Origin of the sequence: Xanthocytophaga agilis (assembly GCF_030068605.1) — a bacterium.
Classification (GTDB): Bacteria; Bacteroidota; Bacteroidia; order Cytophagales; family 172606-1; genus Xanthocytophaga; species Xanthocytophaga agilis.
In genome coordinates this window covers 115344-173014 of the sequence record NZ_JASJOU010000014.1, presented here as the reverse complement: position 1 = coordinate 173014, position 57671 = coordinate 115344, and the positions used below count along the sequence as shown (strand labels likewise).

General features: G+C 37.8%; 49 protein-coding genes (2 of these 49 cut by a window edge). 25 read left to right on the top strand and 24 right to left on the bottom strand.

Annotated elements, in window-relative coordinates; genetic code table 11:
- The 3 genes from porW to uvrC all read left to right on the top strand — a co-directional run.
- Positions 1-1465 carry the 3' portion of a type IX secretion system periplasmic lipoprotein PorW/SprE gene (porW, locus tag QNI22_RS30655; protein WP_314516857.1) on the top strand. It extends 758 nt beyond the left edge of the window, so the window shows 1465 of its 2223 coding nt (coding positions 759-2223); the start codon falls outside the window, past its left edge; it ends in the stop codon at positions 1463-1465.
- A 146-nt stretch (positions 1466-1611) separates the two neighbouring features.
- Complete coding sequence (locus QNI22_RS30650) at positions 1612-3915, top strand: penicillin-binding protein 1A (protein WP_314516855.1); 2304 nt, start codon at positions 1612-1614, stop codon at positions 3913-3915.
- A gap of 608 nt (positions 3916-4523) precedes the next feature.
- The gene (uvrC, locus tag QNI22_RS30645) at positions 4524-6326 is read left to right on the top strand and encodes an excinuclease ABC subunit UvrC (protein WP_419836251.1); all 1803 of its coding nucleotides are present in this window, start codon (positions 4524-4526) and stop codon (positions 6324-6326) included.
- Between the two features lie 64 nt (positions 6327-6390).
- Here the strand turns inward: uvrC and porN are convergent, their stop codons facing one another.
- From porN to QNI22_RS30600, 9 genes are all read right to left on the bottom strand, one after another.
- The gene (gene porN / locus QNI22_RS30640) at positions 6391-7251 is read right to left on the bottom strand and encodes a type IX secretion system ring subunit PorN/GldN (RefSeq protein WP_314516852.1); all 861 of its coding nucleotides are present in this window, start codon (positions 7249-7251) and stop codon (positions 6391-6393) included.
- 191 nt (positions 7252-7442) lie between these two features.
- A complete protein-coding gene (gene porM, locus QNI22_RS30635) occupies positions 7443-9026 on the bottom strand; it encodes a type IX secretion system motor protein PorM/GldM (protein WP_314516851.1) in 1584 nt (527 codons plus the stop codon).
- Positions 9027-9078: 52 nt separating this feature from the next.
- Positions 9079-9888 carry a type IX secretion system motor protein PorL/GldL gene (gene porL, locus QNI22_RS30630; protein ID WP_314516849.1) on the bottom strand — a complete coding sequence of 270 codons (810 nt, stop codon included), beginning with the start codon at positions 9886-9888 and terminating at the stop codon, positions 9079-9081.
- Positions 9889-10072: 184 nt separating this feature from the next.
- Positions 10073-11113, bottom strand: a complete 1041-nt coding sequence (gene porK, locus QNI22_RS30625) for a T9SS ring complex lipoprotein PorK/GldK (protein WP_314516848.1) — start codon at positions 11111-11113, stop codon at positions 10073-10075.
- Positions 11114-11329: 216 nt separating this feature from the next.
- Positions 11330-12292: a PorP/SprF family type IX secretion system membrane protein gene (locus QNI22_RS30620; RefSeq protein WP_314516847.1), complete on the bottom strand. Its 963-nt coding sequence runs from the start codon at positions 12290-12292 to the stop codon at positions 11330-11332.
- 378 nt (positions 12293-12670) lie between these two features.
- Positions 12671-13459 carry a uroporphyrinogen-III synthase gene (locus tag QNI22_RS30615; protein WP_314516845.1) on the bottom strand — a complete coding sequence of 263 codons (789 nt, stop codon included), beginning with the start codon at positions 13457-13459 and terminating at the stop codon, positions 12671-12673.
- Positions 13460-13487: 28 nt separating this feature from the next.
- Positions 13488-14717: a DUF4271 domain-containing protein gene (locus tag QNI22_RS30610; RefSeq protein WP_314516843.1), complete on the bottom strand. Its 1230-nt coding sequence runs from the start codon at positions 14715-14717 to the stop codon at positions 13488-13490.
- 28 nt (positions 14718-14745) lie between these two features.
- Positions 14746-15813 (bottom strand): MraY family glycosyltransferase, encoded by a 1068-nt coding sequence (locus QNI22_RS30605; protein ID WP_314516842.1) that lies wholly within the window; start codon positions 15811-15813, stop codon positions 14746-14748.
- A 256-nt stretch (positions 15814-16069) separates the two neighbouring features.
- Positions 16070-17788, bottom strand: coding sequence for a ShlB/FhaC/HecB family hemolysin secretion/activation protein (locus QNI22_RS30600; RefSeq protein WP_314516841.1), 1719 nt, complete (start codon positions 17786-17788; stop codon positions 16070-16072).
- Between the two features lie 700 nt (positions 17789-18488).
- On the opposite strand from QNI22_RS30600, the gene QNI22_RS30595 reads away from it, so the two are divergent.
- From QNI22_RS30595 to QNI22_RS30580, 4 genes are all read left to right on the top strand, one after another.
- The gene (locus QNI22_RS30595) at positions 18489-19784 is read left to right on the top strand and encodes an SHOCT domain-containing protein (protein WP_314516840.1); all 1296 of its coding nucleotides are present in this window, start codon (positions 18489-18491) and stop codon (positions 19782-19784) included.
- Between the two features lie 137 nt (positions 19785-19921).
- Complete coding sequence (locus QNI22_RS30590) at positions 19922-21820, top strand: WG repeat-containing protein (RefSeq protein ID WP_314516838.1); 1899 nt, start codon at positions 19922-19924, stop codon at positions 21818-21820.
- Between the two features lie 141 nt (positions 21821-21961).
- A complete protein-coding gene (gene hemW, locus QNI22_RS30585; RefSeq protein ID WP_474004535.1) occupies positions 21962-23092 on the top strand; it encodes a radical SAM family heme chaperone HemW in 1131 nt (376 codons plus the stop codon).
- 147 nt (positions 23093-23239) lie between these two features.
- A complete protein-coding gene (locus tag QNI22_RS30580; RefSeq protein ID WP_314516835.1) occupies positions 23240-23830 on the top strand; it encodes a hypothetical protein in 591 nt (196 codons plus the stop codon).
- Positions 23831-23907: 77 nt separating this feature from the next.
- Here QNI22_RS30580 and secDF read toward each other — a convergent pair whose 3' ends face one another.
- Positions 23908-26856, bottom strand: coding sequence for a protein translocase subunit SecDF (gene secDF, locus QNI22_RS30575; protein WP_314516834.1), 2949 nt, complete (start codon positions 26854-26856; stop codon positions 23908-23910).
- 160 nt (positions 26857-27016) lie between these two features.
- A complete protein-coding gene (locus QNI22_RS30570) occupies positions 27017-27367 on the bottom strand; it encodes a hypothetical protein (RefSeq protein ID WP_314516832.1) in 351 nt (116 codons plus the stop codon).
- Positions 27368-27739: 372 nt separating this feature from the next.
- On the opposite strand from QNI22_RS30570, the gene QNI22_RS30565 reads away from it, so the two are divergent.
- The 14 genes from QNI22_RS30565 to QNI22_RS30500 all read left to right on the top strand — a co-directional run bounded on the left by QNI22_RS30565 (position 27740) and on the right by QNI22_RS30500 (position 41846).
- The gene (locus QNI22_RS30565) at positions 27740-28120 is read left to right on the top strand and encodes an NADH-quinone oxidoreductase subunit A (protein ID WP_314516831.1); all 381 of its coding nucleotides are present in this window, start codon (positions 27740-27742) and stop codon (positions 28118-28120) included.
- A gap of 132 nt (positions 28121-28252) precedes the next feature.
- The gene (locus QNI22_RS30560; RefSeq protein ID WP_313987684.1) at positions 28253-28795 is read left to right on the top strand and encodes an NADH-quinone oxidoreductase subunit B; all 543 of its coding nucleotides are present in this window, start codon (positions 28253-28255) and stop codon (positions 28793-28795) included.
- Between the two features lie 110 nt (positions 28796-28905).
- Positions 28906-29403, top strand: a complete 498-nt coding sequence (locus QNI22_RS30555) for an NADH-quinone oxidoreductase subunit C (RefSeq protein ID WP_314516830.1) — start codon at positions 28906-28908, stop codon at positions 29401-29403.
- 65 nt (positions 29404-29468) lie between these two features.
- Positions 29469-30722: an NADH-quinone oxidoreductase subunit D gene (locus tag QNI22_RS30550; protein WP_314516829.1), complete on the top strand. Its 1254-nt coding sequence runs from the start codon at positions 29469-29471 to the stop codon at positions 30720-30722.
- Between the two features lie 35 nt (positions 30723-30757).
- Positions 30758-31282 (top strand): NADH-quinone oxidoreductase subunit NuoE family protein, encoded by a 525-nt coding sequence (locus QNI22_RS30545; RefSeq protein WP_314516827.1) that lies wholly within the window; start codon positions 30758-30760, stop codon positions 31280-31282.
- Positions 31283-31330: 48 nt separating this feature from the next.
- Positions 31331-32671 carry an NADH-quinone oxidoreductase subunit NuoF gene (nuoF, locus tag QNI22_RS30540; RefSeq protein ID WP_314516825.1) on the top strand — a complete coding sequence of 447 codons (1341 nt, stop codon included), beginning with the start codon at positions 31331-31333 and terminating at the stop codon, positions 32669-32671.
- A gap of 116 nt (positions 32672-32787) precedes the next feature.
- Positions 32788-33855: an NADH-quinone oxidoreductase subunit G gene (locus QNI22_RS30535; RefSeq protein WP_314516823.1), complete on the top strand. Its 1068-nt coding sequence runs from the start codon at positions 32788-32790 to the stop codon at positions 33853-33855.
- Positions 33856-33920: 65 nt separating this feature from the next.
- Complete coding sequence (nuoH, locus tag QNI22_RS30530; RefSeq protein WP_419836250.1) at positions 33921-35066, top strand: NADH-quinone oxidoreductase subunit NuoH; 1146 nt, start codon at positions 33921-33923, stop codon at positions 35064-35066.
- A gap of 98 nt (positions 35067-35164) precedes the next feature.
- Positions 35165-35701 (top strand): NuoI/complex I 23 kDa subunit family protein, encoded by a 537-nt coding sequence (locus tag QNI22_RS30525; protein ID WP_313987703.1) that lies wholly within the window; start codon positions 35165-35167, stop codon positions 35699-35701.
- A gap of 197 nt (positions 35702-35898) precedes the next feature.
- Positions 35899-36402: an NADH-quinone oxidoreductase subunit J family protein gene (locus QNI22_RS30520; RefSeq protein ID WP_314516822.1), complete on the top strand. Its 504-nt coding sequence runs from the start codon at positions 35899-35901 to the stop codon at positions 36400-36402.
- Positions 36403-36460: 58 nt separating this feature from the next.
- Positions 36461-36787 (top strand): NADH-quinone oxidoreductase subunit NuoK, encoded by a 327-nt coding sequence (gene nuoK, locus QNI22_RS30515; protein ID WP_314516821.1) that lies wholly within the window; start codon positions 36461-36463, stop codon positions 36785-36787.
- A gap of 102 nt (positions 36788-36889) precedes the next feature.
- Positions 36890-38818 carry an NADH-quinone oxidoreductase subunit L gene (nuoL, locus tag QNI22_RS30510; protein ID WP_314516820.1) on the top strand — a complete coding sequence of 643 codons (1929 nt, stop codon included), beginning with the start codon at positions 36890-36892 and terminating at the stop codon, positions 38816-38818.
- Between the two features lie 89 nt (positions 38819-38907).
- Positions 38908-40362, top strand: a complete 1455-nt coding sequence (locus QNI22_RS30505) for a complex I subunit 4 family protein (RefSeq protein ID WP_314516819.1) — start codon at positions 38908-38910, stop codon at positions 40360-40362.
- A gap of 92 nt (positions 40363-40454) precedes the next feature.
- Positions 40455-41846 carry an NADH-quinone oxidoreductase subunit N gene (locus QNI22_RS30500; protein WP_314516817.1) on the top strand — a complete coding sequence of 464 codons (1392 nt, stop codon included), beginning with the start codon at positions 40455-40457 and terminating at the stop codon, positions 41844-41846.
- A gap of 72 nt (positions 41847-41918) precedes the next feature.
- Here QNI22_RS30500 and QNI22_RS30495 read toward each other — a convergent pair whose 3' ends face one another.
- The 7 genes from QNI22_RS30495 to QNI22_RS30465 form a co-directional block, all read right to left on the bottom strand.
- Positions 41919-42542 (bottom strand): matrixin family metalloprotease, encoded by a 624-nt coding sequence (locus QNI22_RS30495; RefSeq protein WP_314516815.1) that lies wholly within the window; start codon positions 42540-42542, stop codon positions 41919-41921.
- A 31-nt stretch (positions 42543-42573) separates the two neighbouring features.
- Positions 42574-42987 (bottom strand): DUF4019 domain-containing protein, encoded by a 414-nt coding sequence (locus QNI22_RS30490; protein WP_313987721.1) that lies wholly within the window; start codon positions 42985-42987, stop codon positions 42574-42576.
- A 99-nt stretch (positions 42988-43086) separates the two neighbouring features.
- On the bottom strand, positions 43087-43815 hold the full coding sequence (locus QNI22_RS30485; protein ID WP_314516813.1) for a hypothetical protein: 729 nt from the start codon (positions 43813-43815) through the stop codon (positions 43087-43089).
- 83 nt (positions 43816-43898) lie between these two features.
- On the bottom strand, positions 43899-45272 hold the full coding sequence (gene radA, locus QNI22_RS30480) for a DNA repair protein RadA (protein ID WP_313987726.1): 1374 nt from the start codon (positions 45270-45272) through the stop codon (positions 43899-43901).
- A gap of 235 nt (positions 45273-45507) precedes the next feature.
- A complete protein-coding gene (locus QNI22_RS30475) occupies positions 45508-46005 on the bottom strand; it encodes a hypothetical protein (protein WP_314031663.1) in 498 nt (165 codons plus the stop codon).
- 302 nt (positions 46006-46307) lie between these two features.
- Complete coding sequence (locus QNI22_RS30470) at positions 46308-47453, bottom strand: BT_3928 family protein (protein WP_314516811.1); 1146 nt, start codon at positions 47451-47453, stop codon at positions 46308-46310.
- Between the two features lie 221 nt (positions 47454-47674).
- Positions 47675-48214: a DUF1599 domain-containing protein gene (locus QNI22_RS30465; RefSeq protein WP_313997890.1), complete on the bottom strand. Its 540-nt coding sequence runs from the start codon at positions 48212-48214 to the stop codon at positions 47675-47677.
- A gap of 228 nt (positions 48215-48442) precedes the next feature.
- Here QNI22_RS30465 and folP point away from each other — a divergent pair, with 228 nt between their 5' ends.
- The 3 genes from folP (at position 48443) to QNI22_RS30450 (ending at position 50552) form a co-directional block, all read left to right on the top strand.
- Entirely contained in the window at positions 48443-49300 is an 858-nt protein-coding gene (folP, locus tag QNI22_RS30460; RefSeq protein ID WP_314516810.1) for a dihydropteroate synthase, read from the top strand.
- 98 nt (positions 49301-49398) lie between these two features.
- Positions 49399-50244 carry a diadenylate cyclase CdaA gene (gene cdaA, locus QNI22_RS30455; RefSeq protein WP_314516809.1) on the top strand — a complete coding sequence of 282 codons (846 nt, stop codon included), beginning with the start codon at positions 49399-49401 and terminating at the stop codon, positions 50242-50244.
- Positions 50245-50351: 107 nt separating this feature from the next.
- Entirely contained in the window at positions 50352-50552 is a 201-nt protein-coding gene (locus QNI22_RS30450; protein ID WP_313987740.1) for a hypothetical protein, read from the top strand.
- 429 nt (positions 50553-50981) lie between these two features.
- Here the strand turns inward: QNI22_RS30450 and QNI22_RS30445 are convergent, their stop codons facing one another.
- From QNI22_RS30445 to QNI22_RS30435, 3 genes are all read right to left on the bottom strand, one after another.
- Positions 50982-51746: a TIGR03915 family putative DNA repair protein gene (locus QNI22_RS30445; RefSeq protein WP_314516808.1), complete on the bottom strand. Its 765-nt coding sequence runs from the start codon at positions 51744-51746 to the stop codon at positions 50982-50984.
- A gap of 17 nt (positions 51747-51763) precedes the next feature.
- Positions 51764-53002, bottom strand: a complete 1239-nt coding sequence (locus QNI22_RS30440) for a putative DNA modification/repair radical SAM protein (protein ID WP_314516962.1) — start codon at positions 53000-53002, stop codon at positions 51764-51766.
- Between the two features lie 212 nt (positions 53003-53214).
- Positions 53215-53442 (bottom strand): hypothetical protein, encoded by a 228-nt coding sequence (locus QNI22_RS30435; protein ID WP_313987751.1) that lies wholly within the window; start codon positions 53440-53442, stop codon positions 53215-53217.
- Positions 53443-53612: 170 nt separating this feature from the next.
- On the opposite strand from QNI22_RS30435, the gene QNI22_RS30430 reads away from it, so the two are divergent.
- Positions 53613-54350: an SDR family oxidoreductase gene (locus QNI22_RS30430; RefSeq protein WP_314516806.1), complete on the top strand. Its 738-nt coding sequence runs from the start codon at positions 53613-53615 to the stop codon at positions 54348-54350.
- Positions 54351-54681: 331 nt separating this feature from the next.
- Here the strand turns inward: QNI22_RS30430 and QNI22_RS30425 are convergent, their stop codons facing one another.
- The 3 genes from QNI22_RS30425 to QNI22_RS30415 all read right to left on the bottom strand — a co-directional run.
- On the bottom strand, positions 54682-56079 hold the full coding sequence (locus QNI22_RS30425) for a leucine-rich repeat domain-containing protein (protein ID WP_314516959.1): 1398 nt from the start codon (positions 56077-56079) through the stop codon (positions 54682-54684).
- A gap of 286 nt (positions 56080-56365) precedes the next feature.
- Entirely contained in the window at positions 56366-57148 is a 783-nt protein-coding gene (locus QNI22_RS30420) for a hypothetical protein (protein WP_314516804.1), read from the bottom strand.
- Positions 57149-57562: 414 nt separating this feature from the next.
- Positions 57563-57671 carry the end of a hypothetical protein gene (locus QNI22_RS30415; protein WP_314516803.1) on the bottom strand. 155 nt of this gene lie beyond the right edge of the window, so the window shows 109 of its 264 coding nt (coding positions 156-264); its start codon lies beyond the right edge, outside the window; it ends in the stop codon at positions 57563-57565.

The following is a 57671-nucleotide window of genomic DNA, read 5'->3' as shown; positions in this document are numbered from 1 at the left end:
AGTGATGAAGAGCAACGCATCCTACGAGCTGGCATTACAAGCCCAGCTACAAATGATCCAGATGTATGCGGGAAAAGATGAAAAAAAATTATTGAAGCAGTTTAACAGATTGCTTCATGATGAAAAAAATAAAGAATACCAGGGTCGTATACTCTATGCAATAGGGATGTATGAATACAGGAAAGACAGACTGGATAAGGCTATTGACTATTTTAAACAATCCTCACAGGCAAAAGGTACTGATAATCGTCAAAAAGCACTTGCCTTTCTGAAACTGGCTGAGATTTACTATGAGAAACAGCAAAACTATCAGGCTGCCAAGAACTATTATGATAGTACATTCAATGCAGGTTTACCCAAAAGTACTCCTGATTATGATGTTATTGCCAAACGTCACAAAGTACTTGATGATTTTGTAAGGCATTATACCATTATTCAGACAGAAGATAGCTTGCAGCGTATTGTTAAGATGGATGAGGCTACCCGTGATAAGTTCTTTGATGAAGTTATTGACAAACAGGAAAAGCAAGAGCAGGAAGCAGAAGATAAAAAGAATTCAGAAATAGCAAGAGAAGTAGGAGCTATATTTGATAATCTTGACATTGAGAAACAATCTGTAAACAATACTAATGATGTAAACTGGTATTTCAGTAATCCAACAGCTGTTGCTCAGGGAAGAACTTCGTTTATACGGAAATGGGGTAACCGCAAGCTGGAAGATAATTGGCGAAGAGCTCAGAAGGATGCTGCTATTGCAGAAGAGCAACCAATACAGGATTCGAACGATTCTCAGCCTGCTGTTGCAGAAAAACCAAAGAAACCAACCAGAGAGGAACAGAAGAAGAATATGCTGGCTAAACTGCCGATGGCTCCTGAAGATATTGAAAAATCCAATCAGAAAATAGAAGAAGCTTATTACGAACTGGGTAAGATCCTCGATAAGGAATTATTGGAGAAAAAAAATGCGATTAAGGATTATGAAACCCTATTGGAAAGATTCCCATCAACAGAACATGCAGCTGAAGTTTTGTATGCCATGTTTCTGATATATCAGGAATTAGGTGACGAACAACAAAATGCTGTTAAAAACCGATTAATTACTCAATATCCTACTACACTGTATGCAAAACTGGTAAGCAATCCTAACTATACCCGAGATGAGAATCTGGCCGATATACAAGCAGACAGAGCATTCCAGGAAGCTTATCAGTTATATGAAGCACAAAATTTTGCTGAAGCTGATCAGTTGGTACAAAGTGGATTGCAACAATATGCAGGCACACTAAATGAACAACGATTCAAAGTTTTACAGATTAAGATTGTTGGTAAAACGCAGGGATTGGAAGCTTATCGGAAAGCACTTCAAGACTTTGTGACTGCTTACCCACAAAGCAAATTATTGCCTTATGTTCAGAATTTGCTTCAGAAAACTGACGAACTGGGTAAAAGTTCTGGCAATAAATAACTTTTATATACTCCGATCTTCAGGTACACATATTTTTCTATTTCTGATAGAGTAGCTGATTCTCTATCAGAAATAGATTACTCTTATAACCGTCATCAAAATTTACGTACCTTTACATTTACAAACCAACATCAGTCAACTCAAGCATGATTGTTTTTGAACGTGGTACATACCGCCTGTTTATCCGTATTGTATGGATAAGTTTTGTTGCATTCTGGGCTTTGCTTTTATTTTACATCTTTGCAGTCTCAGTTGACCTGTTTGGGATGTTTGGTCCTATGCCGGACTTAAAAACGCTGGAGAACCCTAAAAATGAGCTCGCATCTGAAGTATACTCAGCAGATGGAATCTTGCTGGGAAAATATTTTGTATCTAACCGATCTCCTATTGAGTATGAAGATATCTCACCTAATCTGATTAATGCGCTTGTAGCCACAGAAGATGTACGTTTTGAACGTCACTCTGGCATCGACTTTAAAGGTACATTTGCGATTATTAGTTCTATTATTACGTTTGATCCCAGAGGCTCCAGTACAATCTCACAACAATTAGCCAAAAACCTGTATAAAACTCGTGGAGAAGGAAGTGAAGGAAGTTTGTATTCAATGCGTCCACTCCGGTTGCTGATTATTAAAACCAAAGAATGGATGACTGCGATTAAAATAGAGCGCAGTTATACCAAGCGGGAGATCATTACCATGTATCTGAACACCGTTGATTTCGGTAGTAATGCCTATGGTATCAAAACAGCTTCTCAAACATTCTTTCGGAAGAAGCCTGCAGAACTGACAATACCAGAATCTGCTGTACTGGTAGGCCTATTAAAATCAACAACTGCTTATAATCCCAAGCGGAATCCGGATCGTGCTAAAATACGTCGGAATACTGTTATGCAGCAGATGGTAAAATATAGTTATCTGACAGAAATAGATTATGAAAAATTTAAGGAGCAACCCATCGAGAAGATGATTGAAAACTATACAGTTGAGAATCATAGTAAGGGGTTAGCAACGTATTTCCGGTCAGTATTACAGCGAGAGCTACAAAGATGGTGTCGTGAGAATGGCTATGATATTTACAGAGATGGATTAAAAATATATACGACTATTGACTCCCGTATGCAGGCTCATGCAGAAGAAGCGGTAGCTCAATGGATGAAACAGTTGCAGGTCAAATTTAATACACATTGGAAAGGCAAAAATCCCTGGGTTGATGAGAATCGCAAGGAGATAGCAAACTTTATTGAGAACGCAGCAAAGGGAACTCCTCACTTTAGAGAATTACAACAAGCAGGAATTGATGCTGATGAAATCTGGCAGGAGATGAACAAGCCCGTGCCTATGCGGATCTTCAGCTGGCAGGGCGAAAAGGACACCGTTATGAGTCCTATGGATTCTATACGCTACTATAAACGATTTCTGCAAACAGGGTTACTTTCAATGGTGCCAGCAACCGGAGAAATCAAAGCATGGGTTGGAGGATTAGATTTTAAATATTTTCAGTATGATCACGTTAAACAGGGGCGTCGCCAGCCAGGTTCATCCTTTAAACCTATTGTTTATGCAACAGCCCTTGACAATGGTTATACACCCTGCTATACAGTGGTAGATGCACCCATCACATTTGCAGAAGATGTAGGAGGTAAACCCTGGACACCCAATAACTCCGATGGTCCTCCCAGTGGCCGCCAGTTTACTCTCCGTCAGGCTATGGGACGTTCCATTAATACCATTTCTGCGTATCTGGTAAAGAATCTTGGACCTCAGAAAGTAGTAGACTATGCAAAACGACTAGGCATCACTAGTCCATTAGAAGCAGTTCCTTCCATTGCCTTAGGTACTCAGGATGTATCTATCTATGAATTATTAGGTGTGTATTCAACATTTGTGAATAGTGGCATCTGGAATGAACCCAAATATATTACCAGAATTGAAGATAAAAACGGCAATGTGATATGGGAACCTGTACCTCGTAATGTAGAAGTTTTGAGTGAAGAAACAGCCTATCTGATGACATATATGCTTCAAGGAGCAGTACAGGAAAGAGGAGGAACAGCACAGGGCCTGCATCGTTATAAAATATGGAAAGACTATCCGGAAGTTGGTGCGAAGACAGGTACTACTCAGAATCACTCTGATGGATGGTTTATGGGGGTTATGCCTAATCTGGCAACAGGTATCTGGATTGGAGGAGATGACCGAAGTATACACTTTAGAGATCGTACAGGGGAGGGAGGAAAAATGTCCCTGCCATTATGGGGTATGTATATGGAAAAAGTTGTCAATGATCCTCAACTTGATTTTAAACCAGGCAAGTTTAAAAAGCCAGCTACTCTCTCTGTATCATTAGACTGCTCAGCATACCAAATCACTTCGGCAACAGATTCAATCAAAGATAAGACATATCAGGCCCCTTCCGCTAAAGATCTTGAGAATGAAGGCTTTGAATAGGTAAGCATTGCTATATACTGATTTCTGAAAAAAAGACTCATCCCTAGTAGAGATGAGTCTTTTTTTCAGTATTTTTCTTGTCTGTGCATTATTCTATGCAAAAGTTTTTTTAGTAAAGGCACGACAGCTTTACTGATTAGTTGAGAGATTGCATAGTATTCATGGCAGTTTTGCTTTTGAACAGAGTTCCAATCATTTTCTCTTTTACGCACACTTAACCGCATTTTTTATTTTGACCGGAATTCCGATCACTTTCTCTTCTTGCGCATTATTCACGGCAAAACATTTTTTGAGCGGAATTCACCGCAAAACGACTTCTTGCATAGAACTATACACAACGAAACTTTTTGTGGTGAATTAAACTCAAGGAGTAATTTTGCAATAAATCCAATATATAGCGTTAGACAGCTAAAGTCTATAGCTATAGTATGACCTGACTTATATATCTTACGATGCTATGTATATCAAGCTTTTACTTGCCAGATAAACCAAAGCCTCCCAATTTTGTGTTTATCTTTGTAGTAACTTATAAGCTCTGTAATACTATAAGTAATCTTGTACGGTTAACCAGATTACAATCCTATCACTATTTATATTCTGCCAGCCCAGTGACAGTCTTGAAAGAACAAATCAGTAAATTACCAGATACACCAGGGGTTTATCGTTATTTTGATGTAGATAATGAATTGATCTATGTGGGCAAAGCGAAAAACCTAAAAAACCGGGTATCCAGTTACTTTAACAAATCAGCCAATCATGATCAGAAGACCCGAAGAATGGTATCTCAGATTGATCGGCTGGAATTCACTGTCGTCAATTCTGAATTTGATGCATTATTGCTTGAAAATAGTCTTATCAAACAATATCAGCCTAAGTATAATATCTTACTTCGTGATGATAAGACGTATCCTTATTTGTGTATTACGAATGAGCCTTTCCCAAAACTTATACCCACTCGCCATCTGGATAGATCGTTAGGTACATACTTTGGACCCTATGCAAGTGTAAAAACCATGCATACCTTGTTGGAATTTCTACGTAAGCTATATACAATACGTACCTGTAACCTGAATTTAACTCAGAAAAATATTGAAGCAAAAAAATTCAAGGTTTGCCTGGAATATCATATTGGGAATTGCAAAGGTCCATGTGAGGGCTTGGTAAGCAGAGAGGAATATGACAAAAACATAGATCAGGTAAAAAATATCCTTAAGGGACATCTGACTCCTGCAATACAACACTTTAAAGAACAAATGCAGGAAGCAGCAATGGAACTGGCTTTCGAAAGAGCGCAGGAATACAAAGAGAAACTATCTTTATTGGAAGGCTTTCAAAGCAAATCGCTGATTGTTAACCCGAATATTTCAAACATAGACGTTTTCACAATTGCTTCGGATGAGAAAAATGCCTATGTGAATTATATGCAGATAGTAGATGGCTCCATTATACATACGAAGAATGCTCTTGTCCAGAAAAAACTGGATGAATCAGAAGCCGACATACTTTCACATATTATTCTAGGGCTACGTGAAGAGCACCAAAGTGAATCAAAAGAGATTATTACTAACACTTCTCTGGACATCGAATTATCAGGTATATCCTGGACAATTCCTCAGATTGGCGACAAGAAGAAATTGGTAGATCTTTCATTAAAAAACGCATTATACTTTAAAAGAGATCTTACCCAGAAGAAGGAACAAAAAGGAGAAGTATTGGCAGAAAAAGGAAAAAGGGCTCTGGTAAAACTCCAGCAAGATCTACAGTTAAAAGTCTTACCTACTCATATAGAGTGCTTCGATAACTCTAACTTTCAAGGGACTAATCCTGTCTCTGCCATGGTCTGCTTTAAAAATGGCGTTCCATCCAAAAAAGATTATCGTCATTATAAAGTCAAAACTGTTGAAGGTCCTGATGATTTTGCTACCATGCATGAGGTAGTCACCCGACGTTACACTCGATTATTGAATGAAAGTTCCCCCCTTCCCTCTTTAATTGTCATAGATGGAGGAAAAGGTCAGTTAGGAGCAGCTACGCAGGCACTAAAAGAGCTGGGTATTTACGGACAAATCCCAATAATTGGCATAGCCAAACGATTGGAAGAGATCTATTTTCCAGGAGATGAAATTCCTATTCATATTGATAAAAAGTCAGAATCATTAAAACTGATTCAACGCATACGTGATGAGGCCCACCGCTTTGGGATTACTTTCCACAGAGATTTGCGTAGTAAGAATACGATGACTACTCAGTTATTCGACATTCCAGGCATAGGACCAGAAACAGCCAATAAGCTTCTGACATTATTTAAATCTGTCAAAAAACTCCGGGAAGCTACAATGGAAGAATTAACTGAGGCTGTGGGTAAATCAAAAGCACAAAAAGTAAGAGACTTCTTTGAAGGAGAAAGATAAAACTTAGTAACTACAAATAAAAAAGGGGCAGAATAGCCCCTTCTCGTACATATCTTGTATTGGATTAGAACTCCCACAAATTGTGTTCATATTCCATTAGTTGTTGCTTCATCCACTCAGATGCCAATAAACCTTTTTTACCACCGTCATAGATCTCTGTTAGATCTTTATCGTCTGGGTTAGACACTTTGATGATACGTCCTGAGAATAGACGTAGTTCAAATGCATCAGCTAAGTTTTTGTGTTCCTGATTGTTCTGAGAATTGAAATATACTGCATTTGGACTGCTCTTGAACAATTTGTACAAGTCTTTAAATTTGAATGCAGCCATACGTTTCTGGATACCTAGATCCCCATTTTTTTCGGCAGGAAGCCAGAAAGTAATTGCCTGTGTATCCCAGTAAGCACGAGAACGTTGTTTGTCAAAGATAAAGTCTTCTTTTAACTCCATTTGAGTAAAATAAGAAGCAGGATATTCATTTCCACCTCCACCATTTTTAAGGGCAGCGATACGTTGCTTCTTTTCTTCAGGCGTTAAGAAGTCATCTTCTTTTATTCTCTGCTCTTCAAATCTCATATCCTCTGGCGTCATTTGGGTACCAGCAGCACTGATATTTTTTACAAACTCCTCTACAGTTAACTTACTAGTCAGTGAATCTGTAGCATAAGGAGTAAGTAATCCGGCTTTTACAGCATTAATAACGAAGCGGGTGATCTCGTTATTAACAGCCATGAAAGGACGATTTTGCTTTTCGTTCAGGTCTACGTTAGTCCAAACAGTTTTTTTGAACATAATGTCAGACTCATGAATTGGGCGCACAGAATTGGGATTATAACCTCGGGTATCCGCTTCTTGGGCAAAGCAGAAGGTTGATAAGCCCAACGCGATGGTACCCGCAAAAATCCCTTTCATTACGTTTTTCATTTGGAATTTCTTTTTTTGTGAATAATTTGTGCTGATATGGAAAATCCCTTCAGCCACTTATTTTGTTCTTACTTAAACGTCAACTGATTGTATCTTAGTATAGAGACCAACACAATACCAATCAACACATTCTTTTAGTTTTAGAAAGTAGTCTGATTACAATACGTATATCAGACTACTTTTGTTATTTATTAATTCAGAGAAGCACTTACAATTGTGCTACCTGCGATACCACTTTCAATCAATTGTCCTTTGAAGTTCATACGTTTTACGTCTTTCACTTCGATTACAAGGCGGTCACCAGCACGCATCTGGCTTACCAAACCACCTAAGCTCAGGCGGTCATCACCTTTAGCAGATCCAACCGGACGAGAACCACGTACCAGATAAACTTCAGTTGAAGTTGCTTTGAAACGAGCATCTTTTGGAAGCAAGTTTGCAAATCCTTCATCAGGTACAAGACGAATCTCAAGTGAGTTAGGATAAGGAGCAGACAAACCACGTTTTGTATCCAACTCACGACCGTTGCTAAATACTTTCATTGCAGGCTTAGGAACAGGACGTACTTTGAAATTCTCAGTACCGATTGTTGCACCACCACTGCTTACAGTTACAGCTACCTGAGTACCAGTAGGCACGATAGTAATGTCACCAATGTTAGCACCAGTAAAATGGCTACCACCTGATACAGAGAATGAAGGACGGTAATCAGCACCTAAAGCAGGAACTGTAAATTTCAATTCGTTACCGCAGTTAGCATACAGAGCGTTTACAGACTGAGATTGAACCTGAATAACAGGTTTTACAACTGTATATTCTTCTGTTACAGAGAAAGCAGTATCTTTTCCACTTGGAGAACGGAAAGAGATTGTACCTTTCCAAGTTTGTTTAGATTTTCCTTCTTTGTCATAATTGCTAGCAGAAGCTTTGAAATCAACTTTACCCATTCCATTTGATACAGGAATACCACGTCCATTAAATGTCATAGAAGGAGTTATACCTGAAGAAGATGCAGCAAGGAACATTTCAGCCTTGTAGGATGTACCAGCAGCAATTGTACGAGCTTCAGGGCGAACCATTGCTACAATTTTGTCAAACTTGATAACCCCAACGTTAAGATCAGCTGCCAGTTTTTTCAAAGCCTCAGCTTCATAACGAGCGATTTCACTTTGTTTTTGACTGATTACTGCTAAGGCAGCAACCATTGGAGTAGCTTGGAAATTAAGCTCAACGAAATCTTTGTTCTTTTGAGCCTCATCATCTTTCAGACCATTCACCTCTTTGGCGTCCAATGTTAAAGAAGGAAAGTTTGTTTTTGCGATAGAGTTGATAGAAGCAACATGATCTTCGATTAACTTTCTCATTTCGTAACCTTTTCCATTTTTAGCACCTTCTGCACCAATCATTAGTGATTCAACATCAGTCTCTCCATTAGGGTTTTTAAACTGATTATTTTCAGGATTGATACCGCCTGTAGCTGCAATCAAAGATTTTTTGTACTCTTCTAATGCTGCTAAAGCTTTGGAAGTTTTCTCTTTTACTTCTTTTGCAGCAGTAAGGACTTTAGCTTTATCTCCTGTTGCTTCTTTAGCAATAGCTTCAACCATTTTGTCGTTATTGCTTTCCGCAGCACTAGTAGATTGCTCCAGAGACGTATTAATCAATTCGAATTTTTTAACAATTTCGGAACTTACTTGCAGAGCAAGCAGGGCAGTTAGTACCAGGTACATCATCCCCACCATCTTCTGCCTTACGGTTTCTTTACCTCCAGCCATAGTATGTTTTAGTTTTTCAGATTAAGTGAACGATTTATTTAACTAAAACGGATTAACCTTTCATTGCAGTCAACATGCTACCATAAACTTTGTTCAGCGTAGTCAGGTTGGTTGTCAATTTAGTTAATTCACCTTTGAACTGCTCAGTATCTTTGCTGGCTTGAGCCATATTTTCCATAGCACTTGATAAGCTACCGTAGAATGACTGCATAGCTTTCAGGTGTTTATTAGTATCCTGTAGTTCCATTTCATACACAGCATTCAAAGCGCCTAAGTTTTTAGTCACAGTTTGAACTTGTGCATGGTAAGATTTAGCATCCTGAGCTGCATTAGACATTTCAGCCATTGCAGTTACAGTAGTTGCATATGATTTGTTCATATCAACCAATGCACCAGAAGCTTTCTTTACATTCTGAGCATACTCGTTAGTAGCTACAGAAGCATCTGTAAGATTATTCAGTTTAGAAGCTGTTTCAGCTAAGCTTTTCATACCGCTACCTAAGCTATTGATCAATTCAGGACCAACTTTAGCGTTAGTAAGCATATCATCAAGTTTAGCAGTTAAGCCATTTCCTTTTTCTTTTTGCTCAGGACGACGTTGAGGAAGTTCACCTTTGAAATCTTCAGCTAGCTCAGGATAAACGCGAGTCCAATCTGGATCAGCATGCTGAGGGGCAAAAGCACTCAAGAAGAAGATAGCAGCCTCAGTACCTAGCCCTACGATAAGCATTTCAGAAGCACCTGGCCAGTGCATGATTTTAAATAACGCACCTACAATTACAACTGCTGCACCAATACCATAGACAAATGGCATTACTTTAGCGAAGAAGAAATCAGAAGATCCACCTTTTTTAGCACTCATTTTGTTTTAATAGTTAAAGTTAATAATTGATTGATTGTTTTTTTTAATTAACTGATCATTAATGGATTAAACCACTTGTATGTAAAACATGAATGGATACAGCGAGTCAGCTAGTGTCTAAAACTCATTTTAGACACTATACTCTATCGTGCAAACTTTCAAGATTTTTGGATTTCGGTGTAGTTTAGAATTCAGCTCCAGAAGAACGACCCAAATAAGTCATTGCGCAACGGAAACCAACGTAAGCTTTAGAAGTATCCTGAAATTCGAAAGTACGTGTACCTGTTTCCAGATAGTAAGCTACGTCTTTCCAGGAACCACCACGTACAATTTTACGAGGCTCGGCATCATCTGTGTATTTAGGGTTCAAATCCCAGGTAATCGTCATTGCAGCAGGATGGTAAGCATCTTCACACCATTCAGCTACGTTACCAGCCATATCATACAAGCCGTAATCGTTAGAGAAGAAAGATGCAACAGGCCCTGTATACATGAAACTATCATTATAGTAGTTACCACGACCTGGTTTGAAGTTAGCTAACAAACAGCCATATGCGTTTGAGATATAAGGGTTACCCCAAGGATATTTAGCCATATCACGACCACCACGAGCTGCATATTCCCACTCAGCTTCAGATGGCAGACGGAAATTAGGCATTGGGAATTTGCCTTCTTTTGCACGGTAAGCATTCAGATATTTTGTACGCCATTCACAAAAATAACGTGCAGCAAACCAATCGATACCAACTACAGGATAATCATCAAATGCTGGGTGCATATAGTAATACTCCATCATTGGGTCTCCATAGTGGTGAGCAAAGTCTTTTACCCAAACTGTTGTATCAGGATATAATTCTTTCATGATATAATCTTCACCCAGTACAGAAGCAGAATCTTTCAGCATACCATTCACAAACTGACGATATTCGTTGTTTGTGATTTCAGTATCATCCATATAGAATCCACCAATGGTGATCTGCTTATTCATACTTATTAGTGAGTGTGGCACATCCTCATCAGCCTGGCCCATGTGGAATGTACCAGCTGGGATTGGTACCATTCCGAACGGGATCTCCTGACGCCAGCCTTCACGACCAGGAACACCTACAAGTTCCCCCCGATCGTCGTTCTTGTTACGCTTACCCAGCAATCCGCAACTCTGTAAAAATACAGTGGCAAGCGCAACCAAGCAGCAGTAAAGTCTCATTCGATTCATTTGATTCATAACACCTGTTTAATTATAATTTTCTGTTTTAATTCCTGTTTAACGAGCTTGATTCAAAAGACAGTTACAAATTTAGTCGGTAAAATTAATTTTGTTTGTCAAAGATAAAGCTAATCCAAACGTTGTAATATTTACGATAAAAACACAGTATTGTTCTCTAGTGATAGTTTAAACGCCTCTTGATATTTTATTATTGTTTGTAAAGGCATTTTGTTTTTAATCATTTCGAAATCTGGGAGTTCGCTTAATAGTTTTTACAATAGGTTTAGGAGGAGGTAAGGTATAGGTAACCATGAACTCATTTGAGGTCGGTTGTTTAACAGTCTGTGCCTTAATGATATAATCAAATGAATACCCTATACGTAAGGAATTGTCCTTTAAGAGACTTACACCTGCCAAAAAACCAACAGCATCCCCTTGACGAAAGGATAAACCAGCAGAAAACTTCTGGTTATAGGTGGCTACAGTGCTTACCTCAAAAGAAGTAGTATTGAAATCAGATTTAAACAACACAGATGGTGAAAGAACGATCTGATAAGTAAGATCGTAGTAATAACCAGCATTAATGTAAATATGCCTGTTCAATGGATTCTTCAGTTTATCTGTTCCAAAATTGAATTCTGCTTGAGTAAGGTGGTTCACACTTACGCCTCCATAAAATTTTTCTGATGTATAGAAAACCCCTAACGCAAAGTCCGGTCTGATCTGAAACTCTTTTCCGGTACGATTGGATAAAACAGGATCACTGTCATCTATAGCTCTGTATTTGTCAAAGTCAAGTGATTGTGCATAATACCCACCTCTAATCCCTAAAGATATTTTCCCTTTATCGATTGGAAACTGATAGGAATAAGATATTGCTGCCTGGGAATTTGCCTGTGGTCCTAAACGATCATTGACATAATGGAAACCTATTCCACTTCGTATGCGTAGAATAGGAGTATTTAAACTAAACATTGCAGTGTTAGGAGCTCCTCCCGGATCAAAAGTACCCTGATAAGCGGTCCATTGACTTCGGTACAACGCCTGAAACTTTGTCTTGTTTTCTACTCCAGCATACGCAGGATTGATAAAAAGGTTGTTGTACATATATTGAGTAAACTGAGGATCTTGCTGTGCGTTAGCAATAGAGTACCCCAGCCACGCCAATAATAAGGAGAAAAGTATTCGTTTGTGCATAGCGTATGTTAGATGCTAAAGAGATTAAACCCATCCTAGAGACAACAAGAAAAGCTACTCATACCAAATGATCCATTAAAAAAGACCAAAAGATATTTTAGCTTGTTGCCGACTTAATTCCAAATACTTGGAGTTTTATGGCTTAAATATAGCAATTAGATTTGGACGTATATCAAAATAGTAACCGATACTTTTCTCTAATATCATCCAAAAGTGCTGCTTTTACATGTAAAACGCATATTTTGTATAAATATTGGAGTAGAACCTTACTTCATTTTGACATATTTTCACAAAGAAAAACACGTCCAAACCCTTAAAACACACTGACTAGCAAACACTTAATAAAATTACAACATTCTCTTTTAGCCTTTTATCAAATCAGGAAATTTTATTAGCCTTTTTGATGTACATTTCCAAGGCGCCTGCCATCGAAGGGGCATTAGGTTGAGGTGCTTCAATATCCAAAATGAGACTGGCATCATGAACAGCTTTAGCAGTTGTGGGACCAAATGCGGCAATACGTGTCTTGTTCTGCTTAAAGTCAGGAAAATTAACAAATAGAGAGTTTATGCCTGATGGACTAAAAAATGCAATGATGTCATAATATACATCTGTAAGATCAGACAAATCAGAAGCTACTGTTTGATATAAAACAGCTTCTGTCAATTGCAATCCATTTGTATCCATAAACTCAGGGATATCATTTTTACGAATATCCGAGCAAGGAAATAAGAACTTTTCGTTTTTGTGCTTTCGTAATAAATCAAGCATATCAGAAGCAGTTTTCTGCCCTACAAATACTTTACGTTTACGAACTGTGATATATTTATGCAGATAATTAGCTGTTTGCTCTGAAATACAAAAATATTTCATATCCGGAGGCAACTCCAATTTTGCTTCTTTGGCAATACGAAAGAAGTTGTCAACTGCATTTCTGCTGGTAAAAATCACCGCGGTATGAGCCAGAATATCGATTTTCTGTTTTCTGAATTCTTTTAAAGAAACAGGCTCTACCTGAATAAAGGGACGAAAGTCTATCTTTAATTTGTATTTCTTAGCCAGTTCAAAATAAGGTGACTTATCATCAGCAGGCTTAGGTTGTGAAATCAATATACTCGATACTTTGTAATATCTGTCTTCTACTTGTTGGGTTTCTACAGCGTTCATTCTTGTATCAGAAATGATTGGTAAAAAACTATTTTGCGAGAAATTTAATTCCTATAAGTAATGGAATCAGTTCAGTGGCACAAAGATATGAAAATAAATATAGATTCCGAAATGAAGTAATTTTGTTTAGTACAGAACTAATGGTCACAATACGGATTATGTTGAAAATAAACAATCCTATAACTACCATTTTCAATGCGCCTACCAACCATTGAGGAAAAGATAACATAAAGATAAACTGCAATGGAAGTACTATGAGAAAAAAGATTCGTGAGAATAATAAATACTCATAATAATGTATAGAAGCTACATTATTAATTCCAAATACTATCCCTATGGCATATATAAAAAAATATTTCCCAATTAGCAACACCCATATAATACTTACACACAGAGCAAAATATCCGAACAAACTACCAAATGAATCTGATAACTGAATCGGCAATACATTCACGAAAAAAGTATCGGAATATCTTTGAGCCATCATGTAAAACAAGCTTAATGACATGCTGTGAGCCAAAACAAAAAGAATATTGATCTGACTAAGTGGCTTAGCTATTAATGTTGCATCCTCTCTGCTATCTACCGAAAACATATCATTAAAGCTAAAATTCCGTTTAAATGCTTTGGGATGATAGTTTAACAGAAAAGTATAAAATGCCAGTAAGGAAACAATACATACTGTTACAAAATCAGGAAACTCAGATAAATCCCTTAATTTAGGCTGATAACTATTTCTAACTCCAGACAATACCACATCTGAGTCTTCTTTGTTTTCAATCTGAGAAGCCTTATTCTTATAAGGATATACAATTTGGGCAGTGGGAAGTTGTGAATGCCCATCCGGAACATAAAGTGTAATTAATACAAATCTTGTTTTGTATTGTTTCTGTAAACTGTCAATATTTACTACTGTTCTGCTTTGTGCAGACAAAGTTCGACACAATTGTGATTGAACAAACAAATGAGTCTCTTTAGGTGCTTGTAAGAATAAATTATAGTGTGAATACTTTCTCAAATCAACATATAAACTCAAAGCAGCCTGTACCCCATGTTCCTTCCGGAAATAAGGAATATAGCCCTTATAATTGTCATTGTAAATAACCCACTGATCCTCTAATCCCTGAATAAGTTTATAATCAACTGTTGACTGAGAAAAGGAGGTATTAAAAAACACTATACTCACTACAACACTGCTGATAATACGAACATAGTGTGTATAACCCAAACGATAGAATATTTGTATAAGAACTTTCAAAATCTCTCTGTAAATAAGTAGTATTATTTTATCGTTCTGCAGCCACTTCTCCCGAAGTCAAATCTGTAACAACAACAGGTTGTTTATTTCTACCTATATAAGAAAATCCAATACTTATAAGGATAGAAAGCAGAGCTAACACTGTTAATTGCACATGCATTCCCCATGTAGTAGTCATAACCACCAGAATAATCATTAAAATGTGTAATACAGCTAATACACTTACAGCCTGAAACTGCTTTAGTCCTGCACGTATCAGACAATGATGAATATGGTTCTTGTCTGCCGCAAAAGGGGATTGGCCATTCAGAATCCGGATAATAGCAACACGTAGAGTATCTAAAACAGGTAGATACAGAATGCCTATTGCTATAACAGGTGAATTTTCAACAACAGGCATCTCTACAAAATGAACAGCCATAACTGCAACAATAAAACCACACGTAAGTGATCCTGCATCACCCATAAAAATAATCGCACGATGAAAATTATATCTTAAGAAACCTACTGTTCCTCCAATCAAACTAGCAGCCACATAGCTATATAAAATTTCATCATATATATAGAAATAAGACCCAAACGCAAGAGTAATAATAATAATAGTAGAACCGGCCAATCCATCTAATCCATCTATTAAATTTATTGCATTAGTAATACCTATTATCGTAATAATGGTAAAAGCATAGCTAGTACCAATTTCCAATTCATAAATACCAAAGAGTCCATGAAAATTACTGATCCGTACATCACCCATAAAAATAACAATGCCAGTAGCCAGTAATTGCACAAAAAATTTCTTAAATGCTGAAACAGGTACTATATCATCTTTTAAACCTATAAAAAAAAGAAGTATCGCTCCTGCAAGCACATATTGTACGCCCTGTTCTAATCGCCCAAAAATTGCCAGAGCAGAAATGAAGCCGGCGAAAATTGCCATTCCCCCTAAACGTGGTGTGAGCAGTGCATGCACACTACGACCATTAGGTTCATTTAGCAGTTTCTTGGCATGTGCCACCTGTACAATGGACGGAATAGCAAATACAGAAACTACAAATGCCCACAAAAATGCCAGTAAAAGATTAACAGGTAGATTCAAAACTTAGATATTTGCTAAAGTAAAAAAGAAAAAACTGACCAGAATGAAAACCCGATACTTCTATTATTAAGTGCTCGTTTCAAAGTATCCACAAACAATTATAGAATTTCGAGTTGTATTGAGAAAGATGTTATTATCATTCTCAATATTTTATGCAAATATAAATTGAGAATACTATTCTTTTACAAATTAATTTTCTCTTCTTATACATATGTATTGCATCCCATCATATTATCTTCATGTCAGAGTTACTTTTCTAAAATCGAGAGGTTAAACCAAAATGTATTTTTGAATATCCTATACTAAAAGGCCGAGTCTGTGAATTTCCTAATGCATACATTATAGTAAAAATCCCTGTCTTTGTACTAAAACTCATGCCGGCACCAAATCCAGAGGGTATATCGGTGACAGAGGCTTTCAAAATTTGCGTTCTTATCCATGCTTGATCATAGAATACAAACAGATAGGATGTTTGTTCCCAAAAGAAACGATATTCCAAAGTAGATGTAACATAATCAGAAGCAAAAAAGAAGTTTTCATTGAACCCTCTTATACTTGTCAAACCACCTAAGCGAAATAACTCATTTTGAAAAAGATTATCATTAAAAATCTGAGCGGCAGATAGCTGAAAAAATATACTACTTTTTTTTCCTGTACGGCTATACTTTCGTAGTGTAAACCGATAGGCCAATTGCGGGCTGGATCGTTTAATTATCTGCAAATCAATCTGATCGCTTGGACTTACTTCTTTATTTCCTATTGCAATATTTGCGCTTATCCACCAACCTTTTTTAGGATACAACAAATTATCAACAGCTTTATATGTATAAAAGGCGTTATAAGATAACCAGTTTATATCAGCCTGCTGCACAGTCCCTTTTATTGTGCTGTCAGCCAATCGTGAATTGTATCTATTAACTCCTATACCTATTTTATTCCAGCTATCTAGATTATAGAAAATATTAAGTTGTTGACTCAATGTTACATATCCATTTAATACAGTACTGGAAGTGTCTTCTCTTAGTAATTGAAATGCACCATTTATCTCCAATGGAGTTTTAAAAAAAGCAGGTTGGGTATAACTTATATTTAACCTGGGAGAGCCTTGTTTAATTTGTTGCCAGCTGAACAAAAAACTTCCTCCAGCATTAAGCAAATTATTTAGTTTTAGATTTACTTCTCCTGTTAATAACAACTTTCCTTCTTTTTGTTCATTGGGTTGAAAACCAATTATACCATCTGCTTCACTTGATTTTCCAGCATCTGCAAAGAAAGTAATATAAGCCCTGTCATTTTTAAAAAGGACTTCATAGGGCTGTGTTAAGGACAAATAAGATTGTTGTTTAAGAAGGTTGTAGGCCTGATCTAAACGCTTTTGACTATAAGGTTGTCCTGGTATAATTCTAAGCCAGTTTTCCAGAAAGCGTTTTTTTAACCGGGCCGACCCTATCACTCTTATAGTATCAAATACAATATAAACACCAGGCTCATACTGTAATTTGGCTGATATGTTATCATCCCTTATCTGAATAGAATCAAGAGAAATCGTAGCAAATGGATATCCATGTTCTTCCGAATATACTAATATCCTTTTTTCTAGATCTGCTAATTCCAAATAATTGAATTGTTTGTCTCTATATATTTTCTCGCGAAAATCAACTTCACGCAATATTTCATCCCGAATGTTGCCCTGAGAAAGGCGAGCCCATTTAAATCTACTTCCCAGATAAGCAAATATCAATAAAGTATCTTTCTTCCAGCTTATACTATCAATAGATGCAGTCAAATAACCTTGTTGATGGAGTTTTATAATATTTTGTTGAATTATCTGTACCCCGGAAATTGAATCTATGATAAAATCAGGTAGCTTCTTAACTATGGCATTTTGAAAAGTTGAATCTGAAAACAGATAGTTTACCGACCATCTTTTTTGGGCATATAATGATCCTCCTACCAGCACCAAGTATATTTCCACAACACCATATATAAAAAAAACACAACAAAATCTCTTCATTCTAAGGTTTTAAATTACTTTATTACAATATTTACGATTCGTTTTGAGGTTTTTATTGCACAGATTCAGTAACACTTTTCACAATCTCCTTAAATCAAAAAAAAGTATACATTATTTCACTCTCTATTGACTATCAATATTTTATAGCTTATTTTTAAAAGCTAAATAATAATATCACTTCCTCTAAATAAAAAGTGGCATTAAATTTTACACTACCTCTATCTCTTTGTTATAGCAAAAGCGAAAATTAATAGAGATAAAACGTTTACCTTATCACTAATTCAGTTATATATGTAAGAAAATAGATAATAATAGACTTATCACTTTTTCTTAAAGTTGCTTTTCTTAAACACCTCACTTTTAATTATCAGATTAGAAATATAATTTTATAAAGAGATTTGCATTGTTTGTTGATAATTTATATGTATTTATACGGATCTCTTTATATATTTGCTAAGTTTTTGTGCAAACACAATGTGTTTTACGAGTCAAAAAAAACTATGTAATTTTTAACAAAAAAACACATCTTCTCTAAGATTTTCTATTTTGACCACTATCGTAAAGGCATTTGACTGATATGCAACGTTTTGTAAGTATGACGTGTCTATGCATGTGTGATTGATAATAAAACTATTACCCTACTATTATAAGGCGAATGGCTATGTATAACCAATTTATACTGGAAGAGCTAAAAACCCTGAAAGATCTTTTACAAGCAGGAGCAATCACTCAGGGTGAATTTGATCATTTGAAACAAATTCTCATTGATGGCACTAAAGCATCTAATGAATCAACAGAAACTGGCTCTCAAACGGAAAGAAGTTTGTCTGGAGATGTGTATGAGAATCCAGATGAGGTAATTCGTTATTATTCAAACGAGACTAAAAACTTGCTTCTATATAAGCAATTTGATAAGGCCTATCCGTTTGTTCAAAAGATATTATCACTACGTCCTGAACACAGAGAGGCGAATCGTTTTTTGCAGGAAATCAAAACATATATCAGAAGAGATTATCTGATTGGTGGGGCTATTGGTGTAGTACTTGCTAGTGCTATTTCTATGGTGTTAACATTGGATAAGGATATAAATTTGATTTTACTTTGTATAATACCAGTACTAGGTGGTCTTTTATTGCCTCGTGTAGCAAGTAGCATATTGATCGGAAAAGTTAGTAGCCGCGGAATGCGCTATTTTATTTCTGCAATAACTGTTATTGTTATTGGGTGTGTGTTAAATGTAGCTTTAGCTAATGTATTTGATGGATTAGAAGGAAAACTTATCAATGGGAAATCTGATGAAATCGTAGGTCCCTATGAGATGGTAGATACCACCAACTACACAGTTCTTCCTAGTGATACATCACAAATGCTATCAGAAGTGGGTAATACTCAAGCGGATACAAGTAATAAAACTACAGTGGACGATAGTTGGAAACCAACAGAAAATCCAGATCCAATACCTCAACAACCAAAAGAACCGCAAATAACAGTTGTAGAGGAGGGAAATCCTCAAACAACAGCTGTACGTAATATACTAACTTCTTATTATCAGGATTTAAGCAGCCAGAAATTTGATGCAAATAAATATTATGCAAAAAAGGTAAAACGTTTCTTTAATCTGCAGGATATTTCTCCTCAAACAATTACTGATGAGGTGCATAATAATTACTATACTGACTTTCAAGATGCAGTAAGTACTATTGCATCTAACTCTCTGTCAATAGAACCTATGAAGGGTGGAATGTATCAGGCAGACTTTAAAGAAGTGATTAAATGTTTCCGTAAATCAGCAAACAAAGGACAAACGATTACTTCACAAGTAAAAGTGCTCTTTGATAAAAATATGAAAATCATTTATTACTCATCTCGCCCTTTATCAACAAAGGAGTTTGGTGATCGGGCAGACGAAAAATCTGCTACCAAAATGGTATACTATCGGGAAGATACCAATCAGTAGTAAATACAATACTTTTATTTCTACCAAGTCAAATGAGGTAACTACTTAACCATCATTTGACTTGGTTGTTTTTATTCTAACTAACAACCTCTCCACCAATCTTACAATCAGAGTAAGGTCTGATACGACTAGTAAGTATGAAAGTCCTAATACTGAATATTCTTTTGCTTTTTAGCATTGCTTCTCTCGCTGTAACTCAGACAGATGACCTTGAAAAAGCATTAAAAGCCTTAAAAGAAAAAGATTTTAATGCGGCCAAAGTATTAATTGAACAAATTATCACTAAAAACTCATTTGATGCAGGTGGATATTATGCTCTTGCAGTCTATTATGCAGATAATGACAACAAGCCTCACGACTACTATAAGTCTCTTGATTATTTGACTTTGGCAGAGAAATATTATTCAACTCTCACAACAAAAGAACTAACAAACCTGCAGAAATTAGGAGTTACTCTTCTTGAAATGCAGAAGTTAAAACAAACTATTGGACAGCAAGCGGTACAAGATGCTATTGCATCTCAAAATCCGACAGCTATAGACAAAGTAATTTCAAAGTTTTCGACTTTACCAAATGTAGTAGAAAAGGCTATTGAATATAAAAATGCAATGGCCTTTGAAGAAGCTAAACGCGTAAATACCTATCAGGCTTTTCAAAATTTTTATATTAAATACCCATCCGCCAAACAGGTTCCGGAAGCAAAAAACAAGTACGAACAATTACTATACGAAAACTTGACATCTGCTCAGAGCTGGCAGGCTTATCAAAAGTTTTATACAAGTTATCCAAATAGCCCTTATGCAGAAAAAGCGAAAAAACAGTATGAAAAACTGTACTATGAACAAAATGTAGCCAGTTCTACTTCTGCGAATACCATAGAGAAATACCTTACAGAAAACCCTAACAGCATTTATAGTCAGAAAGCAAAGAATCAGTTACAAAGCATGTCTTCTTTGTTTCCTATCAGAGTAGGTGATACATGGGGATTCATAAATGGGAATGGGCAAATTGCTATACCTCCTATCTATGAACGAGTAGGAAACTTTTCAGAAGGATTAGCCCGTGTACGCAAACATGGTAAATGGGGAATTATCAATACAAAAGGTAAAGAAATTGTACCACCTGTATATGAACTAATACGCGATTTTAGTGAAGGGGTAACTGCAGTTATCCAACGTAAAAAGAAAGTGCTTGAAGCATTTTATATAGATAGTACAGGAAAACAACTTTTTGCCAAAACATATGTTACAGATGGATCTTATTGGCCTATTCATTCTTTTCAGGAAGGTTTAGCCATAGTAGAAGATCCGGAAACTCACAAAATTGGTTTTATAAATAAAAAAGGAGAGTTTGTTGTGGCTCCGTTATTTAACTCTTATGTACCACGAAAAGGTACTATTGGTACTTATCCTTTCTCTTCTTTCTCCGAAGGATATGCATGGGTAAAAAACGAAGAAGGAACAGGACTTATTGACAAGAATGGTGTTTTCTTAATAAAGGGATCATATACCCAGTCTTTATTAGATACATTATCAGCACCTCCTTTTTATTATAAATCATTTTCTGATGGCATGTGCTTATTGGAAGAATCCAATAGCTCATTTTATATAGATCGTAATGCCAAGAAAGCGATAACAATCCCTGTTGGATTTACAGCTCTGCCTTTTAGCGATGAAGTAGCATGGACATATTCAAAATATGATAAAAAGTTTTATTTAATTGACAACAAGGGTAAGACAATTCTGGATATTCCAGCATTCAAAGTTTATCCATTTCATGAAGACAGAGCCGTTATTCAGAAAGATGCACCAGCCAACAGGGTATACTTTTATGATCAGACTCCAGATCCAACATATTCTTTTATTGATAAAGCAGGCAGATCTTTATTTGATTTTAAATTTGATATTCCTCACGATCCCCTCTTTGAATATAGCAGCTTTAAAAATGGATTAGCTTGTATCATTCTAAATGGAAAACAAACCTATATAAACAAAGAAGGGAAAATAGTCTGGCAAAGTCCTGAACGTTGGAATTGATCAACTTTTCAATACATAAAATGAATTAACAATAAAACCTTGCCATCTAATTGGCAAGGTTTTATTGTTAAAACGGAATTTTTTTCGTTTATCTCTGCTTATATTGTCAGGTCTTCTAACATTCTATTATTGATTACCACATTGTCAGGTCTCTATATTCATATCCCATTTTGTAAGCAAGCTTGTTATTATTGCGACTTTCATTTTTCAACTAATCAAACCCAGAAAGATGCAATGGTAAAAGCTATTATACAGGAACTGAAGTTGCAAACTTCCTACTTGGATAAACCTCATCTGGAAACTATATATTTTGGAGGAGGTACTCCCTCTCTTTTAACCTATCCACAACTTACCGAGATCTTTGATACAATCTATTCTTATTACTCTGTAAGTTCGGATGCAGAGATTACGCTGGAGGCGAATCCGGATGATCTTGATACAAAAACTTTAACCAATCTTAGCCAATTACCCATAAATAGGCTTAGCATCGGTATTCAGTCCTTTTATGAACATCATTTGCACTATATGCATCGGGCACATACAGCATCTGAAGGGGAACACTGTGTGAAACAGGCTCAGGATAAAGGATTTCAAAATTTAACAATTGATTTAATCTATGGCATCCCTCATCCAGACCATTCTGTATGGCTCAATGATTTGTCAAAAGCTATTGCACTGAATATCACTCATATCTCAGCGTATTGCCTTACGATTGAACCACAAACAGTTTTCGGAAAATGGGTTCAACAAAAAAAGATCAATCCGGTTGACGAAGAATTCAGTGCACTTCAGTTTGAGATGATGATACAATACCTGGAAACTGCAGGCTTTGAACAATATGAAATATCAAACTTTGCTAAAGAAGGTATGTATGCACGTCACAATAGCAGTTATTGGCTGCAAAAATACTATTTAGGCATTGGTCCCTCAGCACACTCTTACAATGGAGCAAGTAGACAATTTAATGTTGCTAATAATGCAGCCTATATCCAGGCTATAAATCATCAAACTATCCCATATACCATTGAAACACTAAGTATTTCAGAACAGATTAATGATTATTTGTTGACCACTTTACGTACAAGATGGGGATGTAATGTTGAACTACTGCAACAAAAATGGCAGTATGACTTATATAAACATAGTGGGCTGCTACTTGAGGAGTATTTGAAGAAAGGCTTATTACAACGTGAAGGCTCAATTCTTAAATTGACCAAAGCAGGTAAATTGCTGGCAGATGAAATCACAGCTGAACTATTTCTTATTGAGTAAACCGCTTCCTATCATACAATCATTCTATTCTCTATCTCCTAAAACATGTCTTTATAATTTCTATTATCTTATTACAGACACTGGCATTATTATTTAGTAGAATTTCTAGGTTAAGATTTTTTACCACTTTCCTAAAAATTTCTCTTTATGAAAAAGCTACAGTATCTACTTACTAATGCAATTTTTGCTTCAGCGCTATTACTTGTTCCATTTTCTGCCTTTGCACAGGATGAGTTAAAAACTCAGCAACCAGCACAAGCAGCACAAATTGGAGATGTTGAAATGCTGCCTGAAGTCTCCAAATCTAAGACTACTGAAAAAGTAGTAGATCATTCTACACAAAATACGACTCAAAAAACGATTCGATTGGTTGCTCCAGAAAATGCAACACCTAAACAAGCCAGAAGAATAGCAAAAGCTAATGAAATGCTTGCCAAGCTTTCAAAACAGCCAACATCAACAGAAGTAAAGGCACCAAGCAAACTTCAAAAGATGGCAGCGCAAATGGCAGTTAAGAAGCTTACTAAAAAGCTTGATAAACTAGGTGTAGAAGAAACGAAAGAAATCAGAGAAATTAAAAGTGCATCCGCAGCACAAGCTGTTAGTAATACAGTCTTGATTGGTATTATTCTACTGGCATTGGGGATTATTTTCCTCGTTGTACCAGGCACAGGTCTGCTAGGATTAATACTGCTCATTGTAGGTCTGGTACTTCTCATACTTGGTCTGGCCCAGTAATAAGTTTTCCAGTATGCTCTAAAATAATAAATGCCCTATCTAATAGGGCATTTATTATTTTCACCAAGTACAGAGCATTATTTCACAAGCAATTCTTTTTCCTTAGTATCCTTATTATCACGATATGCATCTACCACAAATGGCAAGGCGATATAAATAGTAGAATAGAAACCTGTGATTACACCAATTAATAGAGCGAATGACAATCCACGAATTGTTTCACCACCAAATAGTAACAGAATAATTACCACTACAACTACAGTTACTGAAGTAATTACTGTACGCGAGAAAGTCTCATTCAAAGCCTGATTTACTACTTTGGCAGGAGATTCGCCTTTATTGTGTTCAAACGTTTCGCGAACCCGGTCAAATACAACAACAGTATCGTTTACAGAGAAACCGACAATCGTTAATACAGCAGCAATAAAGTTCTGGTCAATATCCAGTGAAAAAGGAAGAATTCCTTTAAACAAAGTATATACAGTTAGAATGATCAATGTATCGTGAATCAACGCAATTGTGGCACCCATTGCATATTGCCATTTACGGAATCGAATCCAGATATAAGCAAAGATTGCTCCCATTGCAATGATAATGGAATAGATAGAAGATTGCTTAATATCTGTAGCCACGGTAGGCCCAACCTTAGCCGTACTTAAAATAGTATACTTACTATTCAGTTTGTCTAATCCTTGCTTCACAGTTGCTTCTACTTTATCTGCAATATTTTCTGAAGGATCTTCAATCAGATAAGTAGTTGTTATCTGTAAAGAGTTAGTTCCACCATATGCTTTCACTTCTGTTTGTGCATTTGGTAATACAGATTCCAATAAATTATCAACTTCGCCACTAGTTACAGCTTTATCAAACTGTACTACATATGTCCAGCCACCTTTAAAATCAACACCATAATCAAATCCACGTACAAACATGGAAACAATACCTGCTCCAATAATAACAGCAGAAACTATGTAAGCAATTTTACGTTTGGAAACGAAATCATAGTTAACATTCTTGAACAAATTCTTAGAGAAAGAAGTAAAGAAGTTAAATGATTTTCCTTTACGTAAACGACTATCAATTAGCAGACGTGTAACAAGAACAGATGTAAACAAGGAAGTAAAGATACCTGCAACCAGTGTAAAGGCGAAACCTTTAACAGGACCAACCCCAAACCACAACAATACAAAACCCGCTAATAAGGTAGTAATGTTTGCATCCAGAATGGAAACAGAAGCAGCACGATAACCTTCAGTTGTAGCAGCTAACAATGGCTGTCCGGCACGTAATTCATCCTTCACACGTTCGTTAATCAATACGTTTGCATCTACCGCCATACCAATTGTTAATACAATACCTGCAATACCTGGTAAAGTCAATACCGCATCAAACTGTACCAATACACCTAAGATCATCAAGATATTCAGGAAAACGGCAATATTAGCTACCCAACCAGAAGAGCTGTAATAGCCAACCATAAACAGAATAATAACCAAGAGACCACCAAAAATAGAAAGCATCCCTTTGTTAATAGCTTCCTGTCCCAGAGTTGGTCCAACTACTTCTTCTTCCACAATACGTGTAGGTACCGGCATTTTACCAGCTACCAGTATATTTGCCAAGTCTTTTGCTTCTTCTATGGTAAAGTTACCTGAGATGGAAGAACTTCCACCCGGAATTTCACCTTGTACTTGTGGAGCAGAATAAACTACATTATCAAGTACAATCGCAATTCTTTTACCAATATTTTGTGCAGTAATACGAGCCCAGTTTCTTCCACCCGCAGCATTCATTTGCATAGAAACTTCAGGCTTTCCTGTTACAGGATCAATATTAGAACGCGCAGAAGAAATCACTTCACCACTTAACAAAGCTGACTGATTACGTCCTTTTTTAATGGCATTCAAAGCGATCAGCTGTGTCCCCTTTGCATCTGCTTCAGCAGGTTTACTATCGTACATAAATGTCAGGTTCTGAGGAAACAGAGTACGTACATCCGGACGAGATAATAATGCATTTACTTTTACAGTATCTTTTACATTAACAAGTAAACCACCTTGTGTGATAGTAAATAATTTGGTTAATGTAGAGCTTTCATTTACTTTGGAAGCAGCCTGTGCAGAATCGCCACCTTTTCCTTTGGCCAACTGATCTGCCAGCGAATTACCAGTAGTATCTGTTTTACCGGGATTTGTTTTTGCATCCAGTTTTGCCAATACGCTATCTGATTTTTGAAGATCTTTCTTAGCATTTTCCTGTTTCACCAAATAATCATTTAACTGAATAAAGTATGGATAGAAATCCTGCATTTCCCATACCTGATAAAACTCCAGCTTTGCTACTCCTTGCAATAATTTACGGACACGCTTAGGATCATCAACTCCCGGAAGCTCAATCTGAATGCGGTTTGTACCTTGTAAACGCTGAATGTTAGGCTGGACAGCACCATACGCATCAATCCGACGACGTAGTACTTCAAAAGACAAATCAATAGTCTTTTCCAGTTCACCCTTTATATAGTTAACCACATCTCTATCTGAAGAATTAAATTTGATAGAGCTCTGGTTAGAACTGTTTGCAAAGAATGATGCTAGTTGTGTATTAGGAGATAACTTCTTGAAATTATCATAGAAGAAATCCACAAAATTACCCTGCTTAGTCATCTGCTCTTTCTGAGCCAATTGCAGTGCTTTTTGAAAATTTGGATCAGGTGAGTTACCAGCCAGAATACGGACTACTTCAGCAGCAGACACTTCCATAGTTACGTGCATGCCACCTTTTAAATCCAGACCTAATTTCACTTCCTGTTCTTTTACTTCTTTGTAGGTAGACCAGAGAAAAACCTTCTCATTCCAGATGGAATCCAGATAAGCCTGCTTACGGGAAACATTTACTTTTCCATCTACAGTAGCAAAATCTACTGCTTTCTGCTCTATCTGACGCGAGACAAAGGTAAAGGACAGGTAATACAAACTCACAGCCGAAAAAGCTATGGTTAAGAAAATAATGAGACCTCTATTTTGCATAAAGAAAGTATGAATTATTAATAAGTTTTAAAGAAAAATTTGGATATAGGAATAATTCAAAGACACAATCGGTCTTTGAAACCATAGCATTCCAGCAATCCACAGCTGGAATCAAGTTGAACAAAAATGTATGGTTTGAAAACACAGATCCCCTTAAAACTCAGGGAGCATTGATAGCAATGGTATTGGAGAAGATATTGGCAAAGAAGGTTGATCGAAAGATCGGATATGTATTGGGATGACGGGGTCTCTCATTTGAGATTATATAGGAAAATGTCTCAAAAATAATGAAAGCCTGTTGGTATAATTTTACAGTAAAAACAGGAACAACAGCTTCATCAGTTTTTTTGACAACAGGACCTGAATCCTCTGATGACTTCTTAGGTGTTGTGACTTTGTTTACTTTGACAGATTCTGTTCCTGCCCAAAGGGATACAGAGCCTGATGCTATAAATAACAGCATCAAACACAATATAAAAGCTGTACGCCCAATTTTACAGGTAAAAGCCATCTTTTTGTTGATTATCTTCTTGTTCGAACTTTTATATTTAAAAAAAAGTTATCAGAAGGTAAGTCAGTATTTTATAATAGGGTTGCAAAACTAAATATTATTTTGGGATTTAACAACATCTATTTCTTCTATATGGGCGTTTTTATGCTTATATTTTTCCCCGATTGGACTATTCATAGAGTTCTAACCATGCAAGAGTAAGATTTTATTGTATTTTAAAGACATAATATCCTTAAAGATTTACTTTTGCTATTATATTTGCAGCTGAAATAACTTTACAATTCCGATTATTCTTCCAGACTTTCCTATCATATTGGAATTGTACTGTCTCTAAGCATCTTTTCATCTAAATTTTCAGAAAAAATTCATATTATGAATCATACCTATTTGCCTTCTGATTATTTGCCAATACTAATCCAATTGGGAGCAGCTATTGGTTTTGTAGTAATGACTATGATTTTAACCCATCGGTTAGGTCCAAAACGTCGTAGTAAGGTTAAAGATGACACATGGGAATGTGGTATTGAATCACAGGGAGATGCCCGTGCACCTATTTCTATAAAGTATTTTCTTACAGCAATTTTATTTGTCTTATTTGATGTTGAGATCATCTTTATGTATCCATGGGCAGTAAATTTCGGGAAAGAAAAATTAGGTTGGGCAGGTTATTGGGAGATGCTTTTGTTTATGGGCTTGCTTTTGATAGGCTTCTACTATGTAATAAAAAAAGGAGTCTTAAAGTGGGAACAATAAAATAAGGTTTCTAATTTGCTATTCTATATAGTTATAATTGAATAAAGTACTACTTTTCAGACAAGTATTGAGATAGTCCTTAAAAGTATGTTTCTTACTCTATAAAATAAGTGTAAACTGCATTAATCGGATATGAGCGATATAAAAATGGTTGAAGCTCCAGAGGGGCATAGTGGTGCAGGCTTCTTTGCAACCTCGTTTGACAAAGTAATTGGAATGGCACGAGCAAATTCACTTTGGCCGTTGCCTTTTGCTACTTCGTGCTGTGGTATTGAATTTATGGCGACAATGGGCTCGCATTACGATATTTCCCGTTTTGGTTCTGAACGTCCCAGCTTCTCACCCCGTCAAGCCGACCTTTTGATGGTAATGGGAACTATCGCAAAAAAAATGGGTCCTATAGTAAAACAGGTATATGAACAGATGGCAGAGCCGCGTTGGGTAATAGCAGTAGGCGCCTGTGCATCCAGCGGAGGGATTTTCGATACCTATAGTGTACTGCAAGGTATTGATCGTGTAGTTCCAGTAGATGTATACGTACCAGGTTGTCCTCCTCGGCCAGAACAAATACTGGAAGGCTTGATGCAAATTCAGGAGCTGGCAAGGAATGAATCCTTACGCCGCCGCAACAGTGAAGAATACCAACTCTTATTGTCTTCTTACAACATCAAATAAATCCTGACTTGAGCCTAAAAACTCAGGCCAGGGTTTTGGCTTTTTAAATAATACTGTTTTCAGGCAGGGTTTCCTGCAGAACAGGAAGAAAACCAAAATCGAAAATTGAAATGACCCATCAGGAAATCATAGAAGATTTAACTGGACGCTATGGCGATAATATCTTTGATATTCACGAGCCGTATGGTTTGCTTACGCTGACAACCAAACGTGAAAATATCATAGACCTGCTCCAGTATTTATATAATCATAAGACATTGCAAATTCAGTTTCTGACTGATCTTTGTGGTATTCATTATCCGGACAATATCGGGAATGAGTTGGGCGTTATTTATCACGTACACAGCCTGATCAACAATATCCGCATCCGCATTAAAGTATTCTTTCCTCTCACAGATCCTGAAATTCCAACAGCAACAGGTTTGTATGCTACAGCCAACTGGATGGAACGCGAAACATATGATTTCTTCGGAATTATTTTCAAAGGCCATCCTAATCTGAAACGAATCCTGAATGTAGACGAAATGGATTACTTTCCTATGCGAAAAGAATATCCGCTGGAAGATCAAACCCGTCGTGACAAACAGGATTTTCATTTTGGAAGATAGTATTCCATGATTGATACATTACCAAACAAGTACAATCAATCATTAAAAACTTAATTGCAGAAAAGATGTCTCAAATACAAGTTACAGGGAATCAAATACAGGCTCCTGAAAATCAGCCTTTATTACAGCAAAACCCCGAAACTCCAAAGTATGTCAATGAATTGACAACACTAAACCTGGGGCCAACCCATCCAGCTACACACGGAATCTTCCAGAATGTACTGACGATGGATGGAGAAAAAATTGTGTCAGGTGTACCTACTATCGGATATATACATAGAGCTTTTGAAAAAATTGCAGAACACCGCCCTTTTTATCAACTGACAACTCTTACAGACCGAATGAACTACTGCTCCTCTCCTATTAATAATATGGGATGGCATATGACAGTAGAGAAACTTCTGGGAATTACGGTGCCTAAACGAGCACAATACATTCGTGTAATAGCTATGGAACTAGCCCGGATTGCAGATCACCTGATTTGTAATTCTATTCTTGGAGTGGACTCGGGAGCCTATACAGGATTTCTTTATTTTTTCCAGGAACGTGAAAAAATTTATGAAATCTATGAAGAAATTTGCGGAGCTCGTCTGACAACTAATATGGGACGTATTGGAGGGATGGAACGTGATCTAAGTGACACAGCTCTTGCAAAGTTGAAGAAATGGGTAGAAGAGTTTCCTCCGGTTATGAAGGAATTTGAAAAGATGTTTAACAAGAACAGAATCTTCAGAGATCGTACAGAAGGGGTAGGTCCGTTAACACCTGAAAGAGCTTTAAATTATGGTTTTACAGGTCCGAACTTACGTGCAGCAGGCGTTGATTATGATGTACGGGTTATGAATCCATATTCATCCTATGAGGATTTTGAATTTGATATACCTGTAGGTACTACTGGAGATACCTATGATCGATTTATGGTACGCAATGAAGAGATCTGGCAAAGTCTGCGTATTATCCAACAAGCAATAGATAAGCTGCCAGAAGGCCGATATTTTGCTGATGCACCGGAATATTATCTACCTCCTAAGAAAGAAGTATACCGGAGTATGGAAGCTCTTATCTATCATTTCAAGATTATCATGGGTGAGATAGAGGCTCCTGTTGGAGAGGTATATCATTCTGTAGAGGGTGGAAATGGAGAACTTGGTTTTTATCTGGTCAGTGATGGCGGACGCACACCATACCGTTTACATTTCCGCAGACCTTCTTTCATCTACTATCAGGCGTATCCAGAAATGTGTATAGGTACTACCTTATCAGATGCCATTGTGATTATGAGTAGCCTGAACGTAATTGCAGGAGAACTCGATGCATAAAATCATAGTATAAAAATTCAGCTAACAACAGAGATATGACAGAGGTAAATACACCGGAAAAAGTAGAATTCTCACCGGAAACCCTGAAAAAAGCCCAAGAAATCATTGCTCGTTACCCGGAAGGCCGCCAGAAATCAGCACTATTGCCTATTTTGCACCTTGCACAGAATGAGTGGAATTGGTTAAGTGCTCCTGTAATGGATTATGTAGCAGGTTTGCTTAGTATTCAACCAATTGAAGTATATGAAGTAGCTACTTTCTATACTATGTTTCAGATTGAGCCTGTTGGGAAATATGTTCTGGAAGTATGTCGTACAGGTCCCTGCTGTTTACGTGGTGCAGAAAATATTATAGACTATCTGGAGGATAAGTTAGGTACTAAAGTAGGAGGTACCACTTCAGATGGAATGTTTACACTGAAAACGGTTGAATGTCTGGCAGCTTGTGGTTTTGCACCTGTATTACAGGTACGTTTGAAAAAAGAAGACGGAAACTATATTTACTACGAAAATCTGACTCCGGAAAAAATAGATAATCTGATTGCGACAGAATGGGTATAATTACCTTACAGGCCTTCAGTTTTTCTATTGAAATAAATATAAACTACCATGGGTATTAAAATTCTAACCGAACATATTGGCAAAGAAGATCTGAAGCCAATTGACGCATATATGAAATATGGTGGATATACGGCAGTGAAAAAAGCATTGACCAGTATGTCGCCTGATGCAATAGTAGAAGAAGTGAAGAAGTCCGGACTTCGTGGACGTGGAGGAGCTGGGTTCCCTACAGGTATGAAATGGTCGTTCCTAGCCAAGCCTGAAGGTAAACCTCGTTATCTGGTATGTAATGCGGATGAATCGGAGCCCGGCACGTTTAAGGACCGTTATCTAATGATGCACAGCCCCCATACACTTATTGAAGGAATGATTGTATCCAGCTTTGCGTTGGGTGCCAATACTTCCTATATATATGTACGGGGAGAGATGATGTTTGTTATCCGTATTCTGGAAAAAGCTATCGCAGAAGCCTATGCTAAAGGATTACTGGGAAAAAACATTCTGGGCTCCGGATATAACCTCGATCTGTATGTACATCCAGGAGGAGGGGCTTATATCTGTGGAGAAGAAACTGCCTTACTGGAAAGTCTGGAAGGCAAGCGTGGAAACCCTCGTAACAAACCTCCGTTCCCAGCTGTTTCTGGTTTATATGCCTGTCCAACAGTAGTAAACAACGTTGAATCTATCGCTGCAACAAGCTGGATTATCAATAATGGAGGGGATGAATATGCTAAAATTGGCATTGGCAAAAGCACAGGAACAAAACTGATTTCAGCTTGTGGCAATATCAACAATCCTGGTGTGTATGAGATTGAGTTAGGATTATCTGTTGAAGAGTTCTTGTATTCTGACCAGTATTGTGGTGGCATTGCCAATGGCAAGAAACTGAAAGCATTGGTAGCAGGAGGTTCTTCTGTACCTATTCTGCCAGCACACCTTATTACCAAAACTGCGAATGGAGAATCTCGTCTGATGAGCTATGAATCGCTCTCAGATGGGGGTTTTGCAACTGGTACTATGCTGGGTTCTGGCGGATTCATTGTATTTGATGAAGATCAGTGTATTGTGCGTAATACATGGAACTTCACCCGATTCTATCACCATGAATCCTGTGGACAGTGTAGTCCTTGTCGAGAAGGAACAGGCTGGATGGAAAAAGTACTACACCGAATTGAGCATGGTCATGGTCATATGCATGATATTGATTTGCTGGTGGATGTAGCGAAAAAGATTGAAGGAAACACAATTTGTCCTTTGGGAGATGCAGCAGCTTGGCCAGTAGGATCTGCTATTCGTCACTTCAGAGATGAATTCGAATGGCATATTAAAAATCCATCAGAAGCGACCCGTAAAGGTGCAGTATACCGTAAAGAAGCTGTTTTTGCATAGTAGGTTAGTACGAAAGTACCTATAATATACTATTCAGACATACTATCTTTTGTTAGTATGTCTGTTTTATTAAGTTTTTGATTTAGAAGAAACTATTTCTGAAGAGGAATTAAACAATGGAAAATACCGCCCCTCAGTTATTCAAAGTAACCATCGACAACATTGAGGTCGAGGTAGCACCAGGAACTACTATCTTACAAGCTGCCCGTCAGATTGGACATCATGTAGCTCCTCCTGCAATGTGCTATTATACATCGTTGAAAGGAACAGGAGGAAAGTGTCGGGCATGTCTGGTAAAAGTAACCGCAGGTTCGGCAAAAGATCCTCGCCCTATGCCTAAACTGGTACCTTCCTGCATTACAACAGTTCAGGACGGTATGATTGTAGAAAACACTGTAAATGAGCAAGTACTGGAAACCCGTAAAGGTGTAGTTGAGTTTTTGCTGATCAATCACCCTCTTGATTGTCCGATCTGTGATCAGGCAGGCGAGTGTCATCTTCAGGACTTTGCCTTTGAGCATGGCCGTGGTACTCAACGCTATGAGGAAGAGCGTCGTACATTTGAACGGGAAGATATAGGACCTTATATCCAACTTCATATGAACCGCTGTATTTTATGCTATCGTTGCGTATTTACAGCAGATCAACTGACCAACAAACGTGTACATGGAGTATTGAATCGTGGGGATCATGCAGAAATCAGTACATACATCAGCAAAGCTATTGATAATGATTTCTCAGGGAACATGATTGATGTATGTCCGGTTGGAGCACTGACAGATAAGACATTCCGCTTTAAGCAACGGGTATGGTTTACCAAACCCGTAACAGCTCACCGGGATTGCGAGCATGAGAAATGTAGTGGAAAAGTGACGTTATGGTACAAAGGAGAAGATGTATTGCGGGTAACAGGTCGTAAAAATGAGTGGGGCGAGGTTACAGAATTTATATGCAATACCTGTCGCTTTGATAAAAAGAAAACCAGTGACTGGGTTATTGAAGGTCCTGCCAAAGTAAGTCATCACTCTGTGATTTCAGCAAATCACTATGAGAAAAAGGCTATTCCTGAGTTTGGCTTTAAACAAGCAGCTCAACAATACAAACAAATTGATGACCTGCCTGTACAATTACCAGAAGGAGAAAAGAAACCTGTAGGAATTGTAGTAAGACCTGATAGCAAGTAATATGTTGAGGGTTCTGAATAGAACCTTCAATTTTCATTTTAATCTCACTTCTGAATTTTATAGAAATGGATCCTCTTATAGTTAATGCACTTATCATATTGTCCATTTTTGGAATTACGTTGCTTATTGCAACCTATTCTACCTGGGCAGAACGTAAGGTAGCAGGATATATACAAGACAGATTGGGCCCTAACCGGGCTGGTTGGGGTGGTTTAATGCAACCTCTGGCTGATGCAGGTAAAATGTTTTTTAAAGAAGACTTTATTCCTGCACATGCGAATAAATGGTTATTCATCTTTGGTCCATCACTAGCAATGCTAACAGCATGTATGGCTAGTGCAGTAATACCATTTGGTGATAGCTTTATTGTAGGAGAGAATATTGTACTTGTGCAGGCCATCGAAGTAAACATTGGTATTCTGTATGTATTCGGTGTTGTATCACTGGGAGTATATGGATTAATGATTGGAGGATGGGCGTCAAACAACAAATTTTCGTTGTTAGGCGCGGTTCGTGCAGCTTCTCAAAACATAAGCTACGAATTAGCAATGGGACTTTCCATTATCGCTATCATATTAATGAGTGGATCGTTGTCATTACGTACTATTGTAGAAGGCCAACATGGTGGTAATTGGAATATCCTATATCAGCCTCTGGGATTTATTATTTTCCTTACCTGTGCTTTTGCAGAATGTAACCGTACGCCATTTGACTTACCTGAATGCGAGACAGAATTGATTGGTGGATACCATACAGAGTACAGCAGTATGAAATTAGGTTTCTACCTGTTTGCAGAATATATCAACATGTTTGCTTCTTCAGCAGTTACAGCATGCTTGTTCTTTGGTGGATTTAATTATCCAGGAATGGATGCAGTACAAAATCAATTAATTAGTTCATTAGGCGAAGCTACAGGACATAATATTGCAACGGCTATAGGTATTGCTGTAATGTTTGCAAAAATTCTGTTTGGAATATTCTTCTTTATGTGGGTACGCTGGACATTACCTCGTTTTCGCTATGATCAGTTGATGAACCTGGGTTGGAAAGGCTTAATTCCTGCAGCTATTCTGAATGTAATCCTTACAGGCGCTGGAATTTTGCTGGAAATGAGATGGTTATCATGGGTGGCAGTATTAATAGTAATAGCTATTGCTGTAATACAGGCATCTGCATCTCAGAAAAAAGAATTACGGGCTCAAAGAGCTTAAATACAAGATATAACCTGGTGTATACCAGATAATAGAATGTTATAAATTCTTTCGATTACAGAAATAGCTTATCTGTAATTGTTAAACTAGCATATGATATGAAGTTAACCAATAGAGCAAAACAAATTGATAATAGTCCAATGACGGTAGCGGAGCGGTTGTATATCCCTGCTATTGCTACCGGTTTGGGTATTACTATAAAGCACTTCTTTAAGAAGAAGGCTACCATTAATTATCCGGAAGAACAGCGTCCATTCAGTTCTATTTTTCGGGGTTTACATGTACTGAAAAGAGATGAACAAGGCCGTGAACGTTGTACAGCCTGTGGTTTGTGTGCAGTTGCATGTCCTGCAGAGGCTATATCCATGACCGCAGCTGAACGGAAGCCAGGAGAGGAAAAACTATACAGAGAAGAGAAATATGCAGCTGTATATGAGATTAATATGCTTCGTTGTATATTCTGTGGTTTGTGTGAAGAAGCTTGTCCCAAAGCTGCGATCTTCCTGCAACCTGATAAAATTGCCCCTGCCTTTGTTGACCGTGAGCAAGTAATTTTTGGCAAAGACCGACTGGTAGAGAAGATGGATGATCGGGCAACAACCGGCATTCAGAAATATACTGGCGTAAAAAGTTGAAAACTTACGTAAAATTTTCTTATACCGCACTGGTTTTCTTAACAGTGCGGTTCCTATTTGAAAAAACCTATTATTTTTGCGCGGGTTGTAAATAGGCAGCCTGCTTTCATTTACGAAGTTGAGCAACTTCTCTACAGCAGTTTATTTGCCTGTAACAGCATCTGATTACAGTCTTCTGAATTCTGATTTCTTATTCTATGATACACGTATTCTGGTTTTTACTTTTCCTTGCAGTTATCAGTGCCAGTATGGTTGTGTTTTCCCGCAACCCTATCCATAGTGTTCTCTATCTGATTATTACATTCTTTGCATTATCGGGACATTATCTGTTACTGAATGCACAGTTTCTGGCAGTAGTGAACATTATTGTCTATGCAGGTGCCATCATGGTACTTTTCCTTTTTGTGATTATGTTTCTTAATCTGCGAAGGGAAACTGAAGTTCAGAAACCTATTGCCGTTAAGTTTGCTGCAGTAATATCGGGTCTGATATTACTTGCTGTATTATTGGGTGCTTTAGTAAAAGCAGATGCCCAGCCTGGTTCTGAAGTTAATTCTCAAATTGGTATGGTAGAAAACCTGGGAAAAGTATTATTCAGCGATTTCCTACTTCCTTTTGAATTAGCTTCTGTTTTATTTCTGGTTGCTATGGTTGGCGCCATCATGTTAGGTAAACGTGATCCAGGTGAGCCTACAATTTAATAGTGCACATACTTTCCAAAATTAGTTCTTTCTCTCTGTCATTAATTACTTTAGATAAATGGAAGTACCTGATGTTATTAAAACGATCCCGCTAAACTGGTATATCTACTTTTCTACTCTTCTCTTTTGTATTGGAGTAGTAGGTGTGCTGATACGCCGGAATGCCCTGATTGTATTGATGTGTGTTGAACTTATGCTCAATGCAGTAAACCTGTTATTCACTTCATTTTCAGCATATCGTTCAGATCCACAAGGACAGATATTTGTATTTTTCATTATGGTAGTAGCTGCTGCAGAGGTTTCTGTAGGTCTGGCCATTATTGTAATGCTTTACAGAAATCTGAAAAGCGTGGATGTTGGTATCCTAAACAAATTAAAGTGGTAATGTTCTTTCTATTTTCTGAAAAAGAACAACCATTTTTTGACATCTCATTCGAATTTATTCAAGCATATTGATCTGTACTGTGCCTTATCAGCACATTAACTTATGAATATATCTACTAGTGTACTCCTTATCCCATTGTTGCCTTTACTGGGCTTTATCATCAATGGGTTAGGTTTTCGAAAAATCAGCAAAGGACTTGCCAGTATTGTTGGAACAGCAACGGTACTAGGATCGTTCCTTTTATCCATTTATACGTTCAACTATTTCTTAAGCAACAATAGTCAACCTATTACCGTGACAGCCTTTAACTGGCTGGCGGTAGGTGATTTTCATATCTCTTTTTCATTCCTGATTGACCAGTTGTCACTATTGATGTTATTGGTTGTAACAGGAGTAGGAACATTGATTCATCTGTATTCCAGTGGATATATGCATCACGATGAGGGATTCGGAAAGTTTTTTGCCTTCCTGAATCTGTTTATCTTTTCAATGCTTCTGCTGGTAATGGGCTCCAACTATGTTATTATGTTCTTTGGCTGGGAAGGTGTAGGATTATGTTCCTATTTGTTGATTGGATTCTGGAACAAAAACAAAAGTTATGGAAATGCAGCCCGCAAGGCATTTGTCATGAACCGGATTGGTGATCTTGGTTTCTTATTGGGAATCTTCCTTATTATTGCACATTTTGGCAGTGTTGAATATAGTGAAATCTTTGGTCGGGCAGCATCTGTAGATACTGCAACTCTGACAATGATTACAGCATTTCTATTTGTTGGTGCAATGGGTAAATCAGCTCAGATTCCATTGTATACATGGCTGCCAGATGCCATGGCAGGCCCTACTCCTGTTTCAGCTCTGATCCATGCTGCAACCATGGTTACAGCAGGTATTTATATGGTGATTCGTTCCAATGTCCTTTATACATTAGCTCCAGCAACACTTGAATGGGTTGGAATTATCGGATTAGCTACAGCTTTATTAGCAGCATCTATCGGTATTTTTCAGAATGATATTAAAAAAGTACTGGCTTACTCTACAGTTAGTCAGCTAGGCTATATGTTTATGGGCTTAGGTGTAATGGCTTATAGTGCTTCAATGTTCCATGTTATTACACACGCATTCTTTAAAGCTTTGTTATTCCTGGGTGCAGGTAGTGTAATTCACGCCATGAGTGATGAGCAGGATATACGCCATATGGGTGGATTGAGCAAAAGCCTGAGAATTACATGGATTACCTTCCTTTTAGGTACCATCGCTATTACAGCTGTGTTGCCACTATCAGGATTCTTCTCCAAAGACGAAATCCTGATGAATGTATATATGCACAGCCCGCTTATGTGGGGATTAGGCGTATTAGGTGCAGCAATGACTTCTTTCTATATGTTCCGGATGTTCTTCCTGACATTCCATGGTACGTTCCGGGGAACAGATTATCAAAGAGAACACCTGCATGAGTCTCCAATCTCTATGACTCTTCCATTAATGATTCTGGCAGTGTTATCTGTTATTGGTGGATTTATCAATTTCCCTGAAATTTTTGGTGGACAAGCTTGGTTGGCGAATTTCATGGAACCTCTGTTTGCGAATGCAAAACAAGCTAGTCCAGAAGCTTTCCATCATGCACATCTATCTCACTCTGAAGAATTTATGCTTATGGGGGTTTCTGTAGGGGTTGCTATATTGTCTCTGATCATCGCTTATGTGATGTATATATCCCGCAATACAGTTCCAGCAGAAGAAGGGACTCCTATTCCTATAGTGCAAAAAGTTATTTACAACAAGTACTATGTGGATGAAATTTATGATATGCTGTTTATAAAGCCTATCTCTGCTTTATCCTATTTCTTCTATCAGGTATTTGAATTCTTTGTCATTGATTTATTGGTAAATGGTATAGGCAAACTGGTAAAACAACTCAGTAACCTGACACGCCGCTTCCAGACAGGAACAACAGGGTTTTATGTATTTGCTATGGTTATAGGCATTGTAGTAATTCTATTGGTTAACTTCTGGGGCTTTCTGTTCAGATAACACTGAATCTAGAAGAATGCTTACTCAAACTAAAAATATTCGATTTTTTAACGGTTTACGTTAAAAGTGTAAACACAAAACGATTATTGATGCTTACTCTTTCATTAATTTTAATTCCGGCAATTGCATCCTTGTTATTACCATTTATCAAAGGGGAAATAACAAAAACGATAGCATTTGTAGTAGCACTCGCGGAACTTGCAGTGGCCCTTTTTGCCATTACCCAGTTCTCTCCAGATACAGTTACGCCTCAGTTTGCCTACGATTATCCATGGATAGCCTCTCTGGGCGTTCATTTTAGCGGAGGCATGGATGGTATCAGCATGTTACTGGTATTGCTGACCACTATTCTTACACCACTGATTGTTCTTTCTACGTTTGGATATTCTTACAATCATTCTTCTGCATTCTATGCACTTATATTGCTTATGGAAGCAGCACTGGTAGGTGTATTTACTAGTCAGGATGCCTTCGTATTCTATCTGTTCTGGGAAGCGGCTCTTATTCCAGTGTATTTCCTGGCAGCAATCTGGGGTGGAGAAAAAAGAATTGCTATCACATTCAAGTTCTTTATCTATACCATTTTTGGTAGTCTTTTTATGCTGGTAGCATTGGTATACCTGTATATGCAGACACCAGGTAATCATTCTTCAGCTATTGCAGATATTTACAAAGTAGCATTAGATTCTCATACTCAAAGCTGGGTATTCTGGGCTTTATTTATTGCATTTGCCATTAAAATGCCAATTTTCCCATTCCATACCTGGCAGCCTGATACCTATACAGAATCTCCTACACCAGCTACAATGCTGTTGTCAGGGATTATGTTGAAAATGGGTATTTATGGTGTTATTCGCTGGTTACTGCCTATCGTACCAGCAGGTGTAGCACAATGGAGTACTACAGTTATTATTCTTTCTATTATTGGAATTATCTACGGCTCAATTATTGCCATTCAGCAAAAAGATCTAAAAAAACTATTAGCCTATTCTTCTTTTGCGCACGTTGGTTTAATGGCAGCAGGGGTGTTTTCATTAACATTAAAAGGTATGCAGGGAGCCGTTATTCAAATGCTGGCACATGGTATCAACGTAGTGGGCTTATTCTTCGTAGCAGAGATTATTCAACGCCGTCTTCGGACACGTGATATTGACAGAATGGGAGGTATTACACAAAATACACCTGTCCTGACAGTTTTCTTTATGATATTGATGCTGGGTAGTGTGGCATTGCCTCTTACCAACGGATTCGTAGGAGAGTTTCTTCTTTTATCAGGAGTATATGAGTTCAATCACTGGTATGGAGCTATCGCAGGTCTGACTATTATCTTCGGAGCTGTATATATGCTTAAAATGTTTCAGGGAGTTATGTTTGGTGAGCAAAATCACTGGACTGAGAAAGTAACAGATATTACCCTTACAGAATCAGCTGTCCTGTTTCCGCTGGTAGTGCTGGTATTCTGGATGGGTATTGCCCCTGGAAGCTTTTTAAAACTGACTGAACCGGCTGTTATACAAATATTACAACTTGCCACAGGTAAATAGTTTTAACTATCACTTTGAATCAAAACGAATTCCAATAACCGTGTGATTGAATCCTATTAAGGCTCAACCACAACATAGCACAATCATTGATAATGCTTCCAATTATTGTTTTATCTATTTCTGGCATAGTCGCACTCTTTCTGGGATTTCTGAAATCCCGCTGGATATTAATGCCATTAACACTCCTGTTTATACTGGCAGCGATTGTAGGTGTATTGCTGGATAAAAACGGAATGAGCCCTTATGCGGGTGCGTTTCCTACTATGTTGTCAACAGACAATGTTTCGATTGCTTTTTCGGGAATTATACTGCTGGCAGCACTGTTTATTGTGCCTTTATCCCGCTATTATGCTAATCAAGAAAATGCTCAACCAGCTGAATACTACGCTATTATTTTATTTTCGCTGGTAGGAGCTTTGATGATGACTTCCTATGAGAACCTGATTATGTTGTTTGTAGGTCTGGAAATCCTTTCTATCTCTATGTATATCCTTACAGGTAGCGACAAAGATAATCTGCGTTCGGGTGAAGCTGCCCTGAAGTATTTTCTGATGGGGTCTTTTGCTACAGGTATTTTATTGTTTGGTGTAGCTCTTTTATATGGTGCTACAGGTGGTTTCGACCTGCATATGATTGCCAATTATGTTCATCATAGTGGCAATATTTCGCCTATGCTGTATCTAGGTCTGTCTATTGTACTGATAGGTATCTTATTTAAACTGTCTATTGCACCTTTTCACTTCTGGACTCCAGATGTATACGATGGTGCCCCTAGTGTTTTTACAGCATTCATGTCTACTATTGTAAAAACGGCTGGCTTTGCAGCTTTGTATAAGATTCTTTCTGTATCATTCTCTGATCTGTATGGATTCTGGTGGGTATGTCTGGCAATTACTACTATTGCAACATTGATTATTGGTAATATCACTGCCGTATACCAGACAAGCTTCAAAAGAATGCTGGCATATTCCAGTATATCACATGCGGGTTACCTGCTGATGGCAGTCACTACGTTCAATGCTTATTCTCAAAAAGCAATCATCTTCTATTCTTTGGCCTATGCATTGTCTACCATTACTGCATTTGGCGTACTGATCATTGTAGAACAAACTGCTAACGATAAATACGAAGCGTTCAATGGATTAGGTAAAAGAGCACCTTTACTGGCCTTTGTAAATACAGTAGCCATGTGCTCTCTGGCAGGTATGCCTTTGACAGCCGGATTTATTGGTAAGTTCTTTGTGTTTACCAGTGCAGCTGACAATGATATGGTATGGATTATGATTATTGCGATTCTGATGTCCGCTGTAGGCTTTTATTACTACTTCCGTGTTATCATTGCAATGTATATGCGTCCTGCAATAGAATCAGATGTAGATAATGAAGTTGTAGTACCAGGAATTTACCGTACAGTATTGATGCTGGCCACATTGTTAACTATTCTTTTTGGCTTAGCCCCTGATTTATTAACGTCTTTATTCTAGGAGCTATTCTTATAACTTATATCAAAAAAGAAGGGTGACTTACAAAAGTCACCCTTCTTTTTTGATCGATATCTACTTAAGCATACCAATTTTCTTTTTACAGGCTTCACACAGATCAAGTCTGGTATTATCAATGGTCTTAATAGACTCCACAGCATCTGTCATAAAACACTTTTTGTTCTCACAATGTGGTAAACCCAGCATATGTCCTAGTTCGTGGAGAGTGACTTTGGTGACACGTTCGTTTAGTAGCTTTGCATTGCTTCGTAAACGAAAGGTTGACACCACACAGGAACGACCAGATAAATAAGCCAGTCCCATTACTCCCCAGTCTTTGTAACGCTCTATAGGCTCTTTAATTCGTCCAAAATCGTCTGTTTTAGTGACAGAGACATCTACATCCGTAAATCCTAGCACATAATCTGCAGAAGCAGGCCTTGTTTCTTTTAGATAATGGATAATAGAATCAGCTCTGTACCGAGGAGATTTGACATTGACAAAGTGACTTTTGGGAATAGGCTTCGCTTTTAGCACTGTAACCTTAACTCCATAATATTTTTTAATAGCCTTTTCAATAATTGAAGTTAGCTCTGTATCGTATTGACCAAGCGGTTGAATAGCTACTACCGTCTGTGGATTGAGATCAGATGTACAAGCCAATAAAATGACAACCAAAAGGCAATAAATAAATCTCATAAGAAACAGAATGGGCTACAGGAAAAACAGATTATTTAATAAAGTATCCCACAGGACGCCATTGTCTATCTGCATCCTTCATCATAACAACTGTTTCGGTAGCAGGATTCTTCTTTTCAAATGCAGACTGGTATTGAAGTACTACATACTCTCCTGCGGGAGCATTAGGCAATGAAGTCGTGTATTGAGCAGAGCTTAGAGTACGTTTAGTCACTTTGCCTATTGGAGTTCGCACACTTACCAATGCTTCGTTCCATTTATCAGATGTGAGTTGCTGTTTAAACGCAGAAGATGCTTGCTGCCAGCTTTCTGCATATTGCCCTTTGTCGACTAAGGCAAGCCATGGATCAGCCACCTTCTGAGCAAGTACTTCAGGTTTGTCCTGAGCAAATACTACACTTGTGAGACATAAAAACAGGCAAGTAAGTAAGTGTGTAACTTTCATGGTTTAAAAAGCTAAGATGAATAAAAATAAAGAGTTGTCGTAGTGACAACATCTTTGGTTTATGGAAAAAACAAGAAATAGTAACCCAGGCAAAACACATTATCTAGATAATGGCCGGGCAAATACCAGCCAATTAGACTGTCTGCCAGTTTGTGATCGTCTGTTACCAATCTTAACTACCTTGTCACTTGATTTGTACCACCCTTCATCCCAATCACCCATATCCAGATAAATAGCTTTCCATGCTCCCATTTCAATCAGATCATCTCCAAATTGCTGCATAGTCACATAATCTGATACACTCTCTACAACCACAAATCGGTGATCTTTTAGTTCAACCAAAGCCCTTCGTTGAAATACACTCCCTCCTTCTCCTTTCAGATTTTTTCCATCATAGACCAATAATTCCTGTAATAAGAGAGTACCTTTCTTCTTTCTTACTTCTTCGATTTGTGTAGAAGTGGGATATTGTCCTTTTGCAATATGCGAAATGGAAATTGTGTTGTTTATAAAGGTTAGTACTCCATCCAGAAAACCCACTTTTGCATTAGTCTGAAGAACTTTCCCATTATAAACCAATAGATCCAATGGTTGACTGGTTTGCAGATCCGTATAGGCAGCAGCTACACTAAAGGCATATCTTTTATCCTTTGGATCAGGTCGTTGAGTAGCTAATCCTATAGAACAATCCTGTGGATAGAAAAATGTGTAGACATTACCTTTCTTAGTCTTTCGTTTTTCAATGCGTATCTCCCTCTCTGAATTGTCAGTACAATTAATCAGGCTAAGCAATACCAGGATTAGTGAAATGCTTAATACTAGCTTCATTCTACTCATTTTACATAAGGTCACTTTTCTAAGATCGAAAAAATCTGGTAAAAACAAAAGCCGGCAGTGGTACCGGCTTCTGTCTATTTAAATAATCGGAGAAACAATTCGTCAAGGCGAGAGACGGCATGTACATGAATATCGAAGTTTTCAAGATTCAAACCTTTCAGGTTATACTTGGAAATATAGATTTCCTGAAAGCCTAGCTTGGCAGCTTCTGCAATACGATTTTCGATACGGTTAACAGCCCGCACTTCTCCTCCTAACCCAACTTCTGCAGCAAAACAAATTTTAGGAGAGATGGTGAGGTCTTCATAGGAGGAAACAATAGAAGCACATATAGCAAGATCGATGGCAGGATCTTCTACTTTTAGACCTCCAGCAATATTCAGAAATATGTCTTGCGTGCCTAACTTAAACCCTCCCCTCTTTTCTAATACAGCTAGTAGCATCTGCAAACGCTTGGTATCAAACCCTGTACTACTCCGCTGAGGCGTTCCATAGGTAGCAGGACTCACCAGTGACTGAATCTCAATCAACAGGGGTCTGTTGCCTTCCAGCATAGCGCCAATAGTAATACCACTTAACTCTTCATCACGTTGAGAAATCAGGATTTCGGAAGGGTTGGATACTTCACGCAATCCATTACCTATCATCTCATAGATACCCAGTTCGGAAGTACTGCCAAAACGGTTTTTGGTAGTACGTAAGATGCGGTAAGCCAGATGGCGGTCTCCTTCAAACTGTAACACAGTATCTACCATATGCTCCAATACCTTTGGCCCCGCTAAGGTTCCTTCTTTAGTGATATGGCCAATCATAAATACAGGTGTTCCGCTTTCTTTAGCATATTTAAGCAACTCTGCCGCACATTCACGAACCTGACTTACACTTCCAGCTGCTGACTCAATATAGGTAGACTGTAACGTTTGAATAGAGTCAATAATCAATACCTCAGGGTCTAGTTCTTCTATCTGCTTGAATATATTCTGAGTATTGGTCTCTGTCAGAATAAAGCAGTTTTGATCTACTTTCCCTAACCGTTCTGCCCGCATCTTGATTTGTTGTTCACTTTCCTCACCAGATACATAGAGTACACGCATAGGTAAGCTTACAGCAATCTGAAGCATAAGCGTGGATTTCCCGATACCAGGCTCACCACCAATCAAAACCAGTGATCCGGGAACAATACCTCCTCCCAGTACTCGGTTGAGTTCTTTATCTTTGGTGAGTGTTCGGTGCTCTTCTGTATAGGTAATTTCTGTGAGTGCACGTGGACGAGGTGCTAACTTGGTATTTCCGGGAGGACGCCAGGAGCCCTTTTCATTCTTGTCTTCTTTCTGAACGACTTCTTCAACAAATGTATTCCATTCCCCACAGGATGGACATCTTCCTAGCCATTTGGGCGACTGCGTGCCACAATTCTGGCAGAAATAAACGGTACGTGCTTTTGCCAATGTGATCTGTTATAAAATACTCTGACTTTAAATTTACAGCGAGAATCAAGAAGTTATTATAAACTTCTACCTGACCTGATGAGATTTACTCATTTAGATTGATTAGTAAAGGTACAATAGCTGTATGGATTTTACCATAGCTATTTCACACAAAAGCCAGAAAGCCTCCTTCACTATAAAGTGAAGGAGGCTTTCTGATTTCAGGCAAAATGTAAAAGCAGACGGCGGTGTACAATTATTGGTTTTCGGCAGGTTTCTTTTTACCTTCTGGTCTTTGTCCTTGTCCTTCTGGCTTCTGACCAGCATGACCTTTGTGCATATCTTTCTTCTTAGCCTGATAGTCATTCCACTGTTGCTCAGTTAAGATACCTTTTAGTTTGGTTTCTTTTTCAGCCTGGAATTTTTCCATTTTTTTCTGATCTTCAGCAGAAGGCTTTCCGCCTTGTTTTTCACCAAGCTTCTCTCCTGATTTCTTTCCCTCTCCTTCAGGACGCATTTTGGTTTCGTACTCCTTGTTTAACTGGCTTACTTTCGCATATTGATCATCCGTAAGCTTCAGGTTTTGTTTCATCCAGGCACTTTCTCTGTCTTCTTTTTCACCACCACGGGCAGGTCCTTGCCCTTTTTTAGGTTCTTTTTTGTCTGAATTGGTTGAACTTTGTGCAAAGCTGATTGTAGTAAGTAACATCAGAGCTACTACTAATACATGTTGTTTTTTCAGAGAGAATTTCATTAGTATATAGTTTTAAGGAGTTGTTAGTTGCCATCTGCTCTTCGCAACTATTGCTTACTGGCTGTATAAATAGTTAAAAGAACTATATAGCAAAATGAGTATAGACTTGTTTCTCAAAAATGGAGATGAACTACCTGAAAACAGAGACAAGGTATATGAGAAAAGGAGGACTTTTCACCAAAATGGAAAAAGAAGGAAGGCAAAGTCCAATGATAAGATATATAAAAACCGGAGAAACATGTATGTAACATTTCTTCCGGTTTTACATAAAATCAAAATAAAAAAATACAATCTACTAATAATCAATATTTTAACTTTTCAACATCTGGAATAGATGAATCACCCCACTTCCCTGTTACAGTTCCATTTTTTAATAATAAGATTCCGGGATCTGTACGAACCATAGTCTTAAGTACAGTATTGTCTGTAAAATAGAAAGGAGCCGCTAGTTGATACTCATGACGGTATTCCTCTATCACAGTCCCATCAGTTGCAGTTAATATCATTGGCTCTACAGGTTTGCCTTTGACACCCTGAATCAAAGCACTGATCTTCTTAAGCTCGCTTTCACTAGCATTGCGAATATCGCGAATCACAATTACCAGCTTATTTCCTTTGAATATCTGAGCAGTGATATCTTCACCTTCAGGAGTAGTAACAGAAAAATCCGTGATTTTAGGACGGACTCCTTTTACAATCAAACGCGGTTCGGATGTTTTGGCAATCTGCCAGGTTGTATCTTTCCATATCTCTGTAGAGATATAATCCTTGTCTGTCATCTCCTTAGTCTCACCGGATTTGCTGTTTTTCAGTGTATAAGTAATTTCAAATACATCACTTTGTGCACCCGGAGGTAACTTCATATTTTCTTCAATATTATCTCCAACTTTATACGGTAGAAAATCGATAGGAGGCAGATAGAAGATGGCATAGATTCCAATGAATGTGCAGAATACTGTAGCAATAACTACATACATACGGGTCTGCCGGGAAGCATTACTCTCAAGTTTATTACGCTGGAAGAATAGCACCAGAATCAATAGTAGCAACAAAATATCCTTTCCAAACGATTGCCATGGTGATAGTTTGATTGCATCGCCAAAACAACCGCAGTCAGTGACTTTATTAAAATAAGCAGAGTAAAATGTCAGAAAAGTAAAGAAGACGATAATACCCAGCAGCACCCACACAGTACTTTTGAGACGATACCGAAGCAGTAGTGCGATTCCCAATACAACCTCCAGCACACATAAAACTACAGCTAGTACCAATGCTATCGGAATGAGAAAATGAAACAAGCCTGCCGCCCATGAAAGATCGTCAGCAAAGACTTCAAAATACTCTTCCAGCTTAATTTTGGTTCCAACAGGATCATTGAGTTTGATCAGTCCTGAGAAAATGAACAGTACGCCAACAAAAATGCGGATAAGGTTATTAATAAGTTTCATGTGTATGATTTGTCAATAGTATCAGCAGGTAAAATAACAGATACAGTCAATAGGTAAAGTTACTGGTGCAAGTGTAAACTTGTATTTATTTTGAAAGTAATGTTCGCTGAGTTTATTCGCCTCGTTGGTGTTATCATCAACGATCTGCTTTCCCTCATTCAGGTTTGTGATAACACCATTGAAGGGGATGAACAAATAATCATCAGTAGGAAGCTTTATGCTTACAACCAAAGTTTAATCAGACAGAAAACCGAGTAGTTAATCATATCCCTATAGTTGGCATCTACTCCTTCTGAGATAAGTGTTACACCCTGATTATCTTCAATTTGCTTGGTCCTGTATAGCTTCATCAGAATAATATCTGTCATGCTGCTTACCCGCATATCGCGCCATGCCTCTCCATAATCATGGTTTTTGTTGATTTGTAGATCCAGTGTCTTTGTTACTTCCTGATCGTAGTATTTTTCCAGTTCTTCATACGGAATTTCCATAGGTGCATCAGCAGGTAATTCCATCTGAATAAGTGCCATAAGACAATAGTTGATAATGCCAACAAACTCTCCGGTTATATCATCAGCCACTTTCTGGGTACCTTTTTCCTGAATAGAACGAATGCGTTGTGCCTTAATAAAAATCTGGTCGGTAATAGAAGGAAGACGGAGTATACGCCAGGCAGTACCGTAATCACGGGTTTTCTTGGCAAAGACATCCTTGCAGCGTTGCATTACCTGCTGGTATTCATTAATGGTTTTGTCAGACATGAATCTAATAATAAGCGAAATGATCAGTATCTATTTTTCCTAGTAATCAGGGTTATCCATCGCCCTGAAAAAATATTTATTTGTAAAAATTTGATGGACAAGTGTTTATTTTATTTCACTGAAGAATATTAACAATAAACCGTTGTTTCAAAAACTAATTTGAAACCGGGAAAGTTACCTTATTATATAACGACCTCCAGAGTACTACTGGCACAAAAATAATATCTTTTGGAAGCAAAAAACCTTTTATTTCGCACAAAGAAAACTTTTAACCTGCGGGGCAGGCTCTGGACGCTGGAACAGCCCGTAGTAATGGGAATTATCAATAGTACTCCAGATTCATTTTATGCCAATAGCCGGATGTCGTCTACAGATGCAGCCTTGCATCAGGCTGAACGGATGTTAGCCGACGGCGCAACCATTCTGGATATTGGTGGGTATTCAACCCGGCCAGGTGCGGCAGAGGTTGAGGAGCAGGAAGAAGCAGATCGGGTAGCACCTGTAATTGAGGCCATTGTGAAACATTTTCCCGAAGCTATCGTATCGGTAGATACATTCCGGGCAAGTGTAGCTGAGGCCGCCGTACGAGCCGGAGCTGTCATGGTTAACGATGTTTCAGGAGGGGCTGACGAACGCATGTTTGAAACAGTGTCCCGATTGGATGTTCCTTATATACTTATGCATAGTAAAGGCACACCACAAACCATGACGCAACTGACACACTATACAGATATGCTTAGCGAAATGCTGACATTTTTTATCACCCGATTGCATATGATACGCAAATCAGGAATAAAAGATGTGATACTGGATGTTGGTTTTGGCTTTGCCAAGACCATTGAACAAAATTATTTTTTGTTAAAAAATCTGGAACATTTCCACATACTGGAATTGCCTATGCTGGTGGGGATATCCAGAAAATCAATGATTTATAAAAGATTAAATATAACGCCAGAAGAATCTTTGAATGGTACTACTGTACTAAATACACTCGCTTTGAGCAAAGGAGCACAATTATTGCGTGTGCATGATGTAAAGGAAGCGGTAGATTCCGTAAAATTGTATAACTTAATGGCGAGTAGCTAAAGATAAGCTGGTATTAGTCATCTGGCTTACTTTTTGCAAATGCACAAAAATCTGATTTACAATAAATCAGTTTTACAATAAATCAGTAACGAAAGGATATGCTTGGATTTACAATAGGATTCTTGGAAATTACCTGGGTGGATGCATTGGACATCGCACTGGTAGCCTTCCTATTGTACCAACTATATCGATTACTGAAAGGAAGTGTAGCCATTACCATCTTTCTGGGATTTCTGTCTGTGTACTTCTTTTATCTTCTGGTGAAAGCCATGGAAATGAAGCTTCTGACAGAGATTTTGGGACAGTTTATGGGGGTGGGTGTTATAGCAGTATTGATTTTGTTTCAGCAGGAGATTCGGAAATTTCTGTTGTTGATAGGTCAAACAACTGTATTCAATAACGAGAACATTATCCTGAATCGCCTGCGTCAGAATCTGACTATCCACAGAAGAATGGACATTGTACCTATCGTGGATGCAGTAAAAACACTTTCTTCTTCACAGACAGGGGCATTGCTTGTATTCGAGCAACGTGCTGATCTAAAACTATATGCAGATTCAGGCGACTTATTGGATGCTGCTATCTCCAAACGATTGCTGGTCTCTATTTTCAGCAAAGTGAGTCCTCTACATGATGGAGCTGTATTAATTGCCAATAACCGTATTTGTGCGGCCCGCTGTATTTTACCTGTATCCGAACGGCAGGATATTCCGGCTCGATTTGGCCTGCGCCATCGGGCTGCTATTGGACTTACCGAAACGACTGATGCACTGGTAGTAGTTGTTTCAGAAGAAACCGGGCAGATCTCAATGGTAAAAAGCGGCAATCTGATGCATAACCTCTCTATACAGGAACTACGCACGCAGCTAAATTCGCATTTATTCCACAATAGTGAAGAAGCTGTAGAAGCACGTGTTGAAGGAATTGGACAAGGAGCAGCCTGAGTTGGAATAGACTATACATACTTTCTTTATTTTGCAGGGATCAAATCTATAACCTACCTCAGGCATAGAGTTTTAAGCCTACTTAGTAGTCCTAAACAACTGATCCTATGAAACGAGAAGCTATCATCGACTTCAATGTAGAGAATCCTAATCTCTATCGTATTGTCTGGAAATCTAAAACAAGTGATATATCTGCCGTAGGTTCGTATACCTGTACCAAAGATGAAGCGGATAACTCAGTCAGAGAACTGAATAACACCTATCCTGACTATCATCATTGGGCAGAACCGAATCCTCGGCTCAACTAACAAAAGTCTGTACTAATTAAATAGATAGAATTCACTATATACCAGCCTAAAGAGAAAACAGGCACAATTCAAGATCACTATGAATCATTTCTATTTTCAATATCAGTTTGTTGATCTGAAAAAGCACAAGTCCTGTTTTTCTTTTGATTGTTTTTCAATTTTGTTTTTTTCAAGTTCCTAAACTTTTCTCTTCCACCAACCTCTTCATTTTTGCTTGCTCAAAAAATGAAGCAAAAAAGACACCTCCAGCGATGCTTCCGCCCGTAAGGCTAAAGGCTAACCTCGCCACAGGAGAAGGCCAACGCACCTACACTACCACTCGCGTTTAAAATTATCACAATTCTTTTTGTGGCATCTTTGTTTTCATTCTAGAAATAACAATAACATCCTCTTTCTTACTTCATATTCTTCAATCCCAATTGACTTAGCTCAAATCTGTTTCTCAATCAGATACTTCCAGTAGCGTATAGGTAAGTGCTTGCGATGTAGTTTCATATTTTTACGTTCTACTATATTGACGCTTTGGAAATACACTTGCCAGAGCTTTTGCATCAATTCTTCTCCTTCTTCTATTTGATCTGAAGATAAATCTAATACAGAACTATCAGGAACTTCCTCAAAATATACTTCCTGCACCTGTTTCAGATCATAATATAAACCATACTGCCTTCGGGTATCATAGATGATCCATCGTTGATCAGCATAACGTTCTGTAAAATGAGGTCCAATTAAAGGTAGTATATTAAAATCTGGTTCAATAGAGGCAAAGTAGACATCCCCTTTAAGATGAATGAAACGCACAAATGCTTCAAAGCGGTGCTTCTCCCGATGTATTTGCCGGCTAATCTGAGAGATCTGCACGATGAGTGGAGAACTAAAGTCGTCTTCAATCGAAACGCTTTCTGCAAATACACGACGAAAGAAGGCTAGCAAAAGAGTTTCACGATCATCCCTTTCAGATAAATACACAGAATAGACATTCAGCAAACCCTGTGGAGATAATTTTCGGAAAAGACCTTTCCAAACACGATTGGCTTTTACTGAGTCAGTAAGTACGTCTCTCCGTTCGGCAAAAGCATCAGGCTGATAGTTTTTTACGGAAAATAGTTGTGCTCTCTGTGCTTTATCCTCATATACGTCAAATACAGCCGTAAGCAGTCCCTCGAACGAACCATCATAAACAAAATGTACCATATAATGCTTGTAGCCAGTTAAAATAAGGATAACTGAGTAGATTGTGCGTTGCCTGCTATGATCTGTCGTTTGATTTCAGTAGCATTCCAATCGCGTCGATATCCGTTCCAACCGATACAAATCAGAAAATAGCGGGCTCGGTTTAAGGCAACACCAAACTGACGCAAATGATCTAAAGTCAGGTGATGAAACTTCCGACCTGCCACAATCTTTTTAGCTGATTTAACGCCAAGTCCTGGAATACGCAGAATCATCTCATAGTCAGCCCGGTTAATATCAACTGGAAACAGATGCAGGTTACGCAAAGCCCATGCGAGTTTTGGATCAACGTCTGTTTCCAGATTAGGAGCAGATGGGTTGAAAATCTCATTGACAGAGAATCCATAAAATCGCAATAGCCAATCTGTCTGATACAGACGATTTTCCCGCTGCACGGGTGGTAGGGAATGCAAGTCAGGTAATCGCTGATCCTGCTGTACGGGTACATACGCTGAATAATATACCCGTTTGAGATGAAAGTTCTTATAGAGCGAATCTGCCTGTTGCATAATCTGCCAGTCTGACTCCGGACTAGCCCCTATAATCATCTGGGTACTTTGCCCGGCTGGGACAAAAGCTGGCGCATGTTTGTAGAGTTGTATCTCCTGGCGATTTTCTTCTATGGTATGCCGGATAAACGACATGGGTTTTACTATATCAGCGGTATTTTTCTCAGGAGCCAGCTTGACCAAACTCTGTTCGGTAGGTAACTCAACATTTACACTAAGGCGATCTGCATACAAACCAGCTTCGCGTACCAGTTCATCACTGGCACCCGGAATGGTTTTCAGATGGATGTAGCCATTGAATTTGTGCTCGGTACGTAGTGTTTTGGCAATCCTTACCAACCGTTCCATGGTATAATCCGAATTTTTAAAAATACCGGAGCTCAGAAAAAGACCCTCAATATAATTACGACGATAGAAGTGCATGGTCAGGGAAACAACTTCTTCGACCGTGAAAGCAACCCGCTGTACATCATTACTGCGTCGCGAAACACAGTAGGCACAATCATAGATACAATGGTTGGTGAGTAGTATTTTTAGTAGGGAGACACAACGTCCATCTTCTGTAAAAGAATGGCATATGCCCATTCCATTGGTATTGCCAAGCCCTCTCTGTGTATTCTTACGCTTGCTGCCGCTCGATGAACAGGAGACATCATACTTGGCAGAATCTGCCAGTATCTGTAGTTTCTTCAGTATTTTTTCAGACATTCCTATAGGGAATTTATGCTTTTGTATTAACACCAAAAGCTGGTTCATAGTTTACTGAAAGATAACAAAATATCATAATATTTTGAGGAGGGAGAATATAAGTATTTTCCTGTTTTTATTGATGACTTCTCATTCCTTATAGGTATATATAAACATAAAAAAGCCCTTATCATTACTGATAAGGGCGGTGAAGTAAATACACTTACTTATTATTAGCGTCCGCCTTCCTGATAAGGGGTGTGTACCTTTTTAGAAGCATCTTTATTTCGCTCTTCCGTATTGTCAGAATCTCTCTCAGTACCTTCTTCTTCGTCTGTACCATTTTGTTTCTTATCGTTATTTAAGGCAGTAGGACCACTCTGGTCTTTACCACTCAGGCGTTCTTTTTCTTCGTCTGTTGGTGTAATACCATAATCACCTTTATCTCTCTGATTTTGCATATAACTAATAGTTAGGTGAGACATTTTTCAATAAAGAAGGTACTAAATCTATGCCAGCACAAGAGAATACCTCAAAGGATTACAACATAACACATATAGAAGTCTCCCTGATCAGGTATAAAAGTTTCCTTTATTTTTAAGATTCATCTTTTACTTTACTCTTCATTTATATGAAATTATCTCAAAATACCGTATTGATCACAGGAGGAGCCTCGGGCATTGGCTTTGCGTTTGCAGAACGATTTTTAAAAGCGGGTAGCCAGGTTATTATTTGTGGTCGTCGGGAAGACAAGCTACAGGAAGTCCGGCAACAATATCCACAACTGATAACCAAAGTTGCAGACGTAGCCAGTGAAAGTGATCGCCTGGCTCTACTGGAATGGATAAAACAAGAGTATCCGGAAGTAAACGTGTTGGTAAACAATGCGGGTATACAACGCCGCCTTTCACTAACGAACCTACAGGAAGACTGGTCAACTACTCATAACGAACTGGCTATTAATCTGGATGCGCCTATTCATTTATCGACTTTATTTATACCTCACTTACGAACCAAAGCAGATGCTGTGATTATTAATGTCACTTCCGGGCTGGCATTTGCCGCACTGGCGAATGTACCGATCTACTGTGCGACAAAAGCGGCCTTGCATTCATTTACTCAATCGCTACGTTACCAACTGGCAAAAGACACAGCAATTAACGTGATCGAAGTAGTGCCCCCTGCCGTAAATACAGATTTGGGAGGTATAGGCTTACACACCTTTGGTGTAAATCTTGATGAATTTGCAGACTCGATCTTTCAGCGACTAGCCACTGACGAACAAGAAATTGGCTTCGGCACATCAGAACAAATACGAAATGCGTCCCGGCCTGAAATCGATGCCCGATTTAAAGCAATGAATCCTTAAATACATTGCTCAACAGCTTCCTGACAGAGTATTCTACATGAGTCAAGCAGATAATAGAATACTATATGCAACTTTCATTCTTGGTAAAATATCTATATAGTTCGTCTCGATAAGACAATCCTTGAGAGTGCTAACGACTAAAAAAATGTATTTATTTTTTGTCCTTCTGAAAGAAATTTTCCACCATGCCTGTCATGACTTGGTGTGGTGGAAAGATCCTTTTAGGAGCACAGTGAGGGTAAAAGAGAGAGCTTTTTCTAAAATCGAAGTTCTAGGACAAGATAAGGATATAAACCGTGCTCTCATCTAAAATACATAATACTAAAATACATCAATGTATAATTTTGCAATAAGGAAGCCAGGATTGTAATTCAATGAGAACAATATCTGTGACAGGATTCTGCGACAGGTCTAGAAACTCCAGCTGGGTTAATGCCTTTATCTCTGCTGGCAATGTATAAACCTTATTATTAGACAAATACAATTTCTTTATGTGTGTAAGATATTCTATTTGAGTTGGAATAAAAGTTAACCCACAATGGCTAAGATCCAATTCATCTATTGTAAAAATGCGATCTAATTGTTCGTAAAGATAAACTCTGAAAATATGTTCCTCAGGAAACATCCATTCAAAAAGTAAAACGAGATCATCCAGAAAGGATTGAACTTCAAGATTATGAGTCTGAGCAATTTTTATACCTAACCGAACATCTTCCAGTTTACCGGAATGGAACAACTCATTGAGCCTATAAACATCTGGAGCTGGTCGTGGCACATGGTATAGGATTGGTTTTGTTCTTACAATACCTTCGGCAAACCAGGACTCAATCTCTGCAAAAGTTTCGTCTGATATTGGGTTTCCATACAATGGTAAACGAGAAAGCTTGGGGAATGTACGTATCGTATCAGGCAAATTAGGTAACTGATTTTCTGACAAATCCAGTTCCTGAATATTTTTCAGTATGCCAATAGCAGGAGAAATATATTGCAATTGATTCTTTTTTAGTCTCAAAGCTTCCAAAGATAACAACTCTTTAATCCAATCGTCCAGATATGTTAGCTGATTTGCAGATAAATCCAAAATCTGCAAATCCTTTAAATTCCTAATCTCCTCAGGAATATCCTTAATTGCATTATTTGGGAGACCTAATTTTTTTAGTTGAGTTAATTCTTTGATCACAGAGGGAAAAGAAACAAATTGATTTATCCCCAACCACAGAATCTGTAAAGCATGGAGTTTGCTTATCGTAGCAGGAAGAGAATTCAGATCATTTTCTGCTACATTTAAGGAAGTAAGGTAAGTCAGATGCCCTATCTCCTCTGGTATACTTCCTATATAATTATCTTCAACATCCAAAGTCTCTAATTTTAGTAAACTCCCAATCTCAACAGGTAAGCATAACAATCTATTTACACCAACATTCAACTTAGTAAGCGTTGACATCTTACCGATCCATGAGGGGAAGCTCATTATCTTATTTCTAGACAGATCTAGTTCCTGCAATTGCACCAACTTCTGAAGTTCATCGGGAAAACATTGAAACTTATTTCCATTCAGATTCAATACTTCTAATTGAATAAGATTTCCTATTTCTTCAGGTAATACACTAAGGTTATTATCTGGCAGATTAAGTATTTTCAGTCTGTCTAATTTTCCAATAGCAGGTGGAAGCGCCAATAAACCACATTCTTCTATTGTTAATTTCTCTAAGGATTGTAAATATGCAATCTGGAATGGAACGATAATATCTTGTTGCTTTTCTATATATAATTCTTCAAGTGTATTAATTCCATATATCTTTTCTGGTAATGTTTTTCCGACGATTCACCAAAATAAGCCCATGGAGAGAGCCATTTGTCCAATATTTCGACATCTTCTTTAAATCTTTGTAGATCAACACATAATGCCTCTGCTATTTCTAATCCCAAATTGATGCTTTCTATCTGAGTAGACCTTACTAACCTATGTATATTTTCCTCTTCACTTTGCATATGTAAATGACTTTCCTACTCATTTAATGGGTGTGCTTTCGCTGTTCAAGATAATCTGCATAATTCCATCCAGTCCTCAGATTATTTTCCTTGGTAGTTCTTCCTGTATTTTTCTGTATAAACTCCTTGTAATAGAAACCCTCGCATTCAATTGTTTGATAATAATATGGTAGAATATCCATCAGATTATTTTTAGAAAAAAACGTCGACTCTGGAAATGCTGATGGTAACCTATCTCTCAAAAGAGTATAAGCACACAAGTAGTTAGCTAAAGGAAAAGCTGCCATTCCCATAGCATTAGAATCAAACTGATAGTGTACTCTTACTCCCGTTTCTGTCAGCCACTTCAGAGTAAAATGAAATCCTCCGGTTGATATCTTCCTGGTAAACACATAAGGCTGACAAAACATAAATGTATCTGTTCTAATCAGAGAATCATCAGGAATAGGCGCATGCAGATGATAGGAACTATCTTTCATTTTTTGTTTTATTTCATCAACAGTGACATTCAATACAGATAGAGAAAAGCTTTTCTCAGAATTTTTAAGCCACTGAGCTACCACATCAATGTTTGATTTCTCTATACGACATATCTTCTTCAATTGTATTCTTTTACTATTTTCCATATAGTAACAAGCTACATAATCACCTGTCTTTTGTTGCACAAATTCTATTAAATAGATAAGTGGTTCAGGAATAGCAGGGGGTTCATTTGCTCTTTGAAACTGAAGAATAATAGCAGGAACTTGTTGTGCATAAGCAACACTACCCAAAAGCAATCCAAAAATGACAAACAAGTGCTTCATATAGAACATTGATACTCTAATCTGTTAAGTTGAAAAAGTAGTAGTATTAGGATGAATTCCAACTAAATTTATAAGGATCTTAGCTATTGGCAGAGAACCGAAAGAGAGTTGTTTTTTTATCTTTTTGTAATGCTTCAACATTCTCATAATAATGCAAGCCAGCTAGCCCGGTTCCACTAGGAGCTACACTCTTTTCAGTAATAAGATAGCCGTTATCTAATTCGAAACAGCCACTATCTCCCCCTTATACCATAAATAGTCAATAATCATCCTATTCTGAATATATTTCAGTTTGTTCTCCAGAACCTCTACTTTATCGGGGTCATATTGTTTCATCTGGCCTTTATACACAAAGAATTTTTCTCGTATTCTATTAAAAACGTTCTGCTTTTGCTGCGGATAGGAAGGAGTCGATTATTGTTCTTTATTTACATGATAAACTGGAATATCTGATAAATCCTTAAATATGCTTTCCGCCTTTGGGTCTAACTCTTTTATCCATGTGTTTCCTGTAGTGCCAGTA

Bases quoted from the DNA above. Each gene is read 5' to 3' on its own strand.
- QNI22_RS30650 (WP_314516855.1), top strand. From the start codon at position 1,612: ATGATTGTTTTTGAACGTGGTACATACCGCCTGTTTATCCGTATTGTA.
- porN (WP_314516852.1), bottom strand. From the start codon at position 7,251: ATGAAAAACGTAATGAAAGGGATTTTTGCGGGTACCATCGCGTTGGGC.
- porM (WP_314516851.1), bottom strand. From the start codon at position 9,026: ATGGCTGGAGGTAAAGAAACCGTAAGGCAGAAGATGGTGGGGATGATG.
- porL (WP_314516849.1), bottom strand. From the start codon at position 9,888: ATGAGTGCTAAAAAAGGTGGATCTTCTGATTTCTTCTTCGCTAAAGTA.
- porK (WP_314516848.1), bottom strand. From the start codon at position 11,113: ATGAATCAAATGAATCGAATGAGACTTTACTGCTGCTTGGTTGCGCTT.
- QNI22_RS30620 (WP_314516847.1), bottom strand. From the start codon at position 12,292: ATGCACAAACGAATACTTTTCTCCTTATTATTGGCGTGGCTGGGGTAC.
- QNI22_RS30615 (WP_314516845.1), bottom strand. From the start codon at position 13,459: ATGAACGCTGTAGAAACCCAACAAGTAGAAGACAGATATTACAAAGTA.
- QNI22_RS30595 (WP_314516840.1), top strand. From the start codon at position 18,489: ATGTATAACCAATTTATACTGGAAGAGCTAAAAACCCTGAAAGATCTT.
- QNI22_RS30590 (WP_314516838.1), top strand. From the start codon at position 19,922: ATGAAAGTCCTAATACTGAATATTCTTTTGCTTTTTAGCATTGCTTCT.
- QNI22_RS30580 (WP_314516835.1), top strand. From the start codon at position 23,240: ATGAAAAAGCTACAGTATCTACTTACTAATGCAATTTTTGCTTCAGCG.
- secDF (WP_314516834.1), bottom strand. From the start codon at position 26,856: ATGCAAAATAGAGGTCTCATTATTTTCTTAACCATAGCTTTTTCGGCT.
- QNI22_RS30570 (WP_314516832.1), bottom strand. From the start codon at position 27,367: ATGGCTTTTACCTGTAAAATTGGGCGTACAGCTTTTATATTGTGTTTG.
- QNI22_RS30565 (WP_314516831.1), top strand. From the start codon at position 27,740: ATGAATCATACCTATTTGCCTTCTGATTATTTGCCAATACTAATCCAA.
- QNI22_RS30560 (WP_313987684.1), top strand. From the start codon at position 28,253: ATGAGCGATATAAAAATGGTTGAAGCTCCAGAGGGGCATAGTGGTGCA.
- QNI22_RS30555 (WP_314516830.1), top strand. From the start codon at position 28,906: ATGACCCATCAGGAAATCATAGAAGATTTAACTGGACGCTATGGCGAT.
- QNI22_RS30550 (WP_314516829.1), top strand. From the start codon at position 29,469: ATGTCTCAAATACAAGTTACAGGGAATCAAATACAGGCTCCTGAAAAT.
- QNI22_RS30545 (WP_314516827.1), top strand. From the start codon at position 30,758: ATGACAGAGGTAAATACACCGGAAAAAGTAGAATTCTCACCGGAAACC.
- nuoF (WP_314516825.1), top strand. From the start codon at position 31,331: ATGGGTATTAAAATTCTAACCGAACATATTGGCAAAGAAGATCTGAAG.
- QNI22_RS30535 (WP_314516823.1), top strand. From the start codon at position 32,788: ATGGAAAATACCGCCCCTCAGTTATTCAAAGTAACCATCGACAACATT.
- nuoH (WP_419836250.1), top strand. From the start codon at position 33,921: ATGGATCCTCTTATAGTTAATGCACTTATCATATTGTCCATTTTTGGA.
- QNI22_RS30525 (WP_313987703.1), top strand. From the start codon at position 35,165: ATGAAGTTAACCAATAGAGCAAAACAAATTGATAATAGTCCAATGACG.
- QNI22_RS30520 (WP_314516822.1), top strand. From the start codon at position 35,899: ATGATACACGTATTCTGGTTTTTACTTTTCCTTGCAGTTATCAGTGCC.
- nuoK (WP_314516821.1), top strand. From the start codon at position 36,461: ATGGAAGTACCTGATGTTATTAAAACGATCCCGCTAAACTGGTATATC.
- nuoL (WP_314516820.1), top strand. From the start codon at position 36,890: ATGAATATATCTACTAGTGTACTCCTTATCCCATTGTTGCCTTTACTG.
- QNI22_RS30505 (WP_314516819.1), top strand. From the start codon at position 38,908: ATGCTTACTCTTTCATTAATTTTAATTCCGGCAATTGCATCCTTGTTA.
- QNI22_RS30500 (WP_314516817.1), top strand. From the start codon at position 40,455: ATGCTTCCAATTATTGTTTTATCTATTTCTGGCATAGTCGCACTCTTT.
- QNI22_RS30495 (WP_314516815.1), bottom strand. From the start codon at position 42,542: ATGAGATTTATTTATTGCCTTTTGGTTGTCATTTTATTGGCTTGTACA.
- QNI22_RS30490 (WP_313987721.1), bottom strand. From the start codon at position 42,987: ATGAAAGTTACACACTTACTTACTTGCCTGTTTTTATGTCTCACAAGT.
- QNI22_RS30485 (WP_314516813.1), bottom strand. From the start codon at position 43,815: ATGAAGCTAGTATTAAGCATTTCACTAATCCTGGTATTGCTTAGCCTG.
- QNI22_RS30475 (WP_314031663.1), bottom strand. From the start codon at position 46,005: ATGAAATTCTCTCTGAAAAAACAACATGTATTAGTAGTAGCTCTGATG.
- QNI22_RS30470 (WP_314516811.1), bottom strand. From the start codon at position 47,453: ATGAAACTTATTAATAACCTTATCCGCATTTTTGTTGGCGTACTGTTC.
- QNI22_RS30465 (WP_313997890.1), bottom strand. From the start codon at position 48,214: ATGTCTGACAAAACCATTAATGAATACCAGCAGGTAATGCAACGCTGC.
- cdaA (WP_314516809.1), top strand. From the start codon at position 49,399: ATGCTTGGATTTACAATAGGATTCTTGGAAATTACCTGGGTGGATGCA.
- QNI22_RS30450 (WP_313987740.1), top strand. From the start codon at position 50,352: ATGAAACGAGAAGCTATCATCGACTTCAATGTAGAGAATCCTAATCTC.
- QNI22_RS30445 (WP_314516808.1), bottom strand. From the start codon at position 51,746: ATGGTACATTTTGTTTATGATGGTTCGTTCGAGGGACTGCTTACGGCT.
- QNI22_RS30440 (WP_314516962.1), bottom strand. From the start codon at position 53,002: ATGTCTGAAAAAATACTGAAGAAACTACAGATACTGGCAGATTCTGCC.
- QNI22_RS30435 (WP_313987751.1), bottom strand. From the start codon at position 53,442: ATGCAAAATCAGAGAGATAAAGGTGATTATGGTATTACACCAACAGAC.
- QNI22_RS30430 (WP_314516806.1), top strand. From the start codon at position 53,613: ATGAAATTATCTCAAAATACCGTATTGATCACAGGAGGAGCCTCGGGC.
- QNI22_RS30420 (WP_314516804.1), bottom strand. From the start codon at position 57,148: ATGAAGCACTTGTTTGTCATTTTTGGATTGCTTTTGGGTAGTGTTGCT.